The 56,289-nt window shown below is 71.7% G+C and carries 53 protein-coding genes and 1 pseudogene (2 of these 54 only partly in view); 24 read left to right on the top strand and 30 right to left on the bottom strand.

Annotation, left to right across the window (positions count from 1 at the left end):
• The 4 genes in view from ABZX85_RS37005 to ABZX85_RS36990 are tightly spaced (at most 58 nt apart) and all read right to left on the bottom strand, a layout consistent with a single transcriptional unit that may run on beyond the window.
• Positions 1–1,164, bottom strand: partial view of a cytochrome P450 gene (locus ABZX85_RS37005; protein ID WP_355878943.1) — the 5' portion only. It extends 60 nt beyond the left edge of the window; only the first 1,164 of its 1,224 coding nucleotides appear in the window; its start codon is at positions 1,162–1,164; the stop codon falls past the left edge of the window.
• 58 nt (positions 1,165–1,222) lie between these two features.
• Entirely contained in the window at positions 1,223–2,212 is a 990-nt protein-coding gene (locus tag ABZX85_RS37000; RefSeq protein ID WP_355878940.1) for a ketoacyl-ACP synthase III, read from the bottom strand.
• On the bottom strand, positions 2,209–3,579 hold the full coding sequence (gene ccrA / locus ABZX85_RS36995; RefSeq protein ID WP_355878937.1) for a crotonyl-CoA carboxylase/reductase: 1,371 nt from the start codon (positions 3,577–3,579) through the stop codon (positions 2,209–2,211). Before ccrA ends, ABZX85_RS37000 begins: the two co-directional genes overlap by 4 nt.
• 27 nt (positions 3,580–3,606) lie before the next feature.
• Entirely contained in the window at positions 3,607–3,816 is a 210-nt protein-coding gene (locus ABZX85_RS36990; protein WP_355878934.1) for a DUF5988 family protein, read from the bottom strand.
• A 137-nt stretch (positions 3,817–3,953) separates the two neighbouring features.
• On the opposite strand from ABZX85_RS36990, the gene idi reads away from it, so the two are divergent.
• From idi to ABZX85_RS36965, 5 genes are all read left to right on the top strand, one after another.
• Positions 3,954–4,550 carry an isopentenyl-diphosphate Delta-isomerase gene (gene idi / locus ABZX85_RS36985; protein ID WP_355878931.1) on the top strand — a complete coding sequence of 199 codons (597 nt, stop codon included), beginning with the start codon at positions 3,954–3,956 and terminating at the stop codon, positions 4,548–4,550.
• Entirely contained in the window at positions 4,550–5,170 is a 621-nt protein-coding gene (locus tag ABZX85_RS36980; protein ID WP_355878929.1) for a haloacid dehalogenase-like hydrolase, read from the top strand. The genes idi and ABZX85_RS36980 overlap by 1 nt, the downstream gene beginning before the upstream one ends.
• 107 nt (positions 5,171–5,277) lie before the next feature.
• Positions 5,278–5,856: an XRE family transcriptional regulator gene (locus tag ABZX85_RS36975; RefSeq protein WP_355878926.1), complete on the top strand. Its 579-nt coding sequence runs from the start codon at positions 5,278–5,280 to the stop codon at positions 5,854–5,856.
• Positions 5,857–5,933: 77 nt separating this feature from the next.
• Complete coding sequence (locus tag ABZX85_RS36970) at positions 5,934–7,445, top strand: radical SAM protein (protein ID WP_355878923.1); 1,512 nt, start codon at positions 5,934–5,936, stop codon at positions 7,443–7,445.
• Between the two features lie 83 nt (positions 7,446–7,528).
• Positions 7,529–8,137 (top strand): LysE family transporter, encoded by a 609-nt coding sequence (locus tag ABZX85_RS36965; RefSeq protein ID WP_355878920.1) that lies wholly within the window; start codon positions 7,529–7,531, stop codon positions 8,135–8,137.
• Here ABZX85_RS36965 and ABZX85_RS36960 read toward each other — a convergent pair.
• A complete protein-coding gene (locus ABZX85_RS36960) occupies positions 8,130–8,327 on the bottom strand; it encodes a hypothetical protein (protein ID WP_355878917.1) in 198 nt (65 codons plus the stop codon). The two genes, ABZX85_RS36965 and ABZX85_RS36960, sit on opposite strands and share 8 nt — an antisense overlap.
• A gap of 560 nt (positions 8,328–8,887) precedes the next feature.
• On the opposite strand from ABZX85_RS36960, the gene ABZX85_RS36955 reads away from it, so the two are divergent.
• The 5 genes from ABZX85_RS36955 (at position 8,888) to ABZX85_RS36935 (ending at position 13,196) form a co-directional block, all read left to right on the top strand.
• Positions 8,888–9,427 (top strand): stress protein, encoded by a 540-nt coding sequence (locus ABZX85_RS36955; RefSeq protein WP_355878915.1) that lies wholly within the window; start codon positions 8,888–8,890, stop codon positions 9,425–9,427.
• A 47-nt stretch (positions 9,428–9,474) separates the two neighbouring features.
• Positions 9,475–9,969, top strand: coding sequence for a stress protein (locus ABZX85_RS36950; protein ID WP_355878913.1), 495 nt, complete (start codon positions 9,475–9,477; stop codon positions 9,967–9,969).
• A gap of 35 nt (positions 9,970–10,004) precedes the next feature.
• Positions 10,005–10,406 (top strand): hypothetical protein, encoded by a 402-nt coding sequence (locus tag ABZX85_RS36945; RefSeq protein ID WP_355878911.1) that lies wholly within the window; start codon positions 10,005–10,007, stop codon positions 10,404–10,406.
• A gap of 61 nt (positions 10,407–10,467) precedes the next feature.
• The gene (locus ABZX85_RS36940) at positions 10,468–10,872 is read left to right on the top strand and encodes a hypothetical protein (RefSeq protein WP_355878908.1); all 405 of its coding nucleotides are present in this window, start codon (positions 10,468–10,470) and stop codon (positions 10,870–10,872) included.
• A gap of 206 nt (positions 10,873–11,078) precedes the next feature.
• The gene (locus tag ABZX85_RS36935) at positions 11,079–13,196 is read left to right on the top strand and encodes an ATP-binding protein (protein WP_355878906.1); all 2,118 of its coding nucleotides are present in this window, start codon (positions 11,079–11,081) and stop codon (positions 13,194–13,196) included.
• 97 nt (positions 13,197–13,293) lie between these two features.
• On the opposite strand, the gene ABZX85_RS36930 is transcribed toward ABZX85_RS36935, so the two are convergent.
• Genes ABZX85_RS36930 through ABZX85_RS36920 form a run of 3 tightly spaced genes read right to left on the bottom strand, consistent with a single transcriptional unit; the run spans position 13,294 to position 17,062 of the window.
• On the bottom strand, positions 13,294–14,085 hold the full coding sequence (locus tag ABZX85_RS36930) for an SDR family oxidoreductase (RefSeq protein WP_355878904.1): 792 nt from the start codon (positions 14,083–14,085) through the stop codon (positions 13,294–13,296).
• Positions 14,082–15,566 (bottom strand): O-methyltransferase, encoded by a 1,485-nt coding sequence (locus ABZX85_RS36925; protein WP_355878901.1) that lies wholly within the window; start codon positions 15,564–15,566, stop codon positions 14,082–14,084. Before ABZX85_RS36925 ends, ABZX85_RS36930 begins: the two co-directional genes overlap by 4 nt.
• Positions 15,563–17,062, bottom strand: coding sequence for an aromatic amino acid ammonia-lyase (locus ABZX85_RS36920; RefSeq protein WP_355878898.1), 1,500 nt, complete (start codon positions 17,060–17,062; stop codon positions 15,563–15,565). Before ABZX85_RS36920 ends, ABZX85_RS36925 begins: the two co-directional genes overlap by 4 nt.
• A gap of 216 nt (positions 17,063–17,278) precedes the next feature.
• On the opposite strand from ABZX85_RS36920, the gene ABZX85_RS36915 reads away from it, so the two are divergent.
• Positions 17,279–19,246, top strand: coding sequence for an acetoacetate--CoA ligase (locus tag ABZX85_RS36915; RefSeq protein WP_355878895.1), 1,968 nt, complete (start codon positions 17,279–17,281; stop codon positions 19,244–19,246).
• Here ABZX85_RS36915 and ABZX85_RS36910 read toward each other — a convergent pair.
• Entirely contained in the window at positions 19,236–20,291 is a 1,056-nt protein-coding gene (locus ABZX85_RS36910; protein WP_355878892.1) for a Glu/Leu/Phe/Val dehydrogenase dimerization domain-containing protein, read from the bottom strand. The two genes, ABZX85_RS36915 and ABZX85_RS36910, sit on opposite strands and share 11 nt — an antisense overlap.
• 44 nt (positions 20,292–20,335) lie before the next feature.
• Positions 20,336–21,100 carry a hypothetical protein gene (locus tag ABZX85_RS36905; protein ID WP_355878889.1) on the bottom strand — a complete coding sequence of 255 codons (765 nt, stop codon included), beginning with the start codon at positions 21,098–21,100 and terminating at the stop codon, positions 20,336–20,338.
• On the opposite strand from ABZX85_RS36905, the pseudogene ABZX85_RS36900 reads away from it, so the two are divergent.
• A pseudogene (locus ABZX85_RS36900) lies at positions 21,098–21,763 on the top strand (phosphotransferase); the annotation flags it as partial. The gene ABZX85_RS36905 and the pseudogene ABZX85_RS36900 overlap by 3 nt on opposite strands.
• Before the next feature lie 37 nt (positions 21,764–21,800).
• Here the strand turns inward: ABZX85_RS36900 and ABZX85_RS36895 are convergent.
• Together ABZX85_RS36895 and ABZX85_RS36890 are read right to left on the bottom strand one after the other, a co-directional pair.
• Positions 21,801–23,321 (bottom strand): carboxylesterase family protein, encoded by a 1,521-nt coding sequence (locus ABZX85_RS36895; RefSeq protein ID WP_355878888.1) that lies wholly within the window; start codon positions 23,319–23,321, stop codon positions 21,801–21,803.
• Positions 23,322–23,415: 94 nt separating this feature from the next.
• A complete protein-coding gene (locus ABZX85_RS36890) occupies positions 23,416–23,565 on the bottom strand; it encodes a hypothetical protein (RefSeq protein WP_355878885.1) in 150 nt (49 codons plus the stop codon).
• A gap of 53 nt (positions 23,566–23,618) precedes the next feature.
• On the opposite strand from ABZX85_RS36890, the gene ABZX85_RS36885 reads away from it, so the two are divergent.
• The 3 genes from ABZX85_RS36885 to ABZX85_RS36875 all read left to right on the top strand — a co-directional run bounded on the left by ABZX85_RS36885 (position 23,619) and on the right by ABZX85_RS36875 (position 26,042).
• Positions 23,619–24,032 carry an MFS transporter gene (locus ABZX85_RS36885; protein ID WP_355878882.1) on the top strand — a complete coding sequence of 138 codons (414 nt, stop codon included), beginning with the start codon at positions 23,619–23,621 and terminating at the stop codon, positions 24,030–24,032.
• Positions 24,033–24,045: 13 nt separating this feature from the next.
• Entirely contained in the window at positions 24,046–25,092 is a 1,047-nt protein-coding gene (locus tag ABZX85_RS36880; RefSeq protein WP_355878879.1) for an alpha/beta hydrolase, read from the top strand.
• Positions 25,093–25,181: 89 nt separating this feature from the next.
• Complete coding sequence (locus ABZX85_RS36875; RefSeq protein ID WP_355878876.1) at positions 25,182–26,042, top strand: PaaX family transcriptional regulator C-terminal domain-containing protein; 861 nt, start codon at positions 25,182–25,184, stop codon at positions 26,040–26,042.
• A 143-nt stretch (positions 26,043–26,185) separates the two neighbouring features.
• On the opposite strand, the gene ABZX85_RS36870 is transcribed toward ABZX85_RS36875, so the two are convergent.
• On the bottom strand, positions 26,186–27,316 hold the full coding sequence (locus tag ABZX85_RS36870) for a serine hydrolase domain-containing protein (RefSeq protein ID WP_355878874.1): 1,131 nt from the start codon (positions 27,314–27,316) through the stop codon (positions 26,186–26,188).
• 460 nt (positions 27,317–27,776) lie between these two features.
• Here ABZX85_RS36870 and ABZX85_RS36865 point away from each other — a divergent pair, with 460 nt between their 5' ends.
• The 4 genes from ABZX85_RS36865 (at position 27,777) to ABZX85_RS36850 (ending at position 31,182) form a co-directional block, all read left to right on the top strand.
• On the top strand, positions 27,777–28,970 hold the full coding sequence (locus ABZX85_RS36865; protein ID WP_355878871.1) for an FAD-dependent oxidoreductase: 1,194 nt from the start codon (positions 27,777–27,779) through the stop codon (positions 28,968–28,970).
• Positions 28,967–29,893 (top strand): RNA polymerase sigma-70 factor, encoded by a 927-nt coding sequence (locus tag ABZX85_RS36860; RefSeq protein ID WP_355878868.1) that lies wholly within the window; start codon positions 28,967–28,969, stop codon positions 29,891–29,893. The genes ABZX85_RS36865 and ABZX85_RS36860 overlap by 4 nt, the downstream gene beginning before the upstream one ends.
• Positions 29,894–30,065: 172 nt before the next feature.
• Entirely contained in the window at positions 30,066–30,281 is a 216-nt protein-coding gene (locus ABZX85_RS36855) for a hypothetical protein (RefSeq protein WP_355878865.1), read from the top strand.
• Between the two features lie 397 nt (positions 30,282–30,678).
• The gene (locus ABZX85_RS36850; RefSeq protein ID WP_355878862.1) at positions 30,679–31,182 is read left to right on the top strand and encodes a hypothetical protein; all 504 of its coding nucleotides are present in this window, start codon (positions 30,679–30,681) and stop codon (positions 31,180–31,182) included.
• A 108-nt stretch (positions 31,183–31,290) separates the two neighbouring features.
• Here ABZX85_RS36850 and ABZX85_RS36845 read toward each other — a convergent pair whose 3' ends face one another.
• The 3 genes from ABZX85_RS36845 to ABZX85_RS36835 form a co-directional block, all read right to left on the bottom strand.
• On the bottom strand, positions 31,291–32,556 hold the full coding sequence (locus tag ABZX85_RS36845; RefSeq protein ID WP_355878860.1) for an alpha/beta fold hydrolase: 1,266 nt from the start codon (positions 32,554–32,556) through the stop codon (positions 31,291–31,293).
• Between the two features lie 122 nt (positions 32,557–32,678).
• On the bottom strand, positions 32,679–33,338 hold the full coding sequence (locus ABZX85_RS36840) for a response regulator transcription factor (RefSeq protein WP_355878857.1): 660 nt from the start codon (positions 33,336–33,338) through the stop codon (positions 32,679–32,681).
• Positions 33,323–35,305 (bottom strand): histidine kinase, encoded by a 1,983-nt coding sequence (locus ABZX85_RS36835; RefSeq protein WP_355878854.1) that lies wholly within the window; start codon positions 35,303–35,305, stop codon positions 33,323–33,325. The genes ABZX85_RS36840 and ABZX85_RS36835 overlap by 16 nt, the downstream gene beginning before the upstream one ends.
• Positions 35,306–35,587: 282 nt before the next feature.
• Between ABZX85_RS36835 and ABZX85_RS36830 the strand changes: the two genes are divergently transcribed.
• The 3 genes from ABZX85_RS36830 (at position 35,588) to ABZX85_RS36820 (ending at position 39,805) form a co-directional block, all read left to right on the top strand.
• Positions 35,588–36,196: a hypothetical protein gene (locus tag ABZX85_RS36830; protein ID WP_355878851.1), complete on the top strand. Its 609-nt coding sequence runs from the start codon at positions 35,588–35,590 to the stop codon at positions 36,194–36,196.
• 208 nt (positions 36,197–36,404) lie between these two features.
• The gene (locus tag ABZX85_RS36825) at positions 36,405–38,597 is read left to right on the top strand and encodes a glycosyltransferase (RefSeq protein WP_355878848.1); all 2,193 of its coding nucleotides are present in this window, start codon (positions 36,405–36,407) and stop codon (positions 38,595–38,597) included.
• The gene (locus ABZX85_RS36820; RefSeq protein ID WP_355878845.1) at positions 38,594–39,805 is read left to right on the top strand and encodes an acyltransferase; all 1,212 of its coding nucleotides are present in this window, start codon (positions 38,594–38,596) and stop codon (positions 39,803–39,805) included. The genes ABZX85_RS36825 and ABZX85_RS36820 overlap by 4 nt, the downstream gene beginning before the upstream one ends.
• 137 nt (positions 39,806–39,942) lie before the next feature.
• On the opposite strand, the gene ABZX85_RS36815 is transcribed toward ABZX85_RS36820, so the two are convergent.
• The 14 genes from ABZX85_RS36815 to ABZX85_RS36750 form a co-directional block, all read right to left on the bottom strand.
• Positions 39,943–40,443: a flavin reductase family protein gene (locus ABZX85_RS36815; RefSeq protein WP_355878842.1), complete on the bottom strand. Its 501-nt coding sequence runs from the start codon at positions 40,441–40,443 to the stop codon at positions 39,943–39,945.
• A complete protein-coding gene (locus ABZX85_RS36810; RefSeq protein ID WP_355878839.1) occupies positions 40,440–41,828 on the bottom strand; it encodes an MFS transporter in 1,389 nt (462 codons plus the stop codon). The genes ABZX85_RS36815 and ABZX85_RS36810 overlap by 4 nt, the downstream gene beginning before the upstream one ends.
• A 1-nt stretch (position 41,829) precedes the next feature.
• The gene (locus tag ABZX85_RS36805) at positions 41,830–43,164 is read right to left on the bottom strand and encodes an NtaA/DmoA family FMN-dependent monooxygenase (RefSeq protein WP_355878836.1); all 1,335 of its coding nucleotides are present in this window, start codon (positions 43,162–43,164) and stop codon (positions 41,830–41,832) included.
• Positions 43,161–43,820, bottom strand: a complete 660-nt coding sequence (locus ABZX85_RS36800; protein ID WP_355878834.1) for an isochorismatase family cysteine hydrolase — start codon at positions 43,818–43,820, stop codon at positions 43,161–43,163. Before ABZX85_RS36800 ends, ABZX85_RS36805 begins: the two co-directional genes overlap by 4 nt.
• Positions 43,820–44,881 (bottom strand): LLM class flavin-dependent oxidoreductase, encoded by a 1,062-nt coding sequence (locus ABZX85_RS36795; protein WP_355878831.1) that lies wholly within the window; start codon positions 44,879–44,881, stop codon positions 43,820–43,822. Before ABZX85_RS36795 ends, ABZX85_RS36800 begins: the two co-directional genes overlap by 1 nt.
• Positions 44,882–44,919: 38 nt before the next feature.
• The gene (locus tag ABZX85_RS36790; protein WP_355878827.1) at positions 44,920–46,035 is read right to left on the bottom strand and encodes an ABC transporter substrate-binding protein; all 1,116 of its coding nucleotides are present in this window, start codon (positions 46,033–46,035) and stop codon (positions 44,920–44,922) included.
• 151 nt (positions 46,036–46,186) lie between these two features.
• On the bottom strand, positions 46,187–47,014 hold the full coding sequence (locus ABZX85_RS36785; RefSeq protein ID WP_355878824.1) for an ABC transporter permease: 828 nt from the start codon (positions 47,012–47,014) through the stop codon (positions 46,187–46,189).
• A 14-nt stretch (positions 47,015–47,028) separates the two neighbouring features.
• The gene (locus tag ABZX85_RS36780) at positions 47,029–47,859 is read right to left on the bottom strand and encodes an ABC transporter ATP-binding protein (RefSeq protein WP_355878821.1); all 831 of its coding nucleotides are present in this window, start codon (positions 47,857–47,859) and stop codon (positions 47,029–47,031) included.
• Between the two features lie 159 nt (positions 47,860–48,018).
• Positions 48,019–48,444 carry a hypothetical protein gene (locus ABZX85_RS36775; RefSeq protein ID WP_355878818.1) on the bottom strand — a complete coding sequence of 142 codons (426 nt, stop codon included), beginning with the start codon at positions 48,442–48,444 and terminating at the stop codon, positions 48,019–48,021.
• A 10-nt stretch (positions 48,445–48,454) separates the two neighbouring features.
• Positions 48,455–50,245, bottom strand: coding sequence for a DUF5605 domain-containing protein (locus tag ABZX85_RS36770; RefSeq protein WP_355878815.1), 1,791 nt, complete (start codon positions 50,243–50,245; stop codon positions 48,455–48,457).
• Between the two features lie 247 nt (positions 50,246–50,492).
• Entirely contained in the window at positions 50,493–51,308 is an 816-nt protein-coding gene (locus tag ABZX85_RS36765; RefSeq protein WP_355878813.1) for an ABC transporter ATP-binding protein, read from the bottom strand.
• A gap of 24 nt (positions 51,309–51,332) precedes the next feature.
• A complete protein-coding gene (locus tag ABZX85_RS36760) occupies positions 51,333–52,115 on the bottom strand; it encodes an ABC transporter permease (protein ID WP_355878810.1) in 783 nt (260 codons plus the stop codon).
• Between the two features lie 5 nt (positions 52,116–52,120).
• Positions 52,121–52,942 carry an ABC transporter permease gene (locus ABZX85_RS36755; protein WP_355878807.1) on the bottom strand — a complete coding sequence of 274 codons (822 nt, stop codon included), beginning with the start codon at positions 52,940–52,942 and terminating at the stop codon, positions 52,121–52,123.
• Positions 52,939–53,916 carry an ABC transporter substrate-binding protein gene (locus ABZX85_RS36750; protein ID WP_355878804.1) on the bottom strand — a complete coding sequence of 326 codons (978 nt, stop codon included), beginning with the start codon at positions 53,914–53,916 and terminating at the stop codon, positions 52,939–52,941. The genes ABZX85_RS36755 and ABZX85_RS36750 overlap by 4 nt, the downstream gene beginning before the upstream one ends.
• A 366-nt stretch (positions 53,917–54,282) precedes the next feature.
• Here ABZX85_RS36750 and ABZX85_RS36745 point away from each other — a divergent pair, with 366 nt between their 5' ends.
• Both ABZX85_RS36745 and ABZX85_RS36740 read left to right on the top strand, forming a co-directional pair.
• Positions 54,283–55,149 carry a PaaX family transcriptional regulator C-terminal domain-containing protein gene (locus ABZX85_RS36745; RefSeq protein ID WP_355878974.1) on the top strand — a complete coding sequence of 289 codons (867 nt, stop codon included), beginning with the start codon at positions 54,283–54,285 and terminating at the stop codon, positions 55,147–55,149.
• Positions 55,150–55,295: 146 nt separating this feature from the next.
• On the top strand, positions 55,296–56,289 hold the 5' portion of the coding sequence (locus tag ABZX85_RS36740) for an extracellular solute-binding protein (protein ID WP_355878801.1). It continues 170 nt past the right edge of the window; only the first 994 of its 1,164 coding nucleotides appear in the window; its start codon is at positions 55,296–55,298; its stop codon lies beyond the right edge, outside the window.

Raw genomic sequence — 56,289 nt, 5'->3', positions numbered from 1 at the left:
CGCCGAGGACTCGGCCAGGCGCAGGGCGGGGAGGCGGGTCAGGAGCGTGCCGTAGGCGACCTGGAGGCCGACCCTGGTCAGGTTGGCGCCCAGGCAGTGGTGGAGGCCGGAGCCGAAGGCGAGGTTGCCCCGGGACTCCCGGTCGAGGTCGAGGCGGTCGGGGTCGGGGTACTCGGCGGCGTCCCGGTTGGCGGCGGCACCCGCCACGACGACGCCCTCACCGGCGCGGATCAGCCGGCCGCCGATCTCGACGTCCTCCTTCGCGACCCGGGGCATCAGGTCCAGGGGGCTCACGAGGCGGGTCAGTTCGTCGACGACCGCCGGCAGGGCGTCGGAGCGCTCGCGGACGGCGGCGAGTTCGTCGGGGCGTTCCAGGAGCCGCAGCAGCCCGATGGTGATCATCGCCTTCACCGGTGACTGCCCGGCGACGAAGATCACGAAGCAGAGCTTGACCAGCTCCTCCTTGCTGAGGTCGCCGCCGCGCACGTACTTCTCGACGACACGGCTGACGGGGTCGTCGCCGGGGTGCTCGATCTTCTCGTCGACGAACTTCTGGAAGTACTGCTGGAGCGCGATGATCTGGTGGGCGATCTCCTGGCCGACGTCCCCGGCGTCGGTGGCCGAGCCGGACGCCTTCTCGCGGACCTCGCGGCTCGCGACGAGCCAGGATTGGAGGTCGGCGTAGTCCATGCCGAGCGCCCAGCAGGTGATGGTCCCGGCGAACGGCTCGGCGAAGGCGGCGACGAGGTCGGCGGTGTCCGCGCCGTCCGTCATGGCGTCGAGGAGTTCCTCGGCCTTCTTCCGCATCGCCGGGCGGAGCTCCTCCGCCTTGCGGAGGGTGAACTCGCTGACGACGGCTCTGCGCTGCGCGGTGTGCAACGGCGGGTCGAGGGTGTTCAGCAGCGGGAAGGCGCGGAAGCTCTCCAGGACCTCGGCGTAGATGGGGTATCCGGGGTGGGTGATGTCGGAGCTGAACCGGGTGTCGTGCAGGACGGCGCGAGCCTGCGCGTAGTCGCTGATCACCCAGATCGGGCCGCCGTGGTACAGCCGGCGCACGGCGGGACCGTCCGCCTCGCGCAGCGCGCCGTACTCCTCGGGGGGCAGGTAGGGGCACTTTCGCAGCCGTGGAAAGGAGTCGTCGACGGCAGGTGCGGGAGGTGACATGGTCGTCCTGTCTTTCACGTGTGGTTCGTGCCGGTCACAGAGGAGTCGGGCCCGGGGGTCAGGCCGACCAACGCAGCAGGCACAGTCCGGCCGCCATGCCCGCGCCGAACCCGGCGAGCAGCAGGAGTTCGCCGCGTTGGACCAGTCCGTCGCGGACGGCCTCGTCGAGGGCCACGGCCACCGAGGCGGCGCCCATGTTCCCGTACGTGACGAGCGGGGTGTGGGTGCGGGAGGCGGTGAGGCCGCAGCGTTCGACGAGTTCGCCGAGGAGGACGCCGTTGGCCTGGTGCGGCACGAAGTGGTCGACGTCGGCGTGGCCGGCCCCGGCGCGCTCCAGGATCTGGCCGACCAGGGGAGGCACGTTCGCCATGACGAAGTCGGCGACGCCCCGGCCCTTCATGCGCAGGTAGTGGCCGCCGCCGTCGACGGTGGCGCGCGAGGCGGGGGTACGGCTGCCGCCGCCCTCGATCCAGATCAGCTCGTGCGCGTCGCCGCGCCCCACGAGTTCGGTGCCGAGGATGCCGTACCCGTCGGCGACCTCGCCGATCACTGCGGCGCCGGCGGCGTCGCCGAGGAGGACGGCGGTGCCGCGGTCCTCGTAGTCGAGGAACCGGGAGTAGAGGTCGGCGCCGATGACGAGCGCGTGGCTGCCGGGGCGCTGGGCGACGAGGCCGCGGGCGATGTCGAGCGCGAACACGAAGCCTGCGCAGGCGATGTTGATGTCGAAGCAGGCGGCGCGGTCGGCGCCGAGGGTGTTCTGGACCAGCGACGAGGTCGGCGGCAGGGGGGCGTCGCCGGTGGAGGTCGCGACGATCAGGTAGTCGACGCGGTCGGCGGTGAGTCCGGCGGCCTTCAGCGCCGCGCTGCCCGCGTTGTGCGCGAGGTCGGAGGTCGCCTCGTGGGGGGCGGCGTACCGGCGGCCCTGGATCAGGGTGCGGCGGCCGATCCACTCGGCGGTGATGTTCGGGACGCGGCGCGCGATCTCCTCGTTGGTGATCTCCTCCTTGGGGAGGTAGGAGCCGGTGCCGAGGATGCCGATGCAGGTCACTTCGCCACCTCGATCGCGCCGGGGCCGACGGCCGCGAAGGGCCGCAGCGGGGTGATGCGCTCCTCGCCGACGCGGGCGCGCAGTTCGGGGTCGGTGACGCCGAGTCCGGGTTCGGGGGCCAGGCACAGCACGCCCACCTTGCCGATGTGCTCGTTGAGCTGGACGAGCCGGGTGGCCTCGCCGACCTCGCTCAGCGGGTACAGGGAGGAGAGCGCCGGCATGATCCGGCCCTGCGCGAACAGGCGCGCGCACTCCCACTGTTCGTGCAGGTTGGCGACGTGGCTCCCGATGATCCGCTTGAGTTTCATCCACAGGTACCGGTTGTCGTACTGGTGCCGGTAGCCGGTGCTGGAGCCGCAGGTGATGACGGTTCCGCCGCGCCGGACGGCGAACACGGACATGCCGAAGGTCTCCCGGCCGACGTGGTCGAAGGCGATGTGCGGGTCCTCGCCGGTGGCCTGCCGGATCGCCCGGCCGAGCTTCTTGCCGTCGGCGATGGCGTGCGCGAACTCGTCGTCGCCGTCGTGCCCGCCGAGCCCCAGTTCATTGCGGTCGATGACGACGTCGCAGCCGAGCGCGCGCAGCGCCTCGGCCTTCTGCGCGGAGCCGACGACGCCGACGGGTATCCCGCCGCCGTTCTTCACGAACTGCACGGCGTACGCGCCGGTTCCCCCGGTGGCTCCCCAGATCAGGACGACGTCGCCCTGCTTCATCCGCGCGCCCCGGTCGGAGACGAGCATCCGGTACGACGTTCCCGCGCAGGCCGGCACGGAAGCGGCCTCTTCCCAGGTCAGGTGGGGCGGTTTGGGGATGAGCTGGCTGGCGCGGGCGAGACAGTAGTGCGCGATCCCGCCGTAGTTGGTCTCGTACCCCCAGGCCAGCTGGTGCTCCCCGAGCATGCCGTCGCTCTGGGTGATGGCCTCCTGTTCGTCGATGACGGCCGCGTTGACGAGGACGTGGTCGCCGGTCTTCCAGTGCCGTACGGCGGAGCCGGTGCGCACGACGACGCCGGCCGCGTCGGAGCCGAGCACGTGGAACGGCTGGTCGTGCCGGGAGGCCCAGCCGCCCTGTTTGCCGACCGAGTTGAGGAACCGGAAGGTGGAGAGCGGTTCGAAGGTCGCCGACCAGACCGTGTTGTAGTTGATCGAGCTGGCCATGACGGCGATCAGCACCTCGTCCGGCGCCGGTTCCGGCATGGGGACGGCGCCGACCCGCAGCGTCTTGCGGACGTCCTTGTCGGCCACCCCCCGGAAGACGTCCTGGTCCTCGATCCGCAGATGAGCCGCGGTGAACTCCTCCGGCAGAGCCGCGTGTTCCAGATCCCGGGGGTCTCCACCCGCCAGGACCACTTCAGTGACAGAGGCCATGGGGACCCTTCCTCAGTACGGAGAGCCTCATTCGGCGATGGCCGTGCGACGCTCCCAGTGGTAGACCGCTACCTTTTCACCGTCGACCGTGGCGAATTCACCGTCGTGCACGAAGTGCTCATATCCCGCTCCCCAGCGGTGCTTGATCTTCTCCGCTATCACGGAGACGATCTGCTCCCGCTCCTTTTCCGGAAAATCCAGCGGCCCGCCGGAGAGAACAACCTTCAGCTGCGACATTTTCATGACCTCCCGGGGAGGAATTCGGACGGGTCCACGGAGACACGCAACGAGGCTCGCAGCCGCCCACTCCCCCGGACAACCCCTATTCCCCCGGCCCACCGAGCAGGGGTCCCCCACAGATCTACGGAGCGACCATGTCCGAGTCCGACACCGAACCGATCGTCCTCCTGGACGAGGAGTGGAACATGACGGGCACCGCCGCCAAGCGGGAGGTGCACCGGCAGGACACCCCCCTGCACCTGGCCTTCACCGCCTACGTCTTCGACGACGCCGGGCGGTTCCTCCTGACGCGCAGGTCCCCGGCGAAACGCACCTGGCCCGGTGTGTGGACGAACAGCTTCTGCGGGCACCCGCTGCCGGGCGAATCGCTCGAAGCGGCCGTCCGTCGTCGCCTCGCCGCCGAACTCGGCTGCACCGCCGAGCGGATCGACCCGGTCCTCGCGGCCGTGCGCTACCGAGCCGTCATGGACAACGGCATCACCGAGAACGAGGTCGGACCCGCGGTGCGCGTCCGGCTGGCCACTCCCCCGGTGCTCGACACCCGGGAGGTGGACAGCGCCCGCTGGCTTCCCTGGGCCCACCTCCTGGAGGAGATCGACCAGGACCGGGCCGAGCTGTCCCCCTGGAGCGTCGTCACCATCGAGCGTCTCCGCGCGCTCGGTCCGGACCCCTGGGCATGGCCGGTCGTCCCCCTCCGCGAACTGCCGCCGCCGCTGCGGACCTCCGCCTGATGCGCCCGGCCGCCGTACTCGACCTCGACGGCACGCTGCACCCGCGTACGCTCGGAGCGCAGGTGCTGCGCGAGTTGCTGAAGAGCAGAGCCGCGCACCAGGAATCGGCGGAGGCGACGTTGGCCGCCGTCGACAGCCTCGCCGACCGGTCGGTGTCCTTCCGCACCACGGTCGACGAGGTCTACACCCCCTACACGGCCGCGATCTCGGGCCTGCCGCACCGACTGCTCGTCCAGGCGGCACACGACGCCTGGCAGGCGGAACGGCACGCCGTGTTCCCGTTCGTCCGGCCACTTCTCGCCAGGCTCACCCGGCGCGGCCACCTGCTCGTGCTGATCTCCGGCAGTCCGCATGAGCTGGTCGCGGAGGTCGCCGCCGACCTCGGCATTCCGCATTTCTACGGAGCGCGAGTGGCGGTCGACGAGGGACTCTGCCAGGACCGGCTGGAGCAGGCTCCCGGCCACCCGGGCGAGAAGCTCCGCTGTCTGGCGCACCTCGCGGCCGTGGGCCGTCCAGTCGCCTTCGAACCCGACCAAGAACTACTGGCCGCCGCCCAGCTCCACGGCTGGCCCCACGCCGACCGGGCCACCGCGCTGCGCGTCTGCTCGGCGGTGTCCTGATGACACCCGTCGGCCGTGCGTCGCGGGGGTCCCCGTGTTGCAATGGAATGGTTCACCGAGACCAACATATTGATCGCTGGTGAGGTGTGATGAATCCTGCGGAAGCGGTGACGCGTTCGATCGCGCGCGGTGTACGGGACGCTCGCAAGGACCGGGGATGGTCGCTGGAGGCGTTGTCCGCGCGTTCCGGAGTGAGCAAGGGGATGCTCGTGCACGTCGAGCAGGCCCGCGCCAACCCGAGCATCAACACCCTGTGCCGACTCGCGGACGCGCTGGGTACGACACTGTCCCGGCTCGTCGAACCGGTGGAACTCCCGCCGGTCCGCACGGTCCGGGCCGGTGAGGGAGCCTGCCTGTGGCGCAGCGCGCACAGCGCCGGACGCGGTGTGCTGCTGGTGGGGTCCGAGCCGTCGTCGTCCCTGGAGATGTGGGACTGGACGATGTACAAGGGTGACAGCTACGGGGGTGAGTCCCATCTCCCGGGTACCCGGGAGACCGTGCACGTCCTCCAGGGGTCGCTGCGGATCGAGGTCCACGGGGAAGCGACCGTGCTGCACCGGGGGGATTCCGCGGTCTTCGCGGCCGACCACACGCACACCTACAGCCACACCGGTGACGGCAAGCTGCACTTCGTGCTGGCGGTCGCCCAGCCGGCCACCACCGCCCGCGCGACCGGTTCCGGGTAGCCCTCAGGACCGCCGGCGCCGGGTACGCCTCCTCCGATCCGTGCTCACGCGCTCCGCCGAACGAGAGGAAGTCCCCCATGAACCGCGTGCGGAAAGTCCTCCTGGTCAACGCCGGAACAGACGGCGACGTGTCCTCGATCGCCAACGACGGCACCTTCCCCGCGCTGGGAGTGGTCTCGCTGGCCACCGTCCTGCTGCGGGACCACCCCTACCTGGACGTGATCGCGCTGGACGGCCAGATCACGTCCATGGCCGAGACCGAGCGGATCATCCACGACTTCGAACCGGACGTCCTGGGGGTGAGCGCCCTCGGCACCTCCTACGCGAACACCCTGCGCCTGGCCGAGACCGGGAAGAACGCCGGAGCCGTGACCATCCTGGGCAACGACCAGGCGGCGGTCATGGCCCGCCAGATCCTGACGCACCGGGAGTACGTGGACTACGTGTGCGCCGCGGACGTCGGCGAGTTCGCGCTGTCCGCCTTCGTCGACGCCCTGGACGGCGAACGGCCGCTGGAGTCCGTACCCGAACTCCTGTACCGCACCCCGGCGGGTATCGCCCACAACCGACTGCCGGAGATCCCCGCACCCCGCGCCGGCGGCGCGCTGACGAGCAACGTCCTGGACGCGATACCCGTACCGGACCGCTTACTCATGCCCCAGGCCAACTGGGAGCGGTACCGGCACAACTACCTGGCCAGGTACGGGGGTCTGCACGACGGCGAGGAGGTCACCGGGGTCACCACCATCAACCGGGCCCGGGGCTGTGCCCGGGTGAAACACCCCTGCCATTTCTGCGGTATCGCCGACCTGAGCCTGCGCTTCTCCTCGCCCGAGGTGTTCTGGCACGACGTCGCCGCCGCACAGCGGCAGGTCGCGGCCACCATCTTCTACGAGGCGTTCGACAGCATGAGCAGCTCACCCCGCTGGATCGAGCGGCTGGTCGAGGCCAGGCCCGACGGCATCGGGGAACCGAAGTTCTTCGTCTACACCCAGGCCGCGGAGACCACTCCCAGAATCGTCGACCTGTACCGCAGGCTCGGTGTGTACCGGGTCAACATGGGTCTGGAGTCCGGCGACACCCGGATGCTCAAGCTCCTGAAAGGGCCGCGCGACAGCCTGGAGAACAACCGGCGTGCCTGCACCCTCTTCAAGGAGGCGGGCCTGCCCATCTACGGCTCCCTCGTCCTCGGCGGCCCCGGGGAGAACGGGGAGAGCCTGGACAACACCGTCGCCTTCGCCAGATGGCTGATCGACAACGGGATGATGGCCGCGCTGGAGGCCCAGCCCCTCTACCCCGACTTCGGTGCTCTGACCGGCCGTTGGATGATGAACCCCGGCCTTGCGCGGGCCGCGGCGAAGGACAAGGGTTTCGAGATCCTCGACGACGAGCTGCTGGACTCCATGCCGGACAAATACGGCCGCACCGATCTCATCGACTTCGACGAGATCTCCATGGACTGGTGCCGGATCTTCAGCCATGTCGGCTGGGACGAACTCATCGACGCCACCCGCGCCATCCGCGGCTACGCCGATCGCCACGGCACCGTCTCCGGCTCCGCGCGCATCTCCGACGGCCAACTCGCCTGAGCACGAGCACGAGTCCGCGTACGAGTCCGCGCGCAAGCCTGCCCCGGCCCCCTCTCCCCGACCGGACCCGCCGAGGAGCCGATGTGCTCACCCTCCTGCTCGCCACCGCCCTGTCCTGCGCCCTCGTGGTGCTGACTCCCGGCCCCGGCGTGCTCACCGCGCTGCACATCGGCACCGGAAGCGGACGCCGTCCGGCCGCCCGCTTCCTCCTCGGCCACCTGGCCGGCGACCTCCTGTGGGCGCTGCTCGCCCTGATCGCCCTGCGCTGGGTCCAGCTCCTGTCCCCCGTGGTCTTCACCGCCCTGACCGCAGCCAGCGCCCTGTACCTGGTCTACCTGGGTGTCCGGGCGCTGATGTCGGCCTCCGCCCCCGGCACCCCCTCCGCCTACGCGCGCCGGCCGCTCGCCCACGGCGCCGTCTTCGGCCTGACCAACCCCAAGAGCTACCCCGTCACCCTCGCCGTCTTCACCTCCGTCATCGCCGGGAACATCGGCCTCCTCACCGCCGCCACCGTCCCCCTCTTCCTCCTGGCCGCCGCTCTCGGCTGCGTCGCCGCCGACGCCGTCCTCGTCTGGCTCGTCGGCCTGCGCGCCGTACGCGAGCTGTACACCCGTGCCGCCCCCTGGATCACCCGCGGCGTCGCCTTCCTCTTCTTCGGCTTCGCCGCCTACTCCCTCGTCCACCTCATCTGACCCCACGACGACCGGAGAAACTCGCCGACGGAGGCGGACTGTGTGACGCCCCGGTGAGGAAGACGGTTTCCATGGAGGAGAGGCCGAGTTCCGCGAACGGTGTCAGCGGGTCGATGCCGGTCTCGGGGAGGTCGAGGAACTCGGCGAGGTGGCTGCGCGGCCAGTCGGTGACGGCAGTCAGGTCGGTCATGCGAGGTCTCCGTTCTTCTCGTACCGCTCACGGCGCGCGCCGCGCCGGACGCGGAGGACGTCGTGGACGCGGAGTCCGTGGTGGCCGGCGACTGCCCGCCGGACGCGGGACGCGAGCCCGGCGCTCCCGGGACCCGCCAGTTCCACGGCGCCGACGAGGCGCGGCTTCGCCGAGCGCGGTCCGGACGGTGTCCTCGATGTCGGCCGGGGAGTGGTTGGCGCCGTTGACAAACACCTGGCCCTCGTACGGGAATCCGAGGTCATCGGTGCGCAGCCGGCCGTCCCGGAAGCAGCCGCCGGAGACGTTCGGCCCGCGCACCTGGAGTTCCCCCACCCGCCCGGCGCCGCCGGCCGGACCCGCCCCGCCTCCGAACGCACCACCCCCCGGCGCGACCCGGCAAACACCGATCAGTACCCCGCTCCAGAACGAGACACCGAGAGAGAACGACCCCTCAGTGAGCACAAGTGGGCATCCGTCGGCCTGGAAAGTGAGCTGTCACCGGCCCAATGATCCATCTGCCCCCGGCGATCGGGCCGGGAAGGAAATCAGGGAGTTTCCGTATGCGCATCCTTCGAAAGCGAACAACCGCACTGCTGCTCGGCGCCGCCACCCTGGGCAGTCTGCTGATGCCCGTCTCCGCTGTCGCGGCGGCGGCCTCACCGGCGCGGCAGGGCGCAGGCACAGCGGCGACTCAGGCTCAGGCCGCGCCTCAGGCGGGGACAGCCCTGGCGGCCGGCCCCAAGATCGACGTGACATCGGCCGTCCTGGACATCTCCGACCGGATCTACGACGTCATCACCGACGCCATCGAGCGGAACCAGAACCGGTCGGGCTATGTGAAGAGCCTGCGGGAGGGCGCGTTCTACGACGCGGGCCAACGCTACAACGTCATGGTGATCAAGGCGGACCACCGGTACGACTCGAAGTTCAAGCGCATCGTGTACGACGCCAAGGTGAAGGGCGGGAAGTACCCGAAGTACCGCGTCGTCGTCTTCGAGTCCGGTGTGGTCGTCAACAAGGGCGACGGCGGCTACATCAACTGGGCGTTCCGCGGCTGGTTCAAGCGCGACGGCATGAAGGTCACCTTCCGCAAGCGGTGAGTCCGCCTGCCGCCACCTCCACCGTCGCGATCGAGAGGAAGAGTCACATGAACCGCCCGCATCTGAGGACATCGCTGGTCGCCCTGCCCCTGGTCACCGCGGCGCTGCTGAGTGCCGTGGCCCTGCCGGCGCACGCGGCGAACCCGTCCGTGGAAAGGCCCGTGGCGATCGCCGCCGACGCGCCGACGCCCAAGGTGAGCGTCCACATGGACAAGGGCGCGCACGGTGTCCGGGTCGCCGAAGCGATCAGCAAGATCAAGGAGAAGAACCGCGGCGAGTTCGTCAAGAAGGCCGTCAACGCGGCCTTCATGCAGAGCGGCCGACGCTACAACGTCGTGATCATGAACCTCAGTCAGGACTACGACGAGAGGCTCCAGGGCGAACGGCTGTACGCCAACATCCGTTACGGGTCCATCAATTACGGGCTGTGGATCGCCGACAAAGGCAAGTTCGCCAACAAGGGCGACGGCGGCTACATCAACTGGGGTTTCCGCGGCTGGTTCAAGCGTGACGGCATGACCGTCACCTTCCGCCGCCCGTGAACCGTCGTGCACCGACATCGAGAAGGGACCCGTACATGAGGATCAGGCAACGAGCCGCGGCCTACGGCGTCGCGCTGGCCACGCTGTCCGGCGCACTCACCTTCATGACCCCGCAGACCGCCATGGCCGCCGACATCTCCGTCTGCGACCTCGGCAAGAAGGTCAGGGAGTTGCGCGCCTGGGACGCCAACCACAAGTACAACATCGTCGTGTGGAAGGAATCGGCCCGCAAGAGCAGCCGGTTCAAAGGTGTCGTGGTGCAGGGCCATACCCGCGCGGTGCCCTGCAAGGACTTCTCGGGCAACAAGAGCAACTACTTCTGGGCGGTCTTCCGGGAGGGCGAGTTCACCCGCAAGGGAGACGGCGGCTACCGCAACTGGGCCTTCTCCGGGAAGTTCACCCGCAACGACAAGTACGTGAAGTTCCACCGCCGTTGACCTGGCCCGGCGATACGAAGCAGCAGTGCGCCACCACCTTCCCGACAAAGGAACCCGTGACATGAAGACCGTGCACAAGACCGGTGTCCGCGGCCTCACCCTGCTGGCGCTGGTGGGTGTTCTGAGCGTGACCGTGCCGCAGACCGCGACGGCGAGCGACTACCTCAAGCCGTGCGACCTGAGGACGAAGATCGACGAGCTCCAGGGCTGGGGCTCGCACATGAACTACAACATCATCGTCTACAAGGCGTCGGCCCAGAAGTCCAGCAAGTTCAACAAGATCGTCACCCAGGGGAAGACCAAGGCCACGCCGTGCGGCCATGTCTTCGGCTCGGCCACCTACCACTGGGTGGTGTTCAAGGGGAGCGGCACGTTCACCCGCAAGGGAGACGGCGGCTACCGCAACTGGGCCTTCTACGGAAAGTTCACCCGTAACGACAAGGTGGTCAAGTTCCACAACCGTTGATCCGCAGCGGCGACGAGGGGCGGGACGCCATCACCGGCGTCCCGCCCCTGTCCGTGTGTGCCGTACAACGGCACACCGGCCGCATGCAACCCGGACGGGGCGTGGGACATCTTGCGGGGCGTGGACACCCGAGAGGACTCGCAGGAGTCCGAGGAGCGGCAGCCGCCGTTCTTCCGGGGCGACTTCGAACCTGGAGACCAACCGTCATGGCATCGTCGAAGAGCGGGGTCGACCACCCCGTGACCGCGGTATCGCCGGCCGTCCTGGGGAGCCGGCTGAACGCGGCCCGACACCGGGCCTTCGTCGGCAGGACAGCCGAACTGAACCTGTTCAGGAGGGTTCTGGCCGACGGCCCCGACACCCGGCCCGTGCTGTACCTGCACGGGCCGGGCGGGATCGGCAAGTCGACGCTTCTGCACCGATTCGCGAGGGAGGCGCACAGCGCGGGACGGACCGTCGTCACCGCGGACGGACGTGCGCTGGAACCGACGCCCGAGGCGTTCACCGCGGCAGCCGCCGCCGCGCTCACCGAGCCGGAGGCCGTTCTCCTGGTGGACGCCTTCGAGCGGTGCCAGGGACTGGAGGGCTGGCTGGTGGAACGGTTCCTGCCGCGGCTCCCGCTGGGCACCACCGTGGTCGTCACCGGCCGCAACCCTCCCAGCCCGCGCTGGACGGCGGAGTGCGGTTGGACGGATCTGCTGCACACCGTGACCCTGCGGAATCTCGCCCCGCACGAGTCGGCGCTGTTGCTGCGGCACCGCGGTGTGCCCGAGCGGCTCCACGACCGGCTGCTGTCCTTCACGGGCGGCAATCCGCTCGCTCTGTCGCTGGCGGCGGCGGTCGCCGTGCAGGACGGTGCCGTGTCGAAGGACTGGGCACCGCCGCAGAACGTCGTCGCCACTCTGCTGCATCAACTCGTCGGGGACCTGCCGAGTCCGGAACACCGCAGGGCGCTGGAGGTGTGCGCGCACGCCCGCGTCACCTCCGAGGCCCTGCTGCGCTCGGTGCTGGGTGACCGGGCGACCGATCTGTTCGCGTGGCTGCGCCGACAGCCCTTCGTGGAGTCCACCCTCGCCGGTCTCTGCCCGCACGACGCCGTCCGCGAGGTGCTCAGCGCGGACCTGCGCTGGCGGGACCCGGACGGCTTCGCCGACATGCACCGCCGGCTGCTGCGGGCCCACCTCAAGAAGATCCGGTCCGTCCCCGAGACGCAGTTGCTGTCGGCGGTCGCCGCCCTGCTGTTCCTGTTCCGCGCCGACAAGCAGATGTCCCGGCTCCACTCCTGGGACGGCGAGGGCCAGGTGCAGGAGTCGCTGTACGAACCCGCCCACCGGGAACAGGTGATGCGGCTGGCCCGGCGGGCGGAGGGAGAGACCTCGGCCGCTCTCGTCGCGTTCTGGCTGGACCGTTCCCCGGAGGCGTTCCGCGTTCACCTCTCCACCCGCCTCAACACCGTGGTGGCCTTCTCCGCCTGGCTGTATCTCCAGGAACCCGTCGGCACGGACGTGGATTCGGTCGTCGCCGCGGCCTGGGACCACGTGCGGGCGGCCGGACCGCTGCGGACCGGCGACGGCGTGGGCATCGCCCGCTTCTCCGTCGCGCCGGACGAGGGCGGTACGGCGTCGGCGTCACCCGACCTGATGCGGGCTCGGGCCATGGGGGAGATCGTCCGTGCCGACCGGCTGGCCTGGTCGTTCGTCGTGGTTCGCCCCGACACCGCCGCCGACGAGCCCTTCCGGCACTTCGACATGCCCCCCGTCCGCCACCGGCCACGCACCGGTCACCGCGCCCACCTGCTCCTCGCCCGCGACTGGCGTACCCATCCGGTGGACTCCTGGCTGGAGGAGCGGACGAAGCTGATGCTGTCCGGTGCTCCCGCGGGGGACACACCGTCGGACGAGGGTCAACTCACGGTCCTGTCCCGGGCGGAGTTCGACTCGGCGGTCCGGGACGCCCTGCGCAGCCTGCGCGACCCCGAGCGGCTGGGGCGCAATCCGCTCAGCCGCAGCAGGCTCGCGGCCGAGCACGGGGGCAGCATCGGCTTCGCGCTGGACGAAGCCGTCGAGGCGCTGCCACGGGCACGCGGCGGTGACAAGCGGCATCGCGCGCTGGCGGCGACGTACCTGACGGGTTCGTCCACCCAGCAGGCAGCAGCCCAGCGTCTGCACCTTCCCTTCAGTACGTACCGCAGACATCTCAGCGCCGCCGTGCGACAGGTGTGCGACTACCTGTGGCAGCAGGAGGTGCACGGCACGTCCGGTCCGTTACCCGCCGGCCGAGGAGAGCCTCCCGCCCGGAGCCTGCCGGTGCCCGTCGGCGGGTGAGCCGTCCGGCCGGCCGGCACGGGCGGTGCCGCCGTGCCGGCCGGCCGTACGCCGCGTCCCGCTCGCCGGGCCGCCGCACAACCCGCACCCACGACGCTCATGGCCCGGGGGTCGTGGAGGCGGTGAGGTAGTGGCCGGAGAGGGGGTCGGCCTGTCCGGCGGCCAGCCGGAGCAGTGCGGCGACGGCCTCGTCGGGCGCGGTGAAGGCGCCTTGTGCGCGCTGGGTGAGGAGCCAGTCGCCGACCCGGTCCTCCCAGGGGTCGCCGGTGGGGTGGCGGTCGAGGTGGCGGTGGGTGACCCCGAGGTCGAGAAGGCCGGGGTGGTAGGCGAAGACGGGGATGTTGTGGGGGCGGAGTTCGGCCGCGAGGTTCTCGGTGAGTTTGATGACGGCGGCCTTGGAGACGGAGTAGGCGGAGGCGTAGGGCCAGCGGTGCCGGCCGGCCTCGCTGGCGAGGTTGACGATGCGTCCGGTCACCGGCCGGGCGGCGGTCATGACGGGGACGACGGCACGGCAGGCGTGCGCCATGCCCAGGACGTTGACGGTGAAGGCGTGCCACCAGTCGTCCGGGTCGACCTCCCAGAGGGGGCCGATCGGCCCCGCCGCCCCCGCGTTGTTGACGAGGACGTCGACCGTGCCGTACGCGTCGACGGCCCGCTCGACGGCGGTCCGCATGTCGTCGGCCCGGGTGACGTCCGCCGGGACCGCCAGTACGTGCGCGTCCGGCCGGCGTTCCTTGATGCCGATGACGGCGTCGTGGAGGGCGGCGGGGTCACGGCCGGTGAGCACGAGCCGGGCGCCCGCGTCGGCGAAGGCGTCCGCGAGGAGCCGTCCGAAACCTCGGCCGGCTCCGGTGATGAGGACGGCGCGTCCGTGGAGTGCGGCGGTCACGGGGTGTCCCGCTTGCGGGCGACGGTCAGGCCGTCGGCGACGGGCAGCAGGACGGACTCCATCCGTTCGTCGGCCCGGACGCGGGCGTTGAAGGCGCGGATGGCGCGCGCGTTGCCCGTGCAGTGCGGGTCGGCCGCGTCGCCGCCGTACAGGACGTTGTCGGCGAGGAGGAGGCCGCCGGGGCGCAGCCGGGGGACGAGGAGGTCCCAGTAGGTCTCGTAGCCGGGCTTGTCGGCGTCGAGGAAGGCGAGGTCGATCACAGGGTCCTCGGACAGCGACCGCAACGTTTCTTCAGCCGGTCCCAGGAGGAGTCGTACGGAGTCGGCGACGCCGGCGTCCTGCCAGGCGCGGCGCGCGATGCCGGTCCACTCGTCGGAGATGTCGCAGGTGATGACCTGCCCGCCGGGCGGCAGGCCGAGGGCGAAGGCGAGGGTGGAGGCGCCGGTGAAGGTGCCGACCTCGACGACGAGGCGGGCGCCGGTGATCTTGGTGAGGAGGGTGAGCAGGACGCTCTGCTCGTGCGGGATCTGCATCTCCGCGACCTGTCCGAGGTCCCGGGTCTCGGCCATGAGCCGACGTTGGACCGGGGTGGGGGGTTCGGCCTGGGTGAGGAGGTAGTCGTACAGGCCGGTGGTCATGGACACGGTCTTGACGTCCTGCATGCGGGGGCTCCCGAGGGCTTCGGCGAACGACCTGAGGAGGTCGTCGGTGAGGGGGTGGGGGTCGTGGTCGGTGAGGCCGTGCTCGGCGATGTCGCAGACGATCTGGGCCAGCCGGCGGACGAGTTGGGCGGTGAGCGACGAGTCGCAGACCGGCAGGCGGTGCACGGCGAAGTGGGTGTCGTACAGGTCGTGTTCGGCCGGGGTGGGGTGGCGGCCGGGCTGCCGGCCCGCGTCCTGGAGCAGGGAGGCGCCGCCTGGGACCAGCCGGGCGGCGACCTTCATGTGGACGCGCTGGTTGAGGCGGACGGCGTCGGTAAGCGGCGCGGCCAGGGCCGCCGGGTACTGGTCGCGGACCTTGCGGGCGAGGGCGGTGAGCCCTTCGTGGTCGCGGGCCCATTCGCCGCTGAACGCCGGGTGACGGGCCGTCATACCGGGACGGATCGTTTCCGCATAGCGTTCGGGAGAGCAGCTGCCCGTGTAGAGGAACAGCACGGAGTACACGTCGTACAGGCGGGCCGCTTCGAGGAGCGCCGTCGGATCGTCCAGTGCGGTCTCCAGTGTCCGGCGCAGGTGCTGCCAGACGGCGAACGCCGCGTGGTGGCCCACCAGCCAGCGGTAGCGGGCGCGGGCTCGGGGGTCGTCGGGGGCGCGCAGGGCGTTCGGCCGGGTTCCCGCGGTGGCCGTGCGCAGGACGCGCAGGTCCGCCTCGACCGGTTGGCGGCAGGCGCACGCGGGGGGTGTGGTGCCGGGCTCGGGGAGGTGGAGGGGGGTGGTCTCGCCGTAGGGGCTGGGGTCGGGGACCGTCAGGCAGCGGTTCACCGTGAGGAGGCCGTGGAGGTGAGGCGGTCGAGGACGTCGGCGGCCTCGCGGACCTCCGCGTCGAGGGGGCGGTCGCGTTCGACGGGGGCGCAGACGGCCGCGATCCGCTCGACGAGGTGGGTGGTGGCGGGGGCGAGCGGGCGGGCGGTGAGGTGGGCGGCCTGGCGGAGGGCGACGGCGAGGGAGCCGTGCAGGAGGCGCAGCAGGCGGGCGGTGTCTAGGGCGTTGAGCGCGGCCTGGGTGCCGAAGGGGATGACGTCCTGGTTGTGGAGGTTCGTCGGAAGGCTCTGCACGGACGCCGGGTGGGCGGCGCGGCGCATCGTCGCGATGATCGCGGTGGCTGCCAACTGGACGCCCTGGACGCCGTGTTGGCGTCCGGGGTCGGGCGACAGCATCGGGGGCAGGCCGCTGTTGCGGTGCGGGTCGACGAGCAGGTCGAGCTGGCGCTCCGCGAGGTTGCCGAGCTGGGTGGCGGCCAGGGTCAGCAGGTCGCCCGCGAAGGCGGCCGGCTGTCCGAAGAAGTTCCCGCCGTGGGCGACGAGGTCGCGTTCGGCGAAGAACAGCGGGTTGTCGCTGACGGAGTTGAGGTCCCGCCGGACCACGTCCTCGGCCTGCCCGATCGCGCAGGAGGCGGCGCCGATCAGCTGCGGGGTGCAGCGGACGCTGTACGGCTCTTGCAGCGGCCGTTGCCCGGACGGCACCGTCCCGTCGAGGCGGGTGCGCATCTCGGCGCCGACGCGCACGGTGTCGGGGTGGCCGAACGCCTCCAGCAACTCCGGTACGAGGAAGGCGGGTTCGGCGCCGAGGAGGTCGGTGAGGGCCGCCGACAGCCAGATCGCCGCCGTACGGGACCGGGCGATCGAGGCCACCGCGAGTCCGGCCGCCGCCGCCGTGAGCGAGGTGCCGTTGACGAGGGCGAGCGCGTCGCGTCCGCCGAGCTCCACCGGCGTGAGACCGGCCAGGGCGAGGGCCTCGGCGGCCGTCGTGCGGCGGCCGTCCAGGTACGCGGCGCCGTCCCCGCACAGGGCGCCGGCGACGTAGGCGAGCGGGACGAGGTCGCCGCTGGCGCCTAGGGAGCCCAGCCGGGGGACGGCCGGCGCGAAGCCCGTGCGCAGTGCGGCGGCCAGGGCGTCCACGACCGCCGGGGACACCCCCGAGCGTCCCTGGCACAGCGAGCGCAGCCGGACCAGCATCGCCGCGCGGACCGTGGCCGGCTCCAGGTCGGGCCCCTGGCCGGCGGTCAGATGGGCGAGCGCCGTCGCGCACTGGTCCCGGCCCGGGAAGACGACCAGCGGGCCGAACCCGGTCGTGGCCCCGTACACCGGGCGTCCGTCGTCGATCCGGCGCAGCGCGAAGGCGTGGCACTCGGCGACGCGTTCCCTCGTCCCGTGGTCGAGTTCGACGTCGACCACGTCCGCGGCCAGTTCCATGGTCGCGGGGCCGAGCGGGACGCGGAGATCGAGGAGAACGGTGGGGGGCACGGTGGCGGCGGTCACGAAGACTCCAGGAAGGGGTGGACAAGGGGGTTCGGAGCCGGCCGGGGGCTCCAGCGAAAGGGCAGCGCCATTGAACACAGCACCCGGCGCGGCAACGGCACGCTCAGGGAGGTCGCATGCATAAATCCACCCAGAAGGAAGAAGCACATATGAGCGACTCCCGCCCCGCGGGTTCCCGGCAGTGGTGCGGGGGCGAGCGGGAGCACACTTCCGGTCGTGCCCGAGGTGCTCTGCGAACCGAACCCCCATGCCGTCGAGAAGGCGCGCGTGCAGGACTTCCTGCGCTGGCTGCGCGCCGAGCGAGGCCACGACCTCGCCACGTGGGAGGAGTTGCGCCGCTGGTCCGTGGACCGCCTCGACGACTTCTGGCGGAGTGTGTGGGACTACTTCGGCGTACGGGCCCACACCCCGCCGACCGCCGTCCTCACGGATCGCGTCATGCCCGGCGCCCGCTGGTTCCCCGGCGCCACCCTCAACTACGCCGAACACGCCCTCGGCCGGCCCGAGGACGCCGGCACCCTCGCGGTCGTCGCGGTCTCGCAGACCCGTGACCGGACCGAACTCACCTTCGCGGAACTGGCAGAACAGGTACGCCGCGCCCGCGCGGGCCTTCGCCGTCTCGGCGTCTCCCGGGGCGACCGCGTCGCGGCCTACCTCCCGAACGTTCCCGAGACCCTGGTCGCGTTCCTCGCCACCGCGAGCCTCGGAGCGGTCTGGGCCGCCTGCGCCCCGGAGTTCGGCGCCCGCGGTGTCCTGGACCGTTTCGCACAGATCGAACCGAAGGTCCTGCTCACCGTCGCCGGCTACACCTACGGCGACCAGCCGATCGACAAACGGGCCGACGTCACACGACTACGTGCCGGGCTGCCCGGCGTGGAACACGTGGTGCACGTGCCCTACGGCCCGCTCACCGTCGACGACGCCCTCCCGTGGCCGCAACTCCTCGCCGACACGGACGACTTGCTCGCCTTCGAGCCCGTGCCGTTCGACCATCCGCTCTGCGTCCTGTTCTCCTCGGGGACGACCGGCAGGCCCAAGGCCATCGTCCACCGGCACGGCGGCATCCTCCTCGAACACCTCAAGAACCACTCGTTCCACTGGGACCTCGGCCCGGGTGACCGTCTGCTGTGGTTCACCACCACCGCCTGGATGATGTGGAACGCGCTCGTCTCCGCGCTCCTGGTGCGCTGCGGCATCGTGATGATCGACGGCAACCCCCTCCACCCGGACCTGCGCCACCAGTGGCGGCTCGCGGCGGAGACCGGTGCAACCCTCATGGGGGCCAGCCCCGGCTACCTCATGTCCTGCCGCAGAGAGGGCGTACGGCCGGAGCGGGAGTTCGACCTCTCCCGCCTACGCCAGCTCGGCGTCGCCGGCAGCCCTTTCGCCCCCGAGGGCTTCCGCTGGGTCCACGAGCAGTTCGGCGACCGGGTGCTGCTCAACGTGGGCTCCGGCGGCACGGACGTGTGCACCGGACTCGTCCAGGGATCGCCCCTGCAACCTGTGTACGTGGGCGAGATGACCGGCACCAGTCTGGGCGTGGAGGCGCACGCCCTCGACACCGACGGGAACGCCGTCGTCGGCGGGTTCGGCGAGTTGGCGATCACCTCGCCGATGCCGTCGATGCCGGTCGGCTTCTGGGGTGACGAGGACGGCGGCCGGTTCCGGGAGACGTACTTCCCCGACGTCCCCGGCGCCTTCCGCTTCGGCGACTGGTGCCGCTTCACCGAGACCGGCTCCTGCACCATCACCGGCCGCTCCGACGCCACCCTCAACCGCGGCGGAGTCCGCCTCGGCACCGGCGAGTTCTACCGCGCCCTCGAAGACGTGCCCCTGGTGAGCGACTCCGTCGTGATCCATCTGGAGGACCCCCAGGGCGGCCAGGGCGAACTACTCCTGTTCGTCGTCCCGGCCCCCGGCGTGGCCATCGACGGCAAAGTCCGGGCACTCCTGTCCGAGAAGATCCGCACGGCCCTCTCCCCCCGCCACGTCCCGGACCTGATCATCCCGGTCACCTCCGTGCCGTACGGCAGAACCGGCAAAAAACTGGAACTCCCGGTGAAGAAGATCCTCCAGGGCGCCACCCCCGACGAAGTCACCCCACCGGGAACCCTCCTGAACCCACACGCCTTCGACGCCTTCACCGCGTACGCACGCACCCGGGGCAGCTGTGTCAGGGGGTGAGGGAGGCCGCCGTTCGTAGCCTGGCTCGGGCCAGGGTCAGGGCGGCTTCCGTGGTGGTGGTGCCGGTGCGCCGGGACTGGTCGATGACCTCGGTCACGCGGGCGCCGATCTGGCGGACGCGTTGTTCGGCGGTCGGGCGGTCGTGGCCGAGGAGTTGTTCCTCCAGGAAGACCAGTCCGCCCGCGTTCACGCAGAAGTCGGGGGCGTACAGGATGCCCCGGGCGGCCAGAGCGGTGGCGTGCGCGGGCGTGGCGAGGACGTTGTTGGCGCCGCCGGCGATGATCCGGCAGCGCAGTGCGGGCAGCGTGGTGTCGTCCACCACGCCGCCCATGGCACAGGGCGCGAGGACGTCGCACTCGGTGCCGGCCACGTCCGCGGGGTCGACGGCCCGGGCCCCGAGCCGGTCCGACACCGCGGAGGCTCGCGCCCGGTCGATGTCGGCGACGATCAGTTCCGCGGACTCGGCGGCGAGCAGGGCGGCGAGCGCGGAACCCACGTTGCCGACACCCTGGACGCACACCCGTACCCCGGCCAGCCCGCCGTCCCCGCCCTCGGCACGCAGACAGGCGCGGATGCCTTCGAGGACACCGAGCGCCGTCATGGGCGACGGATCGCCGCTGTCGCACACCGGTGACGCCTCCCGCCCGATCACCCCGATGTCGGCCTGGGTCGTGCCGATGTCGTTGACCGGGATGAAACGGCCGCCGAGCGAGGCGATGAACCGGCCGTGGGAGCGCAGCAGTTCCTCGGTCTTGTCACGCGCCGGGTCGCCGATGACCACGCTCCAGCCGCCGCCGAGGCCGAGCCCGGCGGCCGACGCCTTCAGCGTCATGGCCTCGGCCAGCCGCAGCGCGTCGTCCAGCGCCGCCCGCTCGTCCTCGTATGCGTGCATGCGCACCCCGCCCAGCGCCGGACCGAGCGTCGTGTCGTGCACGACCACGACGGATCGCAGTCCGGTCCGGGCGTCCCGGCTGAACAGCACCTGCTCGGCGCCGTGTTCGCCCAGCCGCCCGAACACACTCGGGTCACGCTCCGCGGTGGCCATCGGGGGTTCCTTTCATCGGGCGGTCCTTTCATCGGGCGGTCCTTTCATCGGGCGGTCCTTTCGAGGTCCGCCGGGGGACGGCAGCCCAGGGCGGCCAGTTCGGCGTGTCCTTCGGCGGCGCGGTCGGGCAACAGGGCGAGGGTGCAGGCGCGTTCGAAGGCGGCGTCGATCCGCTCCCAGCCGGCCAGCGACTCCCGCAGCGCGTCCCGGTCGCCGTGGAGTCGCCCCGCCGCGCGTGCCAGACAGGCCGCGGCCCAGGCGTTCTCGGCACCGGCGGCCGACGCGGCGGCCAGGTGCTCGTGGGCGTCCGGGAGCCCGGCGGCCACGGCGGTCTCGGCGGCGACGGCCCAGGAGTAGGCGTCGTAGAACTGGTGCGTGGCCTCCCCCCACGGTGGTGTCGCCGTGAGGTCCACCGTCAGCGCGGGGTCGGCCGCACCCGGGTGCAGGGCGATCCTGGCCTCCGCGAAGGCGGCGAAGCCCGCCGCGATGCCCCGCGGGTCCCAGGGCTCCGCCATCGCGCGGGAGCGGTCCCGCCACTCCCGGTGCAGCCGGGCGCCCTCGTCGCCGCCGCGCAGACCGTGGACCAGGGCGGCGCCGTGCACGGCCGGGGCCATCCAGCGGGCGGTCGGCCGCCCGGCCCGCAGCCAGCCGTCCCACATGGCGGACGCGTACGCCAGCGCCTCGTCGAACCGGCCTGACAGCGCCAGCGGCACCACGCTCTTGCTGGCGCGCATGTAGAGGCCGCTGAGCGGATCGTCCCAGGCCCGGCGGGCCGCTGTCACGGCGCGGGGCAGGTCACCGGCGGCCACGGCTTCGACGCGGCTCCCGTGCCGGTCGGTCTCACCGCGGACGGCCGTGAACGGCTGACCTTCCTCCCCGGTGACGTCGCCCTGCCGCCGTTTCCGCGCTGGGCGATGACGCGGGCCGCGCTCGGCTCGGTGGGAAGTCTGCTGCGGCGCTTCCACGAGGCCGCTGCGGCCGTCCCGGTCGATACGGATGTCGAGTGGCCCCGGGACCTCGCCGACCCCGAGGGCGGGACCGTGCTGTGCCACAACGACGTGTGCGTGGAGAACGTCGTGTTCCGCGACGGCCGTGCGGCCGGCCTGATCGATTTCGACCTGGCGGCTCCCGGCCGGCCGCTGTGGGATGTCGCCATGACCGCCCGGTACTGGGTCCCCCTGCTCGATCCCGCGTCCGCGACGGCCTTCTATCCCCCGGGGCTGGACGCTCCGACACGCCTGCGGATTCTCGCCGACGGCTACGGGCTCTCCCGGCAGGACCGCGCCGAACTGCCCGACGTCATCGGACAGGCCACCGCGTCCTGCCGGGCCTTCGTCACCGCCCGCGTGGCCGGCGGGGACCCCGTCTACACGCGGGCCCTGGCCGAACGCGGCGGCTGGGAACGCTGGGACCGTATGCAGACATGGCTGGCGACGCGCCGTGAGGAGTTCACGGCCGCACTGCTGGAGTGACGGCCTCGTTGTTCCGTCTCCTTCGTGCTCACGCAGATCACCCGCTCCGCAGCGGCAGGGCGGCGAACGTGTGCCCTGCCCAGATCCGCCGTGCCGCCTCCTCGGGGTAGGCGGTGACGGCCGGTTCGGTGTCGAGGAGTCGGACGAGGCGCTCCCGGTCGTCGTACGCGGGCCAGCCGGGGTCGCCCGTGGTGGCGAAGGCGGTCCAGGCGGAGCGTATGCGGGCGGAGAGCGCCTCGGTCTCGGGTGTGGGTCGGGGGCCGATCAGGAGGGCGCCGAGGCCGTCGTACACGCCGAAGGTCAGCGGGACGTCGAGGCCGTGGCAGGCGCCGAGGGCGCCGCCGTCGGCCGGGGCGTTCCAGGTGAGTTCGTACAGGTGGGCACGGCCGCCGCCGGCCGTGTGCGCCTCGGCCAGGTGGAGGGAGGGCATGCGGAACAGCCAGTCGGACTGGACGAGTTCGAAGAGGTGTTCCGCGGAGGCGTCTGGGAACGCGGTGCGGTAGGTCTTCTCGGCTTCCGGCGTCGGCCCGAACGCGGCCAGCGCCGTCGACGCCAGTTCCTCGCCGACCGTGCCGAGCACTCCGCCGAGCAGGAGGAAGAGGCGGTACTCGTCCCGGTTGTGTCCGACGATCAGCTCGACGTCCCGCGCGGCGCCGTCCGCCAGGGCCGCCCAGGGCACGGTGGGCAGGACGTCGCCGTCGACCACCGGCGAGTACGGGGTCGGGGTGAGCGCGACGGTTCCCCAGCGGCCGGCGTACTCGCGCATCCGGGCGGTGACGGCGGCGCCCGCCCGTGGCAGCTCGCGCGGGTCGGTGCCGGAGAGGTCGGCCACGGTCGGGCGCAGTCCCAGCTCGGCGGCGACGGTCCCTGCGATGTCCCCGGCCAGTTCGGTGGAGAAGAAGGTGCCCGGCACGCTCTGCGCGATCGCCCGCCGGAACAGTCCGCGGGCCCGCGGCATGACCATCAGCGCGGCGATCGAGCCGGCTCCCGCGGACTCCCCGAAGACGGTGACCCGGTCGGGGTCGCCGCCGAACGCGGTGATGTTCTCGCGCACCCACTCCAGCGCCGCCACCTGATCGAGCAGGCCGCGGTTGGCGGGAGCGCCCTCGATCTGGAGGAAGCCCTCGACGCCGACGCGGTAGTTGAGGGTGACGACGACCAGGTCGCCGTCGCGGGCGAGGTGCTGTCCGTCGTAGGCGGGGTCGTCGGCGGAGCCGAGCTTGTAGGCGCCGCCGTAGATCCACACCATCACCGGTCGCCGCGCCGCCGGTGCGGGGTCCGGGGTCCACACGTTGACGGTCAGCCAGTCGTCGCCGGACGGCGGCGGGCCGGGCGGGGTGGGCTCGGGGCCGAGCGGCTCCTGCGGGGGCGGCGGCCCGAACGTGAACGCGTCCCGGCTCCCGGTCCAGGGTGCCACCGGCCGGGGCGCGGCGAATCGGGCCTCGCCCACCGGTGGCTGCGCGTACGGGATGCCCCGGAAGACCGCGAGGCCGTCCTCCCGGCGTCCACGGACCGTCCCGGCCGAGGTCACGGCCTCCGGGAACTCGGTTCTGCTCATTCGGCGACTCCTCGAAGAGTTGCGGTCTCACGCAAGACCGTTGACTCCCGCCGGCCCCACCCCGAGACTCATGACGCTCACAGTGAAGCATATTTCACCAGACGAACACACCTCTCCTGTTCACGCGCTCCTCCCCCTCTCCGAGGACGACCATGAACCCCACCGCCCTCACTCCCCCGCACACGTTCCGCACCGTCCTCCCGGTCCTCGCCCTGTGCTGGCTGGCCGTGTTCTTCGACGGCATGGACGTCACCCTCTACGGCGCCGTCATGCCGCACATGCTGGACGACGTTCGGCATGCTGGTCGGCGCGCTGACGGCCGGCAGTCTGACCGACCGGCTCGGCCGGCGGCGGATGCTGGTCGCCGGCGTCGTCCTGTTCTCGGCCGGTTCGGCGATCTGCGCGTCGGCGGGCGGCGTCGGCCTGCTCGGCGCCGGCCGTTTCGTCGCGCAGGTGACGGTCTACGCCGCCACGGGCACCGTCTACCGGGCCGGCGAGCGGGCCGCCGGGCTGGGCTGGGTCACCGGCGTCGGCCGTACCGGCGGCGTCGTCGGGCCCTGGCTGATCGGCGCACTCGTCGCGAACGGCGACCAGAGCCTGGGCTTCACGGCGTTCGCCCTGGCCGGACTGGTCGGCGCGGTCGCGATCGCGATCGTCCCTCTGGCCCGACGGCCCGCACCCCACGACGTCCCGGCCGTCGCCGGGGCCTGACCTAGGAGCCGACATGCAGCCCCGTACCCGTTCGTCCCTGAGGCGTCTCACCCGCGGCCTGACCGCCGCCGCGGCCCTCACGCTCCTCACGACCGTCCCGTCCCCGGCGGGGGCGGACACCGGAGTGCGGATCACCAAGGACATCGCCTACGCCCCCGCCCAACCGCCCGGCACCCAGGGGCACTTGCTGGACCTCTACGTCCCCCGGTCCGCGCGCCCCGCCCCGCTGCTGATCTTCACCAGCGGCTCCGGCTGGCTGGCGGACAGCGGACGCAAGGGCGCCGACCAGGTCGCCGCACAGCTCAACCCGTACGGATACGCCGTCGCGGGCATCGCGGTCCGCTCCAGCGGACAGGCCCCGTTCCCGGCCCAGTTGTACGACGTCAAGGGCGCGATCCGCTGGCTGCGCGCGAACGCGGCGGCGTACCACCTCGATCCGGACCGGGTCGCGATCATGGGTGACTCGTCGGGCGGCTGGGCCACGGCGATGGCCGCCGTCACCGGGGACCTCCCCGCGCTGGAGGGCGACGTCGGCCCGCGCGGGCCCTCCAGCGCCGTCCAGGCGGCCGTCCCCTTCTATCCCCCGACCGACTTCTCTCAGATGGACGCGCACATGCCGGACGGCTGCCGGGCGTTCAACTCCGCGTTCGGGCTGACGAACTGCCACTCCGACGCCCGCTCCCCCGAGTCGCGGCTGCTCGGCTGCACCATCACGGACTGCCCCGACAAGGTCGCCGCCGCGAACCCGCTCACCTACATCGGCACCCGCCACACCCCGCCCTTCCTGATCCTCCACGGCGAGCAGGACGGCATCGTCCCCTACCACCAGAGCCGCCTCCTCTACGAGAAGCTGGCCGCCGCCGGCGACGACGTCCGCCTGTTCTCGTTCCCGGAGGCCGGACACGGCACGTCGTTCGCGATGCTCGGCGACGACGCGACCCGCCGAGGCGCCTACGTCGAGACGGCGGCCGGCGGACGGACCACCCCGCCGCGGCCCGCCACCCCCACCTGGCGGACCGTCGTCTCCTTCCTGGACCGGCAGTTGCACACCCGCCGCTGAACCTCCCGCGTCCGGCACGGGAAGGTACTGTCGACCGGATGTCTCGGTGACGGTCGGGGAAGTGAAGGTCGATGGTGAACGGTGGCGCGGTGGCGCGTGACGACGGGGCGCGGCCCGTGGTCAGCCGGCGGCGGGAGGTCGGGGACGTCAGCGCCCGGTCCGTGCTGATGACCGTGCTGGGCGAGTACGTCCGGCCCGCCGGCCTGCCGGTGTGGACGTCGGCGCTGGTGGACGCCCTCGCGCTGTTCGGCGTCGAGGAGAAGTCGGCCCGGCAGGCGCTCGCGCGCATCGCCGCCGAGGGCTGGCTGAGTTCCGAGCGGGTGGGGCGCCGGGTGCGCTGGGCCCTCACCCCGCACGGGCACCGCCTGCTCACCGAAGGGGCCCGGCGCATCTACGGCTTCGGCGGCGGCGAGGACACCTGGGACGGCGTCTGGCTGGTGGTGCTGGCCTCGGTGCCGGAGGCCAGACGCGATCTGCGGCACCGGCTGCGGACCCGGCTGGCCTGGGCGGGCTTCGGCTCGCCCGAGCCCGGTGTGTGGGTCACACCGCACACCGCCCGCGAGGCCGAGGCGCTCGGCGTACTGACCGAACTCGGTCTCGTCGACGACGCGATGTCCTTCACCGCCGGGTACGGCGCCGTGGGCAGCGAGGCCGCCATGGTGGCCCGCGCCTGGGACCTCACCGAGGTCGAGGACCACTACGCCGCGTTCATCGACGAGTTCACCGCGGTGTGCCCCGCCGACGGCGACGCGGTCCTGCGGGCCCAGACGATGCTGGTCCACGAGTGGCGCCGCTTCCCCTTCCTCGACCCCGGCCTCCCGCCCGCGCTGCTGCCCCCGTCCTGGAGCGGCACGAAGGCCGCCGCGCTGTTCCACCAGCGGCACACGGAGTGGAAGCCCGCCGCGCTGGAGCGGTGGGAGACGCTGACGGGCGTCCACGACACGGGGTGAGACCTGGCGTCCGGCATGTGGTGGAGCGCGACCCGCCGCACGTCGTCAGAGGTGTGATGTGCTGCCGGTCTGATCCGACTCCACCGCTTTCAGCCGCTGCCTCGTTCCTCGTTCCCGAGTTCAGTACGCCCGGCCGCCCGCGGCTACGAAGGGCAGAGGGCTGTGGTCATCAGGGACAGGGCGGCGGGGCCGGCGTCGGCGCCCCAGTCCGTCCAGTCCACGGTGACCTGGCGAGTGGCGTCGAGGGAGTGGAAGGAGATGGTGCGGTAGCCGGGAGTACCACCGCCGTGGCCCACGATGGTGCCGCAGGGGAGGACGGCCGTCTCCAGGCCGAGGCCCCAGCCGGCGCCGCTGGGGTCGGTGGTCATCTCGTGCAGCTCGGCCGGGCGCAGGAGGCCGCCGGTGAGCAGGGTGCGGAAGAAGTGGTCGAGATCGGCGGTGCTGGAGATGATCTCGCCGGCGGCACCGGCGACGGTCATGTCGACGGTGGTGTAGTCGACCGGGACGACTGTCCCGTCCGCTCTCGCAACAGGTTCGTAGCCGTGGGAGTGGGGGCCGGTGAGGAAAGGGAACGAGCCCGGCATACGGGTGTCCCGGAGTCCGAGGGGCCGGATGATGCGCCGGTCGATCTCGGTGCGATACGAGCGGCCGGTCACCCTCTCGATGATCATTCCCAGCACGATGTAGTCCGTGTTGGAGTAATGGTGATCGGTGCCCGGCGGGAACAGCAGAGGGCGGTCCCGGTCGCCGTCCTTGACGGCCCGTCGGATCAGCTCGGCGGGTGTCCAGGCGCGGAAACGGTCACGAGGGGCATCGCCGTCGAGCAGCCCGTCGGTGTACTCGGGCAAACCGCTGGCGTGCTGAAGCAGTTCCCGGACCGTGATCCGATCCCCTCCGAGGGCAGGAACAAGGCCGGGAAGCCATCGCTCGGCGGTGTCCGACAGCCTGAGCCGCCCCTCGCCGACCAGTTGGAGCACCACCGTGGCGGTGAACGTCTTCGTGATACTCCCGGCACGGAACCGGCCGTCGACGGGGGCGGGCTGCCGACCGTCGAGCCTCGACTTCCCGCTGCTGCCACGCCATACGGCGCCACCTTGCCGGACCTCGGCGACCGCGCCGACGGCTCCCGTCGCGGTCACCCGGTCCAGCGCCGCCTGCAACGCGGCCGTGTCCGGTGTCGCGGCGCGTGCCGGCGCGGCGACCGCACTGCCCGCCGTGGCAACCAGCACGCTCGCCATCAGCAGTGCCGGCGCCCCGAATCGTGAACCTCTCATCGTTCTCCTGTCCTCGCTGTTCCCAGTGGCCCCCCGTTGTGTCGGCGCGGTCGATCGTGCCCGTCCGCACCGGTGCGACGAATCCGCCTGGGGGACGAAGGGGTTTCCCGTACTCATGGAGCCCGCCACCCTGACGCGGGGATCAGGGGTTCACCTAGGGGCGGCGGCGGATCTCGGTGGAGCCCCACCTACGTGGTCGGCTCCAGAGGTCCTTCGGGGGTCGGCTCCGGAGCCGGTCATGGGTGCTGTTGTTCCGTCAGTTCCCGTGCGGAGCCAGTTCGATCATGGTTGAATGCTGCGCGCCGCAGCGCTCGGGGTGAGGTGCTGGCGCCGCGCGCCCGTTCTCTCTTCGCGATGTGACACGGGCCACATCGGAACCATGTCACGAACGGAGGGGCAGCTTGCGTCTGATGGTCGTCCGCACGGCGGGAACGACCGACACGAAAGAAGCGGCGGAGCGATGAACGCGACAGCAGCACAGCAGCACGAGGTCCTGGTCCTGGGCGCCGGCTACGCCGGGCTCTCGGCCACGATCCAGCTCGCGGCCCGCACCAGGAAGCGTGGGAACCTGCGAGTCAGGCTGGTCAACCCCTACGACACCTTCACCGAGCGGCTGCGGCTGCACATGACCGCCACCGGCCAGGAGACGGCCGAGATGGACATCCCGGAGCTGCTGGACGGCACCGGCGCCGAGTTCGTCCGCGGCTGGGTCACCGCCGTGGACGCCGAGGAGAGGACCGTCCGGATCGACGACGACCGGGTCCTGCGCTACGACACCCTCGTCTACGGCCTGGGCAGCATCGCGGACACCGCCGCCGTCCCCGGCGTCGACGACCACGCCCACACCCTCGACAGCCCGCAGGACGCCGCTCTCCTCGCCGGCCGGCTGACCCGCCTCGACGGCGGAACCGTCGTGGTCGGCGGCAGTGGCCTCACCGGCGTCGAGGCCGCCGCGGAGATCGCCGAGCGGCACCCGGAACTCCAGACCGTGCTGCTGGGCCGGCAGGAGCCAGGCGCGGGCATGCACCCGAAGGCCAAGGCCCACTTGGACGCGGCGCTCGCCCGGCTCGGCGTGCGGGTGCGCAGCGGCGTCGAGGTGGCCAGGGTGCTGCCGGACGGTGTCGAGCTCGCGGACGGCTCCGGCATCGGGGCGGCCGTGGTGCTGTGGACCGGCGGCACCCGTGTCCCGCCGCTGGCCGCGGCCGCGGGCCTGGCCGTCGACGGGCGCGGCCGGGTGGTCACGGACAGCGCGCTGCGCTCGGTCTCCCACCCGGACGTCTACGCCGTGGGCGACGCGGCGGCGATCCGTCAGGGCTACGGCGTGATGCACGGCACCTGCCAGAGCGGCATGCCCACCGGCGTGCACGCGGCCCTGGCGATCCTGCGGGCGCTGGCGGGCAAGGAGCCCAAGCCCTTCCGTTTCGGCTACTACCACACACCCGTCAGCCTGGGCCGCGGCGACGCCGTCGTGCAGTTCACCCGCCCCGACGGCAGCCCGCGCCGGATCGTGCTGACCGGCAGGCGGGCCGCCAAGTACAAGGAGACGGTCACCGCCGCGCCGTGGCCGGCCTTCGCCCGCATGAAGAAGATGCCCGCCTCGGGCGCGTTCTGGCCGCACGGCGGGCGCCACACCCGGACCAGGAGCGCCAAGTGACCCAGCCGCAGGAGCCGCAGCAGGCCGGCCCCGACCAGCTCGCCTTCCAGCAGTACCGCACCCTGCTCTTCTCCGTCGCCTACCGCATCCTCGGCACCGCCGCCGACGCCGAGGACGTGGTCCAGGACGCCTGGCTCAAGTGGTCGGCGGCCGGCCGGTCCCAGGTCGCCGACCCCAGGTCCTACCTGACCCGGATCATCTCCAACCTCGCGATGGAGCGGCTCCGTTCGACCCGCCACCAGCGCGAGACCTACATCGGCCCATGGCTCCCCGAGCCGGTCCTCACCCGCCCGGACACCGCCGACGGCGTCGCCACCGCGGACTCCGTCTCCATGGCCCTGCTGGTCGTCCTGGAGACGCTCAGCCCCCTGGAACGCGCGGTCTTCGTACTGAAGGAGGTCTTCGCCTTCAGCTACGCAGAGATCGGGGAGGCGGTGGAACGCTCGGAGCCGGCGGTCCGGCAGGCCGCGCACCGCGCCCGCGAACACGTCCAGGCCCGCCGGCCCCGCTTCACCACCGACCCCGCCCGCCGACGCGACGTCACCGAACGCTTCTTCGCAGCGACGGCGGGCGGCGACATCAACACCCTCATGGAACTGCTCTCCCCCGACGTGACACTGTGGACCGACGGCGGCGGCAAGGTCCGCCAGGCCCTCAAACCGGTCATCGGCCTTCAGACCGTGGCGAGTTGGTTCGCCGCGCTCGGCACCGTCACCTACCAGGGCATCGAGCCCGATCAGATGCGGGCAGAGCTCACCTGGATCAACGGCGGACCGGGCGTCGTCTTCCGCGGCCCGGACCGCGTGATCGCCACACTGACCTTCGACTTCGACCCGCAAGGCCGCATCTCGACCATCCACAACGTCGCCAACCCCGACAAACTCCACGCCATCACCCACGGCACCCGGCACCAACTCTCCTGACCAGCCCGATCGTTGCCGACGCCCCCCCGGAGTCCCCCGCTGCCCCAGCACGGCCCCGGCCCAGGTGGAAGCAGATACGGCAGGCTGCGCCCGTCGTGATCCACTTCTGCGGATCGGTCTGCCTGCCTTGCCTGTTGCCGCCGCGCGTATCGCCGTCGAGGTGGGAGCGCACGTGGACAGCGTTGCAGACTACGCAGGTCAAGGCGCTGGCCTGCCAGCTTCCCGTTTCCCGCTTCTCGCCGAGGCCCGCCCGCCGCTGTCGCACTGGTCGTGTCCGGAACTGGCCCACAAGGCCGTCGAGCGCGGCATCGCACCCTTCCTGTCGGCATCCACCATGCGCCGCCGGCTCGACCAGGACGCGATCAAACCCTGGCAGCACCGCTCATGAATCTTCATCACCGACCCGGACTTCCGGCCCAAGGCGGCCCAAGCCGGCCCACGCCGGCCCGGAGCCTGGACCTGTACGCCCGCACCTGGGACGGCGAACCGCTCGGCACGGACGAGTACGTGATCAGCGCGGACGAGAAGACCTCCATTCAGGCCCGCTGCCGCTGCCACCCCACCCCCGCGCCCGGCCAGGCGAGAGCAATGCGGGTCAACCACACCTACAGGCGCGGCGACACACTGCCCTACCTGGCCGCCCACGACGTCCACCAGACCACAGTGTTCGGCCACTGCGAGCCGCCTTGTCACCGCGTTCCCGACCGCCGTGCTGGTCCACACCCCGATGCACGCCTCCTGGCTCGCCCCGAAGGACTTCCGGAGCCGACCACTAAGCTGCGGGCGTGAAGTACAGCGAACTCGAAGCGGATGTCCTGCGGTTGATCATCGAAGCCCCGGAGAGCGGCGTTCGTGCCTTCGCGCGGGAGACGGTCACCCGTCTGGTCCGGCCGGAGCTGCTCGACGGCGCGGCCGAGGACGAACTCACCGAGGAGGCCCTGGCCGCGCTGACGTCCGCCTGCGCGAACGTCCTGACGATCACCGCCGCCGACCTGAACGACGCGCTCGCGACGGTGTACGACGGCATCCTGGTCGAGGACGATCTGGACCTCGGAGTCCTGACCGCCGTCAGCGCGTTGGCGCACTGGAAGAGCTACCTGGAGCAGAACCGGCGCGGCGAACTCTACGAACTCGCCATCCGGTCCTTCGAGGAGATCGACCACGAGGTCTCCGCCGACCTCGACGACATCCTCGGGACACCGGAGATGGCCGCCGAGTACGAGCGCATCCGCCGCCTGCTGGCCCCTGGCGCCGATCAGTCCCCTGCCGGGATCAGCCCGCTCTCGTAAGCGGTGGGTCTGACGGTCGGCTCTCCTCGTCCGAGGCAGCCGCCGTCACCTCCGCCCTGTCGGCCCCGATCCCTTCGCCCAGCGCGCGGGGAAGCGACGGCCTCGGGCTCACCCTGTGCCCGCCGCCAGCGGTTGGTCCAGGAGGAAGGCCCGCAGCAGTGCGGTGTAGCGGCCGGGCTGTTCTCCCGAGATGGAGTGTCCGGCGCCCTCGACGGTCACCAACTCGGAGCCCGCGAGGGTGTGTTGGTACTCGGCGGTCACAGCGGGCTTGATGAAGTCGCAGGCCCCTCGCATGATCAGGGCGGGCACGCGCAAGGTGCGCAGACGGGGCCGGGGGTCGGGGAGTCGCTCGAAGTCCCTGACGGTCATCTGGTTGCTGTAGAAGCCCTGGGGGTTGTCGTGCGCCTTGGCGGGCGGGGCGCTCTCGCACGAGGTGCTGTCCTTCCCCTGGAGGGCGACTTCGTGCATCCAGTGGTCGGCCTCCAGGTCGCCGACCAGCGCGTGCGCGGCGCCGGGGTTGATCTGGAGGAGCAGACTCGCCGTGATGATGCGGGGTTCGCTGTTCAGCCGGTCGAGCCGCGCCTTCTGCACGGGAGAGAGGCGGTTCCAGGGTTCCCCGGCCCGGGAACCGGGGTATTGACGGCCCCACAGCGCGCCCGGCGAGGTGAAGACGGCTTTGGCGACGTGCTCGCCATGGGCGGCCAGGTACTGGGCGGTGAGTGATCCGCCCCAGGACTGGCCGACCAGAATGATCCGGTCGGCACCGAGGGTCCGCCGGATCGCCTCCAGGTCGGCGACCTGGCGGGCGACGGTGTATCCGGTGACGTCCCGCAGCCTGGTGGAGCGCCCGGCGCCGAGCTGGTCGTAGGAGTAGACGTCGAAGCCGTCCGCCGCGAGTTCACGGCCCCCGGTGGGGACGCCCTCGGTGGGGGTGCCCGGACCTCCGTGCAGGAAGATCACCGGGGTCGGTCTGGCCTTGCCGGTGGCAGGGGCGTGGACGTAGGCGATGCGTGAGCCGGTCGGCAGGTCCCAGAACCGCACGCCGGGCGGGGCGGGGGCGGACGTCGTGGTGGGCATCGGGTGGAGGACGGTGACGGCGGCGAGGACGGCGACGGCGACCGTCAGGCCGACCGTGAGGAGCGCGGACGCCCGCAGGGCCGGGCGGCGGTCGAGGCCGAACAGGGCGAACGCCGCCCGGCCCAGCAGCCCGCCGGCCGAGGCGGCACAGACCAGCCCGATGACGACCAGGACCGGCACACTCGCGGTGACCGAAGCCGCGGCGAGGAATCCGGCCACCGCCACGGCAGGGGACAGCGAGAGCGCCAGGAACAGCAGGACACCGCCGGCGACACGGCGGAGAAGGATGCGTGACATGCCTTCGAGGCTAGGAAGCGGACGTGGGCGATCCGTCCGGCTCAAGGACGGTCCCGCCGCGTGCGGGGGCCACCCTGCGGCGGGGTGCCGCCCCCACCTGACGGCGGGGGTGCCGACTCACATCACGGCCTGCCACCGGGCCGGACCAGCCCCGTCTCGTACGCGGCGATCGTCGCCTGCACCCGGTCGCGTACGCCCAGTTTGCCGAGGAGGACGGAGACGTGGTCCTTCACGGTGGGCGGGCTCACCCCCAGGACCGCCGCGATCTCCGCGTTGGACAGCCCTCGCGCGACCTGCCGCAGCACCTCCGTCTCGCGCGGGGTGAGCAGGTCGAGCCGAGCCGCGTCGAGCGGACCGGGACCGTCCGCGAACCGGTCGATCAGCCTGCGGGTCACCGCCGGATCGAGCAGCGCGGCGCCCCCGTGGACCACCCGCACCGCGTCGATCACCCGCTCCGGCTCGGTGTCCTTGAGGAGGAAACCGGCGGCCCCGGCGCGCAGCGCGGCGAACAGGTACTCGTCGAGACCGAAGGTGGTGAGCACCAGGACCCGGGTCCCAGGGCTGCGTTCGGTGATCGCCGCGGTCGCCGCGAGCCCGCCGATCCCCGGCATGCGGACGTCCATCAGCGCGACGTCCGGCCGCGCCGACAAGGCGAGTTCGACGGCCGTGTCGCCGTCCGCCGCCTGCCCGACGACGCACAGGTCGGGTTCCGCGTCGAGGATCGCCGCGATCCCGGCCCGCACGACGGCCTGGTCGTCCGCGACGGTCACTCTGATCGCCATGGAAACGCCTCCGGGAGCCACACGCGTACCGCACCGCGGTCGGTCGTCGAGAGGGTACCGCCGGCGGCGTCCGCGAGGGCGCGCAGCCGCCGCTCCGCCGCGGGAACGGCGGGTGCCGGACCGGAGACCTCCACGCCGTCGGGGAGCGTACGCACGGTGAGGGTGGCACCCACGGCCATGAGCGCGGAGGCGGTCCGGTACGCGAAGACCTCCACGGCGGCGGGCAGCGGACGGCCCGCTCCGACATGCCGGACGACGACGCCGTGGCGCGCGGCCAGCGCGGTGATCCCCGAGAGCGTGGGCGGCGGGGGGTCGTCCCCCGGGCGCAGCCCGGACAGCAGGTCCCGCAGCGCGGTCAGTCCGGCGCGGCCCTCTTCCCGCACGGCCCGCAGGTCCCCGTCCTCCGACGCGGCGACGACCGCCCGCGCGTGCCGGAGCGCCGTGTCCCGCAGTCCGGTGGCGAACAGCAGACGCTGCGCGGACACCGCCGCGTCGGCGTCTCCGTCGAGCAGGAGCCGCCGCCGGGCGTCCGCGGCCCGCAGCCGCTCATGCCGCCGGGCCGTCCGGCGGCCCCATCCCCAGAGGGCGAGGGCGGGGAGCGCCAGCATGCCCGCCAGTACGGCCCAGGCCGCCGTCCGGCTGCCGGTGATGCCGCTGCCGCTCGCCAGCGCGAGCCCGCCCACGACGGCCACCGCGAGCGGCGCGCACACTCCTCGGCGCCACGGCAGACGCGTCCCGACGCTGTAGGTGAGGGTCAGCTCGACCCAGCCGTAGACCAGGAAGATGTCGCTCACCGGCGGCTGGGTCCAGCCCTTCCGGTCGCAGGCCCACCACAGCAGCAGCGCCGACAGCACCGCCGCGAGCGCGCGGCCGGGCGCCCGTGAGCGCCAGGCCAGCGGCACGGCGTGCAGGCCCGACAGCACGACGGTCACGAGTGCGGGCAGCAGGCCGGCGAACGGGGCCGGTACGTCGGTCGACAGCAGGCTCGCGCCGAGCGACAGCGCGGTCGCCAGGGCCACCAGCGCGTAGTCGAGCCCGGCCGTCCCACGCCACAGGAGCCACCGGCGGCGGGACGGAACCGTCGCGGCGGGCAGCGAGGCCCGCACGCTCCAGCCCTTTCGGCGGCCGTGTCCCACGGGTCCCGCGTGGAACGTCCCGCCCGCCGCGGTGACCACGGCCGCCAGCCCCGCGAGACCGCGCCCGCTCCCCAGACCCGGCTCGACGGCCCCACCGCCGTCGTCCGTGACGGTGACGACGAACAGGTGATCGCCGTCGACCCGTACGGACCCGTCCTGATGGTCCGTCGGTTCGATCCGGACGCGTACCGCCGCGCCCTCGGCGTACCGGGCCGCGTTGGTCAACGCCTCCCGGACGACCCGGTACGCCGCTTCCGTACTGCCCGGCGGTGCCTTGTCGACGGTGCGCCGGTAGTCCACCGCGTGCGCGGCTGCCAGCGCGTCGACCTCGGTGAAGCCGGCCGCGGTGGCGTCCAGTTCGGTGAGATGCTCCAGTTCACGGACGGCCTCCCGGCCCGCCTCGCCGGCGTGGCGCAGCGCGTCGCCGGTCCGTTCCCGGTCGGCGAGCCTGAGCGCGGCGCCCGCGGCCACCACGATCCCGGTCAGCCGATGGGCGGCCACGTCATGCAGTTCCGCCGCCAGCCGGTCTCGTTCCGCCAGGGCGGCGAACAGCGGGATCGCGGCCGTCCCGGCCTCGTAGTCCGCCAGCGCGGTCCGGCGGGCCGACCGCTGCCGACGGGAACGGCCCGCCGCCCAGACGACCGCCACCACACCACCGGCCGTCAGTGCGGCCCCGGCCACGTAGTGCGGCGGTTCACCGCGTACGGCGGGGATCGCGGCGACGGCCAGCGCGAGCACGACGGCCGCTGTGAGAGAGGGACCGGCGGTCCTGCGCACGGCCAGCAGATGGACCGTCATCAGCGCACAGACCGCCGCGAAGACGATCGCCATCACGGCAGACTACCGACCTGCTCGTGCTGGTCACCTCGACCGAGTCGAACAGCGGCCTTTCGTCCCGGGCCGGCCATCATCGATCGATTCCAGACAGCAGAGAAACCTGCCGAAGTCCCACCACATGGGCACCACGTGCACACTTTCTCCACAACAGTTACCCTCTCCCTTCGAACGTGAACGAACAAGGGGGCGCGTTCGAGCAGGACTTGTCCTATTTCATCGTCATTCAGATTGAAATCGACGATGCCCTTCTTGATGCCCGGCAGGGAATGCGAGAGCGTGAAAAACTGGCGAGAAGACGCCCAACCGGAGTCGACGATCGAGCTCGGCACCGTCGCCATCACCCAGGACCGGCCGGTGTTCGTGGACGAGTCGGGCCGGCGCGGCAAACGGCTGCGCCGCCTCGGCGCCGGCGTGGGCGTCGTCTGTGTGCTGTACGCCGGGGTGATCGTCGCGACCCTGCTCTCCGGCACCTCCCACGCCCCCTGGCTGCCCCTGCCGGGACAACGGGACGACGCGCCCGCCGCCGAGGTCGGCAGCCCGCCCGGCCCGTCCCCGTCGGTCACGGCGTCACCGACGGACGGCACTTCGGGAGCGGGCGGCGAGGCCGGCGCCGCTTCGGCGTCCCCCTCGGACCGGACGCAGGCCCGGCCCAGCACGTCCGCGAGCACCGCGACGGCGCAGTCCACCGGCGCCGCGTCCCCCTCGGCGAGCACGGTCGCCGGACAGCCGGGGATCGGCGCGACCGGCGCCCCGACGGCACCCGCCGCCACCTCCGCGGCGCCGGAGCCCTCGCAGACGACCGCCACACCACCCGCGTCCGAGGTCTCCCCGTCGCCGACCGACGCGGACACCGCGGGCGGGGCGAGTTCGGTGCCGGCCGCGTGAACGTGCCCCTCGGACGCCGGGGGAGAAACGTTCCCTCAGCGCTCTTCCGTCCACCACCGCTCTTCCGTCCGCCGCCTCTCTTGCGCCCCTGCCCGCTCCCCCAGTCCTAGGCACTCACCCGCCCCTCCCCGCTCCTCCATCCCGCCCCGCTCCCCTACCCCCTCCCCTCCCCCGTCCCCGCCGACTCCTCCCCGGAGAACACCCCCTGATGGCAGCCCATCCCCGCCGCCGAAGAGCCACCGCCCCGCCTCCCGAAGGCTCCCGGCGCCGTGTCCCCATGCGTCTGCTGCTCCCCCTCCTCGTCCTGGGCGCGCTGCTGGCGATGCTGATGCTGCGCGGCTACACGCACAGCGAGATCCTGGCCGACCACCGCATCCGGCCCGAGGCCGCGACGGACAGGGTCCCCGACAGCGTGCTCGACGGCGGGCCCGTCATCGACACCCGGGGCGGCGCCCCGAGCAGCCTGCGGCTGGCCGACCACCGGATCGTGCTCACCTTCGACGACGGCCCCGACCCGCGCTGGACGCCGAAGGTGCTGGACGTCCTGAAGAAGCACCACGCGCACGCCGTCTTCTTCGTCACCGGCACCATGGCCTCCCGCTACCCGGAGCTGGTCGAGCGGATGGTGCGCGAGGGCCACGAGATCGGCCTGCACACCTTCAACCACCCCGATCTCTCCTACCAGTCGAAGAAGCGCGTCGACTGGGAGCTGACGCAGAACCAACTGGCGCTCGTCGGCGCCGCCGGGGTCCGTACCTCCCTGTTCCGCCCGCCATACTCCTCCTTCGCCGACGCCATGGACAACGCGTCGTGGCCGGTGACCGAGTACATCGGCGGCCGGGGCTACCTCACGGTCGTCAACGACACCGACAGCGAGGACTGGCGCAAGCCGGGCGTCGCGGAGATCGTCGCGCGCGCCACCCCGAAGGGCGGCAAGGGCGCGATCGTGCTGATGCACGACTCGGGCGGCGACCGGCACCAGACCGTCCAGGCGCTGGACGTCCTCCTGCCCACGCTCCAGAAGGAGGGCTACCGGTTCGACCACCTCACCGGAGCCCTCGACGCCCCCAGCGCCCTCACCCCGGTCAGCGGGCCCGACCTCTGGAAGGGCAAGGCGTGGATCGCGCTGGTCCAGGCGTCGGAGGCCGTCACCGACGGTCTCGGCGTCGGGCTGGCCGTGATCGGGTCGCTGGTGATCGGCCGGTTCGTGCTGATGCTCGTCCTGTCGGCGGTGCACGCCCGCAGGGTGCGTCGACGCGGTTTCCGCTGGGGTCCGGGTGCGCCGGTGACGGAGCCGGTGACGGTGCTGGTCCCGGCGTACAACGAGGCCAAGTGCATCGAGAACACGGTGCGTTCGCTGATGGAGAGTGAACACCCCATCGAGATCCTGGTGATCGACGACGGGTCGAGTGACGGGACCGCGCGGATCGTCGAGGAACTCGCCCTGCCCGGTGTGCGGGTGGTGCGCCAGCTCAACGCGGGCAAGCCGGCCGCGCTGAACCGGGGGATCGCGAACGCGTCGCACGACCTGATCGTCATGATGGACGGCGACACCGTCTTCGAGGCGTCCACCGTAAGGGAGTTGGTGCAGCCGTTCGCCGATCCGCGGGTCGGGGCCGTCGCGGGGAACGCGAAGGTCGGCAACAAGGACAGCCTCATCGGTGCCTGGCAGCACATCGAGTACGTGATGGGCTTCAACCTCGACCGGCGCATGTACGACGTCCTGCGCTGCATGCCCACCATCCCCGGCGCCGTCGGGGCGTTCCGGCGCACCGCGCTGGAGCGGGTCGGCGGGATGAGCGACGACACCCTCGCCGAGGACACCGACATCACCATGGCGATGCACCGCGACGGGTGGCGGGTCGTCTACGCCGAGAACGCCCGTGCCTGGACCGAGGCCCCGGAATCCGTCCAGCAGCTGTGGTCGCAGCGCTACCGCTGGTGCTACGGCACCATGCAGGCCATCTGGAAACACCGCCGCGCCGTCATCGAACGAGGCCCCTCCGGCCGCTTCGGACGCATCGGCCTTCCCCTCGTCTCCCTCTTCATGGTCGTCGCACCGCTCCTCGCCCCGCTCATCGACGTCTTCCTGCTGTACGGGCTCGTCTTCGGGCCGACCGGGAAGACGATCACAGCGTGGCTCGGGGTGCTGGCCCTCCAGATGGTCTGCGCGGCCTACGCCTTCCGGCTGGACCGCGAGCGCATGACCCACCTGGTCTCGCTCCCGCTCCAGCAGATCCTCTACCGGCAGCTCATGTACATGGTCCTCCTCCAGTCCTGGATCACGGCGCTGACCGGCGGCCGGCTGCGCTGGCAGAAGCTGCGCCGCAGCGGCGGCGTCGGTGTCCCCGCCCAGCCGGGCCCGGTCCGTCCCACCACCGATCGGAGCCCGGCGGTATGACGCACGCACACCCGGCCCCCGCCACCCGCCCGGCGCCGGACTCACCGGCGAGGCCCGGCCGGGACCGCTACCTGGACCTGCTGCGCTCCCTCGCCCTGGTCCGCGTCGTGCTCTACCACCTGTTCGGCTGGGCCTGGCTGACCGTCCTGTTCCCCTCGATGGGCGTCATGTTCGCCCTCGCCGGTTCGCTGATGGCGCGTTCCCTGGGGCGTCCGGCCCTGGGGGTGATCCGGGGCAGGCTGCGTCGTCTGCTGCCGCCGCTGTGGCTCTTCGGGGCGGTCGTGGTGACGATGATGCTGATGGCGGGGTGGAACCCGGCCGGGGACCCGGACCGGGGCCGGGTCTGGGGGCTGGTGGAGCTGTTCGACTACGTGGTGCCCGTCGGCGCTCCGCCCTACCCCTGGCAACTCGGCTCCCCTTCCGGCCTGCTGGAGCAGACCTGGGCCGTGCAGGCCGCCGGTCCGCTGTGGTACCTGCGGGCCTACCTGTGGTTCGTGATCGCCTCCCCGCTGTTCCTGTGGGCGTTCCGCCGGGCGCCGTGGCCCACCCTGCTGGCCCCCCTCGCGCTGACCGCGGTCGTCGGCACCGGTGTCGTACGCATCCCCGGCGAGACGGGCAACGCGGTCACCGACTTCGGTGTCTACGGCGCCTGCTGGGTGCTGGGGTTCGCCCACCACGACGGTGTGCTGGCCCGGATTCCGCGCTACCTGGCCGTCTCCGCCGCGTCCGCCGTGATGGCGTTCGGCCTGTGGTGGGCCTCGGGTCACCAGGGTCCGGACGGCTGGGACCTCAACGACATCCCCCTCGCCCAGGCATGCTGGTCCCTGGGCTTCGTCGTGATCCTCCTCCAGTACTCGCCGTCCTGGCGTGAACTGCCCGGCCGCCTGCGCCGGTGGGACCGCCTGGTCACCCTCTCCAACAACCGTGCCGTCACGATCTACCTCTGGCACAACCTGCTGATCCTCGCCACGGTCCCCATCCTCGACCAGGCGTACAGCCTCCCCTTCCTGGACGACACACCGGGCACAGCCCTCCTCGACTCCTCCTACACCGTCCTCATGTTCCTCCTCGTCTGGCCCCTCATCGGCCTGACGATCCTCGCCACAGGCTGGATCGAGGACCTCGCCGCGAACCGCCGACCACGCCTGTGGCCGGACGGCGGGGGCGCTCGGCGGGGAGCGGCGGGAGGGGGCGGGGAGAAGGGGTGACTCCGAGTCGGCCCCGGTCCACGGACACCACGCGCGACGCGACACATCATCATCGGCGACCGCGCTCCGCTGCTCCCCCAGGACCGCTGACCACTCACGTCCGTCCTGCCGCGTACGCCGACGGCAGGTTCGCGCGATCAGCCGGTCAGGGTCCGCAGTCGTTTCCGGTGCCAGACGAGCGGGCTGTGGTCGTCGTGCGTGAGCATGGCCAGTACGCGCAGGACGACGATGTCGTGGTCCCCGGCCGGGTAGACGTGCTCGACGGTGCCCTCCAGCCAGACCGGTGCGCCGTCGAGGAAGGTCGCGCCGGACTGCTCCTCGTGCGTGGCCAGTCCGGCGAGCCGGTTCTCTTTGGCGCGGGAGGCGAGCTGCCGGGTCTTGTCGCTGTGCTCCTCGCCGAGGACGGAGACGCCGATCGTCCGTGCGCGGGAGAGCTCGGGCCAGGTCGTCGAGGTGTGCTGGACGGAGAAGGAGACCATGGGCGGGTGGTGGGAGACCCCGACGGCGAACGACGAGACGATCATCACGACGGGTTCCCCGCGCACCCGTGCGGAGAGCGCCGCCACCCCGGACGGGAATCCGGAGAACGCGTGCTGTATCTCGCCGGGGTCCGTGGTGAAGCCTTCGGGAGTTGTCATCGTGCTGCTTCCACCTTTCCGGTGTCGAGTACGGCGAGCCGCGGGCCGGGCCGCAGCAGGGCGGCGGCGAGGAGACCGAGCGCCGCGACGGCCGTGAGCGCGCCGAGGGTGGCGGCATAGCCGGCGCCGGCCAGGAGCACCGCGCACACCGCGCTGCCCAGCACCGCGCCCAGTTGTTTCACCGCGTTGAAGGTGCCGGACGCGGCCCCGGTCTCCTCCGGGGCGACGGTGGTGACGGCGGCGATCGACAACGGCGGCCAGACGAACGAGTTGGCGACGCCGTACCCGGCGAACGCTGCGGTCAGGGCCGTGACGGGGGCGTCGGTCGCGACGAGCACCGCGCACGCCCCGACGGACAGGACGAGCGCCGCCGAACCCGTCACGGCGACGGCGCGGATTCCGGCCCGGTTGGCGAGCCGGGCGGACAGGGGGGCGCACAGCACGCACACCACCCCCATCGGGACGAGCGTGAGCGCCGACGTGCCGACGCCGAGACCGCGTTCCCGCTGGAGGTAGAGCATCAGCGGGATCATGGCCGACCCGGTGCAGAAGGACGCGGCGGCGGCCCCCCAGGCCGCGGTGACGAACCCTCGGCTGCGCAGGAGCGTGACCGGCACCAGCGCCCGCGGCCCCGCGCGCCGCTGGGCCAGGACGACCCCCGCGACGGCCAGCGCACCCGCTCCCCCGAGCAGCCAGCGCGGCACCCCCGCCACGTGGGCGCCCGCGGGGTCCGTGCCCTGGACCCCGAGCACGAGCGCGCCGATCCCGGCCGCGTTCGCGCCCACCGCCCACAGCGGAACGGCGGCTCCCGGCCGGGGCAGGTCGGGCACGAAGGCCCGGACGGCGATCATCGCGGCCACGCCGACCGGCACGTTCACCCAGAACACCGCACGCCAGCCGCCGACGGCGACGAGCAGCCCGCCGAGCAGCGGTCCGGCGGCCACGGCGACGCCCCCGACCGCGCCCCAGACACCGAGCGCGACGGCGAGCCGCGGCGGCTGGAACAGGTGCTTGATCAGGGTGAGGGACTGCGGGGTCATCAGCGCGGCGCCGATGCCCTGGACCACCCGCCACGCGATGAGGGCCCCGGTGGTGGGCGCCGTCGCGCACAGCAGCGAGCTGAGGGTGAAGACGGCGAGTCCGGCCTGGTGGACGGTCCGGTGGCCGTAGCGGTCGCCGAGACGTCCGGCGATCATCAGCGGGACCGCGCAGCCGACGAGGTAGCCGCTGTTGATCCAGACGGCGGGGGCCACACCGGTGTGCAGGTCGCTGATGAGCTCGGGGAGCACGATCGAGATGACGGTGCTGTCGAGCAGCAGCATGAAGAAGCCGGTGCACAGGCTGGTGAGTGCGAGCCAGTCGCGCCGCCCTCTGCCCACGGTCATCTCACACCGCCAGGTTCTCGCGCAGGGTGCTGCCCGGACGAGCCGGTGCGAGCGCGCCGCGCCGACGCAGTTCGGGCAGGAGGAGGTCGCCCACCTCGGCGAAGCCCGCGGGCATGGCGAGCGGGCAGGAGAACATGTAGCCGCCCCGGGCGCCGGTCGCGGCGAAGTTCTCCTCCAGCGCGTCGGCGACGGTGGCGGGATCGCCGACGAGGCCGTGGTCGAGTCCGGTCGCCCTGGCACGGCCGTGCTCGAAGAACTCGGCGCGGCTCATGGTGTGGTTCTCGCCGAACTCCGTGATGAGGGAGCCGACGAGGCCCGCCGGGCTCGCTTTCGCGGCGGCGATCTCGTCGCGCAGCTCCGCCAGCCGGAAGGAGTGCGGCAGGGTCGAGAGGTCGTAACCGGCGTTGTGCGAGAGGTGGATGCCGACGGTTTCCTCGTCCCAGAAGGAGTGCACCTCGTCCCGTCGCGCGTGGGCCTCGGCCGCCGTCCGGCCGACGATGACCTGGGTGGCCCAGAGGATGCCGACGCCCGCCGGGTCGCGGCCCTCCGCGCGCAGGGCCTCGTCGAGGAGCCGGCGGTGGCGGTGCTGGGCCGGGAGGCTGCCGCCGAAGCCGAAGACCAGGTCCGCGAACCGCGCCGAGGCCGCGATCCCGCGCGGTGAGTTGCCGGCCTGGACGATCAGCGGGTGGTGCTGCGGGCTGGGCACGGAGGCGAGCGGGCCCTTCACCGTGAAGAAGGGTCCCTTGTGGTCGATCGGGTGGACCTTCCCGGGGTCGGCGAAGCGGCCGGTGGCCCGGTCGCGCACGATCGCGTCGGGCGCCACGGAGTCCCACAGGGCCCGGCAGACGGCGATGAACTCCTCCATCCGCTCGTAGCGCAGATCGTGGTCCATCAGTTCGTCGAATCCGTAGTTCGCCGCGTCCGCGCCCCGGGTGGAGGCGACCACGTTGAACGCGACGCGCCCGCCCGTGACGTGGTCGAGCGAGTTCAGCAGCCGGGCGACGTAGAAGGGGTGCATGAAGGTGGAGGAGTACGTCAGCCCGAACCCGATGCGCTCGGTCACCGTGGACATCGCCGCGATGACCGGGGCCATGTCCTGCCGCGGCCACTGCACACCGCGTTCCACGGCCGGTCCGATGCCGCCCTGCCAGGTACTGGGTATGCCGGTGCCGTCGCCGAAGAACAGCAGGCCGGCACCGGCCCGTTCGGCCGTGCGCGCCAGTTCCATGAACATGCGGACGTCCGGGAACTCCAGGCCGGTCCACGAGCCGGGCCGCGCCCAGCCGCCCTCGGTGTGGGTGAAGGACAGGTCGTAGCCGATATGCATCCCGCTCATCGTGCGGTCCTCTCCCACAGGGCGACGACCTCGGCGGCGTCGCTGAGCAGGGCGGTGTTGAGACCCAGTTGGGTCAGGGCCGCCGCGTTGACGTCGAGGTCGTACGCGGCGGTGGCGTCACGGGGGACGACGACGGGCCAGTCCAGTTGGAAGGCGTCCTGGGCCGTGGCGTGGACGCAGCACTCGCTGGTCAGGCCGACGACGGTGAGCCAGTCGCGGCCGGCCGTCCGCAGCCGGGTGTCCAGGTCGGTGCCGAGGAAGCCGCTGTACCCCCGTTTGACCACGCGTGGTTCCCCGTCGGCCGGCCGCGTCCGGTACCAGTCGGCGCCCGGCGTGCCGAGCCGGCAGGGTTCGGCGGGGCTCATCGGGGCGTCGTGGCGGCCTTCCCGGAGCCAGTTGCTCGCGTGCCAGGGCCGGGCGGGGTCGCTGCCCAGCTCCACCCAGAACACGGGCACCCCGATCGAGCGGGCGGCGTCGACCAGTTCCCCGATCCGGGTGACGGCCGCGTCCAGCGCGGCGAGCGCGGCGTCCGTCAGACCGTGGTCCGCGAGGCGGCCGGGGTCGGCGAAGTCGCCCTGCACGTCGACCACGACCAGAGCGGGTGCGGCACGGGGCCGAGTGAGGTGGGCGAGCTGTCTGTCGCGCAGCGCGGACATCAGGCGTTCACCTCGTCGCGTGCCCGCAGTTCGGGCAGGACGGTCTCGCCGAACAGCACCATGTCCTGGTCGTACTCCGGGAAGATCAGCATGAGCCCGTCCAGGTCCGCCTCGCGGACGATGTACTCGATGTGGTCGGTGACCGTACGGGCCGACCCGGCGACGTACGGCGTCTGGAAGGCCGCCTCGCCGTCGGCGCCGTCCGCCCAGGCGCGGGCCTGGTCCTCGGGGATGCCCCAGGTGCGGCGCATGTGGGCGAGGGCCTCGCGGTCGAGTCCCGCGCCCCACTCGCGTACCTTCCTGGCCGCCAGTTCGTCGGTCTCGTCCTGGACGACGGTGAGCATCGAGTAGGTGCGGCAGACCCGGCCGGCCGCCTTGGCCCGGTCGTGGACGTCGGCCGACAGGAGACGCATCTCGTCGAGGCTCTCGGCGGACAGGAACGCGCCGTCCGCGAATCGGGCCTGGAACCGGCGGGCCTCCTCGGACCTTCCGGCGTTGATGACGGTCGGCCGGACGGCCGGACGCGGCCGGGACTCGCAGTCCACCAGGTCGAAGTAGGGGGTGCGCAGGGTGACCGAGTCCTCGCTCCACAGCCGGGTGACGGCCTCGGTCCACAGCTCGGTCATCCGGTAGCGGTCGGCGTGCCCGAGGTCCGCGTCCCACTCGCCGAACTGCTCGAACTCACCGGCGTAGGAACCGTTGACGATGTTCATGCCGGCCCGGCCGCCGGAGATGTCCTGCAAGGTGGCGAACATCTTCGCGGCCACGGCGGGGTTGTGGACGTTGGCGTGCAGGGTGGCCCAGATCTTGACCCGGGTGGTGGCCTCGGCGAGCGCCGCCATCATGGTCATGGACTCCAGGGAGCGGCCCCAGTGGTCGGTCTCGCCGCCGAAGCCGCGCCACTTCGCCATCGACATCACGAAGTCCAGGCCGATGTTCTCGGCGTGCACGGCGGCACGCCGGTTCCAGGCGTAACTCGCCTCGGGGTGGGGGGCGGTGGTGGACAGCATCCATCCTCCGTTCCCGATGGGCAGGAAGATTCCGTACTCTTTCGCGGACACGTCGCGGGTGCCTTTCGTCGGGGTGGTGCGGGTGACGGTCAGGGGGCGGGCCAGATCAGTTCGTCGCCGGTGTAGACGCTCTTCACGAAGGACGGGTCGAACCACTTCTGTGCCTGGTCGGCGGTGACGCCGGACGGAACGATGCCGAACCGGCGCAGCATGTCGACGATCTTCGACACGTTGCCGGCGTCGACGCCGCCGACGGGCTGTCCGGCGGTCGGGTAGTCCTTGACGACCTGGATCTCGGTCTTCCAGATGGCCGTGTTGAGTTTCTTGTCGTACATGGGTCCCGACAGGTCGGCGGCGTACCCCACGCACTCGTCGATGTGCCCGTCGGCGGAGCAGTAGGCGTAGGCGTGCAGCGCGGCGCGGAGGATGTCCTGTACGGCGTGCGGGTGCGCCTGGGCGAACGCGGGGTTGACGGCCATCGCGCCGAGCGAGCCGGGGACGCCGTGGTCGACGGGTTTCCACACGGTGACCGCGTGACCGGCGGCCTTCAGCTGGTTCGGTTCGTTGGAGACGAATCCGGTGAGCGCTTCGAGGCCGCCTTGGCGGCGCGGCAGCACGGAGGGGTCGTAACCCTGTTTGACCAGGTGCAGGGAGTCCCACTTGACGCCCGCCTCGACCAGCATGGCCCGGACGGTGGCGGGCATGTAGCCCTTGTGGCCGACGGTCTTTCCGTCCAGCTGGGTCAGGGCGGTGATGTCCTTGTTCGTCATGAGGACGTCCAGGCCGGCGTCGGAGTAGGAGGAGACGCCGGTGATGTCGATCCCGTTCGCCCGGGCCTGGATGACGTCCTGTTCGGAGACGGGGCTCACGGTGGCCTGTCCGCCGGCGAGGAGTTTCGTGTTCTGCGCGGTGTCTCCGGTACCGGGCTTGAGGCTGACGTCCAGGCAGAGATCCTTGAAGTAGCCCAGTTTGCTCGCGGCGACGTATTCGAGGATCGACACGGACGACTGGTACTGGTAGCCGGACAGGTACGTGATCTTTCCCGCCTTCCTGTTCTCGGCACAGCGCTTGGCGGAGATGGCGGACCCCTCGGTGCCCGGCGAGCCGGACGCGTCGGAGTCCGTGCCGCATCCGGCGGCGGCGACGGTCAGCGCGAGGGCGACCAGGGCGGCGGCGGGGCCCGTTCTGCGGGGGCGAGGCTGCATGGGTGTCTCCAGAGTGGCGGTGATCGTCGGGCGGGGCGCGGCGGCAGCGGCGCGCGGCATGCGGGAGCAGGGGGGAGCGGCCCGGGAACGAACGCGTGGGGTGGAGGGACCGGTGGGGTGACTTCGCCGGGGGTGGCGAGGCGCCGTCGCGTCAGTCGTCCGCGCCGTCGTGCCAGTGCAGTACGCGGCGTTCGACGAACGTCACGAGCGTCAGCAGCAGGACACCCATGACGGCGAGGACGGCGATCGACGCGTACACGACCGGCAGTTGGTTCATGGAGGAGGCCACGGCGATCGCCGTACCCAGTCCCCTGGCGGAGCCGGAGGCCGACATCTCCGCGACGACGGCGCCGACGATCGACAGGGGGAAGACGATGCGCAGCGCCGCGAACAGGAACGGCAGCGCGTGGGGGACGCGTACGTGCCACAGGAGTTCGACCCGTCCGGCGTCCATCGTCCGGTACACCTGGAGCACCTCCCGCGGCACCGACCGCAGTCCGGTGGCGGTGTTGATGAGGATCGGGAAGAAGCAGATCAGAGCGGCGATGAGGATCTTGGGCAGCGGGCCGAATCCGAAGGCGACCACGAGGGCGGGGGCGACGGCCACCAGCGGTGTGACGTTGAGGACCACGGCTATCGGCATGACCGCCCTGCGCAGGAGCGGGAGTTCGCTGGTCAGCACGGCGAGTGTGCACGCGGCGGCGAAGCCTGTCGCGAGACCGGCCACCGCCTCGCCCAGCGTGACCAGGGCGTTGTCGACGTAGTAGGCCGGCTGCGCGGTGAGGGTCCTGCCGACCTCCTGCAACGGCGGCAGCAGGTACGGCAGTTTCCCGGCCCCCCATTGCCAGAGCAGGCCGAGCAGCGCGAGCACGGCGAGGAGCGGTGCCCAGAACGCGGGGCGCAGCCAGCTGAAGCGCGAGGGTTCGGGGAGGGGTGCGGCCTTCGCGGTGAGGCCGGTGCGTTCGTCGGTGACGGTCATCGCGCTGCCTCCCCTCACGCCGCCGCGCCGTGCCAGGCGCGGCGCAGCCGGTCCCGTACCAGGTCCTCGTACGCGTGGAAGCGGCGTTCCCTGAAGAGCCGTTCGTTGCGGGGGCGCGGCAGGTCGATCTCGATGGTGTCGACGATGCGGCCGGGCCGGGGCGCCATCACGACCACGGTGTCCGAGAGGCGGACGGCCTCCGACACGGAGTGGGTGACGAACAGGACGGTCGTGCGCAACTCGTCCCAGAGGTCGAGGAGCTGGTCCTGGAGGCTCTCGCGGGTGAACTCGTCGAGCGCCGAGAACGGCTCGTCCATGACCAGGACGTCGGGGCGCAGGCCGAAGGCCCGGACGATCGCGGCGCGTTGCCGCATCCCGCCGGACAACTGGGCGGGCAGCTTGTGCACGGCTTCGCCGAGCCCCGCCTTCACCAGGAGTTCCCGCATGTCGGACACCGACGGTGCGGCGCTCGGGCCGGTGTCCGCGACGATGCGTTCACGGCGCCGGCCCGCCCCCTTGTTGATCTTCTGAGGGAGTGTGACGTTCCGCAGCACCGACAGCCACGGCAGCAGGGCGGGACTCTGCGGTACGAGACCGATCATCTTGGCGGCGCACGCCTGCTGCGGCGGGACTCCGTGGACCCGGACCACGCCGGCGTCGGGCTCCTCCAGTCCGGCCACGAGCCGCAGCAGGGTCGACTTCCCGCATCCGCTGGGGCCGATGAGGCTGACGAACCGTCCGGCCGGCACCGTGAGGTGCACGTCGTCGAGCGCGTGTGTCGCCGAGGCTCCGAATCCGTAGACCTGGTGCACCGACCGCAGTTCCAGTGCGGGTGTGTCAGCCACCTGCACGCTCCCATCCATGTCGCGAGCACGAGGGCCCGGTACCGGAAGTCGGAGAGCGTGCGTGGCGAGTGCGCAACTGCCACGCGGAAATCCGTCTAACTGCCGTCGACGGTAGGAACGGCTCGTTTCGGCGGGCCGCGCTCCTCGGTTGCGCGCGCGTTACGTTCGGAGGAAGGGGGTGACCGCGCCGTCCCGGTCGAAGACGTACACCTCGATGCCCAGGTCGTCGGCGGCGCGCGCCACCCAGCCGCCGAGCGCCTGGACCGTCACCTCGGTGACGAGGAGCACCGCGCGCTGGGCGGTCGGCACCGAGGCGCGCAGCCACAGCAGCTTGAACATGTCCGCCATGACCTTGTTGCGGTAGGCCGGTTTGTAGGCGCCCTGGTTGCTGACGAGCTGTACGAGAATCCGGCCCTCGGTGTCGATCCCCTCGACCTCGGCCCGGCTGCCGTCCGGGAGCTTGAGGGGCTTGGGGCGCAGCACTGTGCCGAGCAGACCGCCGAGGGCGAGCAGCATCCCGCGCTCGATGGACCCCTCGGCGAACCGGCTCCACTCGGTGGGCGCGTCAAGTACGGTCAGGTTCACAGGGAGAAGTCTAGGAATGATCCGTTTCCCCCGTGTTTCCTGTGCGCCGGTCCGCCACCGCCCGCAGACGGACCGCGATGTACGGCCGGCCGGGCAGCGGGAGCGTGAAGTCCCCTTCGTGGGTGCCGGGGAGTTCGGTGACCGTCATGTTCCAGGTGTCGAGGACGTCGGCCCGGTACCGGACGCCGGGTGGGAGCACGAAGGTCCGTCGGCGGGGTTGGCCGGTGCCGAAGTAGACGAGCAGGTGGCGCCCCTCGACCCCGCCGACCGGGAAGTCGAAGGGCGACGGGAGCGGTTCGATGCCGGGTGCGTCGGCAGGGAGTTCTTCGAGGATGCCGCGCAGGAATCCCATGCGCGCCGCGCTCTGACCCTTGAGCACACCGCCCTTCGCCCACCACAGCACGTCGTCGTCGGCCAGCCAGCACTCTCCGTGGGTGACGTATCCGCCCCGGACCACGCCTTCCCAGCAGCGCCGGACCAGTTCCTCGGCCGTGAGGTTCCCCCAGCCCGGTTCGATGTCGCCCTCGTAGCCCAGTTCGTCGAGCACCACCGGCTTCCCCCACCGGGAACGCCAGTCCGCCGTCCCCGCCGGGGGCTTCTGGATGCTGCAATGTGTGACCCACTCGGCGTCGTTGTCCCAGATCTCTATGCAGTCGTGCACGCTGATCAGGTGTCCGTGCGGGTCGTGCGCGCGGATCACGGCCGCGGTCCGGTGCCAGTGTCCGGTGTCCTTGGACCACAGCAGGTCGTACTCGTTGGCCAGCGACCACCAGACGTTGGGCAGCGCGGCGAGCCGGGAGACCAGGTAGCGCACGTAGCGCTCGTCGGCGGCCGGGCTCATGTCGGAGAAGCCCCAGCGGTCGTACGGATGGAAGAGGATGAGGTCGGCCTGGACGCCCAGCTCGCCGAGCTGGACGATCCGCTGCTCCAGGTGCCGGAAGTAGGCGGGGTTCGGCCGGCGGAAGTCCCAGCCGGACTCGGGTGAGCCCTCGAAGGGGTAGAGGGGCGGTTCGTCGGTGTTGAAGACGTACGACTTCGGGAAGACGCACATCCGGATCTTGTTGAAGGGGCCGTCGGCGAGGGTTCGGAGGGTCTGCTCCTCCAGTTCGGCGCCCTGGTGGGTCCAGGCGTAGGCGGTGGTTCCGACCGGGAAGTAGCGGGTGCCGTCGGTGTGGCGGAAGTGGAACCGTTCGTGGACCCGCACCGGCCCGTGGTCGTGCGGGCGGGCCGGGCCGCAGTGCAGGGTGCCGGTGACCGAGTCCAGGGAGCGGGCGTTGCTGGCGGTGCGAAAGGTCCAGGTCCCTTCCTCGTCCGGCAGGAAGCGGACACGGTAGACGCCCGCTCCGTCGTAGAAGCCGTGCGCGGTCAGTGTGCGGTCTCCGTGGCGGAACTCCGCCCGGAGTGTGACGTCCGTGAAGGGGTTGCCGTGCTCGGGTCCGTGCAGCTCCAGTTCGAACGTCCGCCACCGTGTCGCGGTTTCCTGCCACAGGCACCGGGCGCTGCCGACGGGCACCTCGGCCGGCTCGTGGTCGGGGGACGGGACGACGTCCGTCTCGGTGGCCGGGGTCGCCGGACCGGCGACCGTCTCGGGGACGGTGGCCAGCTCGGCGTAGAGGGCGGCCTGCGCTTCGGGGTCGGTCCGCAGCCGCTCGATGAAGAACATGAGCCGGCTCAGCGTCGCGTACCGGAACTGGACCGTCGTCAGCTCGTCGTCGAGGCGGGGCAGGTGCTTGCGCACCACGGCTTCGGCCTGCTGGTCGCGCAGGATGTCGCCGAGGACGGATTCGGGGCCGTAGGGCATTCCTGGTTCCTTGGGGACGTGGGGTGCGGGGGTGGGGCGGCTGGTCGTCCGGCCGCCTTGTCCTCCACTGGCACCCGGACACCGCACGATATTCCACACCCTGCTCCCGACGGACAAGACCGAACTCCGGCCGTCTCCTCTCTCGGGCCCAGGCGCCGGTCTTCAGCGCACGGGCCGTGTCTCCGCACCTCTCGGCCAGGGCATCGGCTCCGCGGCCGGGCCGGGCCGGAGCCGTATGCCGCGCGGTTCACTGGCCGGTGGGGACGGCCGGGGTGGGAGCCTGGTCCAGGGGTTCGAGTCGGGCCCGCTGGATCTGTTCGTAGACCCGTGCGCGGAGTTCGGCGAAGCGCGGGGCGGAGCGGGTGTGCAGTTGGTCGCGTTCGTCGGGAAGGTCGATGCGCAGATCCTCCTTGACGACGGTCGGCGACTTGGACAGGACGATCGTCCGCTGGCCGAGGTAGACGGCCTCGTCGATGTCGTGGGTCACGAACAGGACGGTGACGCCGAGGTCGCGCCACAGCCGCCGGACGAGATCCTCCAGGTCCGCGCGGGTCTGCGCGTCGACGGCGGCGAACGGCTCGTCCATCAGGAGCACTTCGGGTTCGTACGCGACCGCGCGGGCGATGGCGACGCGCTGCTGCATGCCGCCGGAGAGCTGCCAGGGGTAGGCGGTGTGGGCGTCGGCGAGTCCGACGACGTCCAGCGCGTGCTCGACCAGCTGGGCCTGGCGCGCTTTGCCGAGTTTCTTGCGGCGCAGGGGCAGCGCGACGTTCTGGTGGACGGTCATCCAGGCGAACAGGGAGCGGCCGTACTCCTGGAAGACGACGGCCATTCCGGGTGGTGGGCCGCTGATCGGCCGGCCCTGGAGGCGCACCTCGCCGCCGGTGGGGTCGAGCAGTCCGGACATGCACTTGAGCAGGGTGGTCTTGCCGCAGCCGGACGGCCCCACGAGGCAGACCAGTTCGCCCGCGTCGAGGGAGAAGGTGACGTCGCGCAGCGCCTCGACCGTACGGCCGTGCCCGGTGTAGGTCTTCTGTAGATTCCGTATGTCGAGCAAGGACATGGGCACCTCCGGGGAGCCTGTCGGTCAGGAGTCACGCTGGGCGCGGCGTGAGCCGTGGTACCAGGCCAGGGCCCGGATCTCCACGAACTGGAAGAGCTGGGACAGCAGGAAGCCGAGGAGTCCGAGCAGCAGGACGCCGCTCCACATCTCGGGGATGGCGAACGAGCGCTGGAACTGCACGATCGTGAAGCCCAGGCCGTTGCTGGCGGCGAACATCTCGCTGATGACCATCAGGATGATGCCGATGGAGAGGGCCTGCCGCATGCCGGTCAGGATCTGCGGGCTCGCCGAGCGCAGCACCAGGTGCCACAGCCGGGACCACCCGGAGATCGCGTAGGAGCGGCAGGTGTCGTCGAGCACACTGTCGACGGCGCGGACGCCCTCGGCCGTGTTGAGCAGGATCGGCCAGAGGCAGCCGCTCGCCACCACAATGATCTTCATGGTGTCGCCGATGCCCGCGAACAGCATGATCACGGGAACGAGCACGGGCGGCGGAACGGCGCGGAAGAGCTCCAGGACCGGTTCCAGGACGTCCCGCAGTATCCGGCTCGAACCGACCGCGAGGCCCAGCGCGACGCCGACGACCGCGGCCAGCAGGTATCCGGCCGTGAGCCGCAACAGGCTGGGCAGCACGTCCGACCTGAGCCGGTCGGGCGTCCAGACCTCGGTGAACCTCTCCAGGATCGTGGCGAGCGGGGGCAGGTAGAAGTCGGTGCTGCCGGCGCTGGCGAACCACCACACCGCCAGCAGCACGGCGGGCAGGGTGACGGCGAGCAGCGCACGGCGTACGGCGGTGCGAGCTGACATGGTGCCTACCTCTCGGTCCGCTGGGACTGGTGCCAGTGCAGGACCCGGCGCTCGACCGCGCGCGCGGCCAGGTTGACCGCGACGCCGACGAGACCGGTCGTCAGCACCAGGGCGTATACCCGGGGCACCGCGCCGGACGACTGGGCGACGGCCAGCTGCTGGCCGAGGCCGGGTGAGCCGATGACGAGTTCGGCGGTGATGGTGAGGACGAGCGCCACGGTCGCGGCGAGCCGTACGCCGGTCATGACGTAGGGCAGCGCGGTGGGCCACAGGACGTGTCTGACCCGTCCCCAGGCGCCGAGCCGATAGGTGCGGGCGGTGTCCTGGGCCACCGGGTCCACGTCGTGCAGGCCGGCGAGGACCTGGACCAGCACCTGCCAGAAGGAGGCGTACACCACCAGGAGCAGTTTCGACCGCAGGTCGGTTCCGTACAGCAGGACCGCCACGGGGATGAGCGCGACGGAGGGGATGGGGCGCAGGAACTCGATGGTGGAGGCGGTGGCCGCGCGCAGCAGGGGGACCGAGCCGATGGCCACGCCGGTCACCGCTCCGGCCACGAGGGCGATGGCGAGGCCGATGCCCCAGCCGGTCAGGGTGTCACCGAGGGCGGTCCAGAACGCGCCCTCGCCGAGCATGTCCCAGAAGGCCCGGGCGGTCGTGGAGGCCGGTGGGAGGTAGTCGGGGGAGACGAGCGAGGTGCGGGGCAGCGTCTCCAGTACGAGCACCAGTCCGGCCAGCCCGGCGAGTCCGCGCAGGGCGGACGCGCTGGGGACCGGCCCGCGCCGGGCGGTTCCCGGCGCGGGGCTGTCGACGTCCGCGAGGGTCATGAGAACAGCGCCCCGATGTCCGGCTTCTTGTCGCCGAAGACGCCGTCCTGCTCGCCGAGTTCGGCCAGCTTCTCCAGGGAGGGGCGGTTCACGGCGGTCGGCCAGGCCGGCAGGATCAGCTTGTCCAGGACGTCGCCGCCGATCTTGGTGTAGGTGGTGAGGATGCGGCGTGCCTCGTCCGGGTGGGCGGACGCGTACTCCAGGGACGCGTTCATCGCCTCGGTGAACTTCTTGACGAGGTCGGGGTTCTGCTGCGCGATCTTCGTCGAGGTGAAGTACGCGGCGACGGTGAGCGCGGGGTCGGTCTCCGCGAAGGGAGAGGCGATGACGCGGGCGCCCTGGGCCTCGGCGATGGTGCGGGCGGGTTCGCCCATCCAGGCGGCGTCGACCCGGCCGTCGTTGAGGGCGGCGGGCATCTGATCGAAGGGGATCTCGACGAACTTGACCTTCGAGGGGTCTCCCCCGGCCTTGCGCACCGTCTCACGGACCGTCGTGTCGCCGATGTTCTGGAGGGTGTTGACGGCCACGGTGCGTCCGGCGAGGTCCTTGGCCGACTTGAGCGGGCTGTCCTTCTTCACCAGCACCCCGGTGACGTCGGCGCCCACCTTGCCGTTGGAGGCCGCGCCGTTGGCGACCGCCTTGACGGGTACGCCCTTGGTCTGGGCGAGCATCAGGGACGTGGTGTTGCTGAAGCCGAACTGGAACTGACCGCTCACCACACCGGGGATGATCGCGGCGCCGCCCTGCGCGCTGACCATCTTGAGGTCGATGCCGCGGTCCGCGAAGAAGCCCTGTTTCTGGCCCAGATACAGGGGTGCCACGTCGACGATGGGGATGATGCCGACCGTCACCCGCGTGGTCTTTCCGCCGGCCGACGACGACGCCTCGGTGCCGCCGGAGTCCGACGAACCGCATCCGGCGAGGCCGGTGACGGACGAGACGACCAGGGCGATACCCACCAAACGCCTGTGCATGAGTTCCTCCTTGAGCAAGAGCGGAACGAGACGGGCTGCCGCACGGGGAGAGAGGGGAACAGACGCGCCGACCGCGTCCGTGCGGCTCGGTCGGCGACGCCCCTGGATCTGGAAGAACCGCCCGGGTGTCGGAACCGGAGCGGTCGGACCCATGTTGTGCACTATCTTGACGACCGCAATGTACACACCTAGGTTCGCCGTGTCAGTCCCCGCGACGAAGGAACTCACCGCCCGTTTCTCCGCCCTCCACGCGCCGCCTCACGACGACGAGGAGTCCTGACCCATGCCGCACCGCACCGCCGCACCGTTTGTACGACCGTGGCCGCACACCGCGGCACGGCCCGCCCGGATCGGCCGGCCGTAGCCTTGCGCGAACGGCAGCCGTCCGGCCCGCCGGCCTCTCCGACCCGCTCCGCAGGGCCCTCGACACGACCGCAGTCGCTCCTGCTCGCCTTCTTCGGCAACCACGTCCTGGACGAGGGGCCCCTGTACGTCTACTCCGGAAGCATCATCGACGTCCTCGCCCGGACCGGAGTGGGTGAGCAGGCGGTGCGTTCCACGCTGAGCCGCATGGTCAACCGGTCTCTCCTCACCCGGCGCAGGAACGGGCGGCGCATGTACTTCGGGCTCACCCCGCTCGCCACCGAGATCCTCTGCGACGGCAAGCGCCGCATCTGGGAGACGAGCGCGGTGAACGAGGACTGGGACGGCACCTGGACCCTGCTCGGCTTCTCCCTTCCCGACTCCTGGCACAGCCGACGGCACGACCTGCGGTCACGCCTGAGCTGGCTGGGCTTCGGCCCCCTCTACAACGGCCTCTGGATCGCCCCCGGCCACATGCGACTCACCTCCCTGATCGAGGAGTTGAACCTCACCGCGCATGTGAAGGTCTTCCACGCCCGCGCCGACGACGCGACCGACATCCGCCTGATGGTCAGCGACACGTGGGACCTGGACTCCCTGGCGGCCCGGTACGCCTCCTTCGCACGGCGCTGGTCCGCCGCCGAGTGGTCCGCGCCCGACGCCCTCGCCGTCCGCCTGTGCCTGGTCAGCGAATGGCTCGGGATCATCCGCTCCGACCCCAGACTCCCCGCTCCCTGCCTGCCCCCCGACTGGCCCGCCCACCACGCGGAGGAGACCTTCCACCGCGTCGCCTCCGGCACGGAGGCGCCTGCCCGCGAGATGGCCTCCGCCGTGCTGGAAACTCTTCCGGGCACCACCACACCGGTGTGAGGCCCTCAGCCGCTCGCGGACGCCGCCGATTCGCGAGGTGCGCCGGTTCAGGGGACTCTGAAATACGGCTGGTGAGGACAGCCGGGATCTCCTCCCGTCTCCCTCACCCTCCCGTTTCCGCTCCCCCGACCGACTGGAGCCCCCGAATGTCGCTCAACTCACCGTCGGCCCCCATATCGTGCTCGGACGCGAATCGACGGAAGAAGCGCCGCGCGGTCGCGGTCGCCACGACGGCCGTCGCCGCCATCGCCGGTGTGGCGATCTCCGCGGCGGCTGCCCCGGCGGCCAAGGCCGGCGGGGAGGAGGGCAAGTCCCTGGACCAGCTCTACGCGGCGGCGAAGGCCGAGGGCGGCAAGCTGGTCGTCTACGCGGGCGGAGACTGGGCGAACCAGCAGGACGACACGAAGACGGCGTTCGAGAAACGCTTCCCCGGCGTCAAGGTCACGATGGTCGTCGACTACAGCAAGTACCAGGACGCCCGTCTCGACAACCAGCTCGCCACCGACACCGTGGTCCCCGACGTCGTCCAGCTCCAGACGCTCCAGGACTTCCCGCGCTGGAAGGACCAGGGCGCGCTCATGAACTACAAGCCGGCGGGGTTCGGCAAGGTCTACGACGCGTTCAAGGACAAGGACGGAGCGTGGGTCGCCACGGGGGTGCTCGCCTTCGGCGCCGCGTACAACAAGAGCCTCGTCGGCGCGAACCCGCCGAAGAGCGTGAAGGATTTCGCGGACCCGAAGTGGAAGGGAAAGATCGCCTCGGCCTACCCGAACGACGACGACGCCACGCTGTACCTCTACAGCCTGTACGTCAAGAAGTTCGGATGGAACTGGCTGGCCGGGACGGCGAAGAACACCGAGTTCCTGCGCGGCTCCGACTCGGCGGGCAAGCAGATGACCGAGGGCAAGAAGGCCATCGGCCTCGGCGGCTGGGTCACCCCTGACGCGGGCGCCGATCCGAAGGCCAAGACCGTCGGTATGCTGCCGCGCACCGACGACCCCTTCGTGGCGTGGGGCCAGCGCGAGGCGATCCTCAAGAAGGCCAAGCACCCCGCCGCCGCCAAGCTCTTCCTCAACTGGCAGCTCTCCAAGGAGGTCCAGAGCGGGGGTTGGTCGGTACGCACCGATGTCGCTGCGCCCA

Source organism: Streptomyces sp. NPDC004539, from assembly GCF_040610055.1.
Taxonomy (GTDB): domain Bacteria; phylum Actinomycetota; class Actinomycetes; order Streptomycetales; family Streptomycetaceae; genus Streptomyces.
This window is presented reverse-complemented; position numbering and strand designations above follow the sequence as displayed.

Coding starts and splice junctions, on each gene's coding strand:
- ccrA (WP_355878937.1), bottom strand. CDS start 3,579: ATGGCCTCTGTCACTGAAGTGGTCCTGGCGGGTGGAGACCCCCGGGAT.
- ABZX85_RS36990 (WP_355878934.1), bottom strand. CDS start 3,816: ATGTCGCAGCTGAAGGTTGTTCTCTCCGGCGGGCCGCTGGATTTTCCG.
- idi (WP_355878931.1), top strand. CDS start 3,954: ATGTCCGAGTCCGACACCGAACCGATCGTCCTCCTGGACGAGGAGTGG.
- ABZX85_RS36980 (WP_355878929.1), top strand. CDS start 4,550: ATGCGCCCGGCCGCCGTACTCGACCTCGACGGCACGCTGCACCCGCGT.
- ABZX85_RS36970 (WP_355878923.1), top strand. CDS start 5,934: ATGAACCGCGTGCGGAAAGTCCTCCTGGTCAACGCCGGAACAGACGGC.
- ABZX85_RS36960 (WP_355878917.1), bottom strand. CDS start 8,327: ATGACCGACCTGACTGCCGTCACCGACTGGCCGCGCAGCCACCTCGCC.
- ABZX85_RS36955 (WP_355878915.1), top strand. CDS start 8,888: ATGCGCATCCTTCGAAAGCGAACAACCGCACTGCTGCTCGGCGCCGCC.
- ABZX85_RS36950 (WP_355878913.1), top strand. CDS start 9,475: ATGAACCGCCCGCATCTGAGGACATCGCTGGTCGCCCTGCCCCTGGTC.
- ABZX85_RS36945 (WP_355878911.1), top strand. CDS start 10,005: ATGAGGATCAGGCAACGAGCCGCGGCCTACGGCGTCGCGCTGGCCACG.
- ABZX85_RS36940 (WP_355878908.1), top strand. CDS start 10,468: ATGAAGACCGTGCACAAGACCGGTGTCCGCGGCCTCACCCTGCTGGCG.
- ABZX85_RS36935 (WP_355878906.1), top strand. CDS start 11,079: ATGGCATCGTCGAAGAGCGGGGTCGACCACCCCGTGACCGCGGTATCG.
- ABZX85_RS36910 (WP_355878892.1), bottom strand. CDS start 20,291: ATGGCCACCGCGGAGCGTGACCCGAGTGTGTTCGGGCGGCTGGGCGAA.
- ABZX85_RS36895 (WP_355878888.1), bottom strand. CDS start 23,321: ATGAGCAGAACCGAGTTCCCGGAGGCCGTGACCTCGGCCGGGACGGTC.
- ABZX85_RS36890 (WP_355878885.1), bottom strand. CDS start 23,565: ATGCCGTCGAAGAACACGGCCAGCCAGCACAGGGCGAGGACCGGGAGG.
- ABZX85_RS36885 (WP_355878882.1), top strand. CDS start 23,619: ATGCTGGTCGGCGCGCTGACGGCCGGCAGTCTGACCGACCGGCTCGGC.
- ABZX85_RS36880 (WP_355878879.1), top strand. CDS start 24,046: ATGCAGCCCCGTACCCGTTCGTCCCTGAGGCGTCTCACCCGCGGCCTG.
- ABZX85_RS36870 (WP_355878874.1), bottom strand. CDS start 27,316: ATGAGAGGTTCACGATTCGGGGCGCCGGCACTGCTGATGGCGAGCGTG.
- ABZX85_RS36865 (WP_355878871.1), top strand. CDS start 27,777: ATGAACGCGACAGCAGCACAGCAGCACGAGGTCCTGGTCCTGGGCGCC.
- ABZX85_RS36845 (WP_355878860.1), bottom strand. CDS start 32,556: ATGTCACGCATCCTTCTCCGCCGTGTCGCCGGCGGTGTCCTGCTGTTC.
- ABZX85_RS36840 (WP_355878857.1), bottom strand. CDS start 33,338: ATGGCGATCAGAGTGACCGTCGCGGACGACCAGGCCGTCGTGCGGGCC.
- ABZX85_RS36835 (WP_355878854.1), bottom strand. CDS start 35,305: ATGGCGATCGTCTTCGCGGCGGTCTGTGCGCTGATGACGGTCCATCTG.
- ABZX85_RS36825 (WP_355878848.1), top strand. CDS start 36,405: ATGGCAGCCCATCCCCGCCGCCGAAGAGCCACCGCCCCGCCTCCCGAA.
- ABZX85_RS36820 (WP_355878845.1), top strand. CDS start 38,594: ATGACGCACGCACACCCGGCCCCCGCCACCCGCCCGGCGCCGGACTCA.
- ABZX85_RS36815 (WP_355878842.1), bottom strand. CDS start 40,443: ATGACAACTCCCGAAGGCTTCACCACGGACCCCGGCGAGATACAGCAC.
- ABZX85_RS36810 (WP_355878839.1), bottom strand. CDS start 41,828: ATGACCGTGGGCAGAGGGCGGCGCGACTGGCTCGCACTCACCAGCCTG.
- ABZX85_RS36805 (WP_355878836.1), bottom strand. CDS start 43,164: ATGAGCGGGATGCATATCGGCTACGACCTGTCCTTCACCCACACCGAG.
- ABZX85_RS36800 (WP_355878834.1), bottom strand. CDS start 43,820: ATGTCCGCGCTGCGCGACAGACAGCTCGCCCACCTCACTCGGCCCCGT.
- ABZX85_RS36790 (WP_355878827.1), bottom strand. CDS start 46,035: ATGCAGCCTCGCCCCCGCAGAACGGGCCCCGCCGCCGCCCTGGTCGCC.
- ABZX85_RS36785 (WP_355878824.1), bottom strand. CDS start 47,014: ATGACCGTCACCGACGAACGCACCGGCCTCACCGCGAAGGCCGCACCC.
- ABZX85_RS36770 (WP_355878815.1), bottom strand. CDS start 50,245: ATGCCCTACGGCCCCGAATCCGTCCTCGGCGACATCCTGCGCGACCAG.
- ABZX85_RS36765 (WP_355878813.1), bottom strand. CDS start 51,308: ATGTCCTTGCTCGACATACGGAATCTACAGAAGACCTACACCGGGCAC.
- ABZX85_RS36760 (WP_355878810.1), bottom strand. CDS start 52,115: ATGTCAGCTCGCACCGCCGTACGCCGTGCGCTGCTCGCCGTCACCCTG.
- ABZX85_RS36755 (WP_355878807.1), bottom strand. CDS start 52,942: ATGACCCTCGCGGACGTCGACAGCCCCGCGCCGGGAACCGCCCGGCGC.
- ABZX85_RS36750 (WP_355878804.1), bottom strand. CDS start 53,916: ATGCACAGGCGTTTGGTGGGTATCGCCCTGGTCGTCTCGTCCGTCACC.